The 57,282-nt window shown below is 65.2% G+C and carries 48 protein-coding genes (2 of these 48 running past the window's edge); 13 read left to right on the forward strand and 35 right to left on the reverse strand.

Going from position 1 to position 57,282, the window contains the following annotated elements:
• The 7 genes from astA to CAG41_RS16735 form a co-directional block, all read right to left on the reverse strand.
• On the reverse strand, nt 1-16 hold the start of the coding sequence (astA, locus tag CAG41_RS16705) for an arginine N-succinyltransferase (protein WP_085583066.1). Its footprint begins 1,019 nt before the window's first position; 16 of the gene's 1,035 nt are visible here — the first part of the coding sequence; its start codon is at nt 14-16; its stop codon lies beyond the left edge, outside the window.
• A complete protein-coding gene (ctlX, locus tag CAG41_RS16710; protein ID WP_085583068.1) occupies nt 13-963 on the reverse strand; it encodes a citrulline utilization hydrolase CtlX in 951 nt (316 codons plus the stop codon). Before ctlX ends, astA begins: the two co-directional genes overlap by 4 nt.
• A gap of 184 nt (nt 964-1,147) precedes the next feature.
• On the reverse strand, nt 1,148-1,627 hold the full coding sequence (locus CAG41_RS16715; RefSeq protein WP_085583070.1) for an Lrp/AsnC family transcriptional regulator: 480 nt from the start codon (nt 1,625-1,627) through the stop codon (nt 1,148-1,150).
• Nucleotides 1,628-1,639: 12 nt separating this feature from the next.
• Nucleotides 1,640-2,401, reverse strand: coding sequence for an ABC transporter ATP-binding protein (locus tag CAG41_RS16720; RefSeq protein ID WP_085583072.1), 762 nt, complete (start codon nt 2,399-2,401; stop codon nt 1,640-1,642).
• 56 nt (nt 2,402-2,457) lie between these two features.
• Entirely contained in the window at nt 2,458-3,168 is a 711-nt protein-coding gene (locus CAG41_RS16725) for an ABC transporter permease (RefSeq protein ID WP_085632514.1), read from the reverse strand.
• The gene (locus CAG41_RS16730) at nt 3,165-3,890 is read right to left on the reverse strand and encodes an ABC transporter permease (protein WP_085639624.1); all 726 of its coding nucleotides are present in this window, start codon (nt 3,888-3,890) and stop codon (nt 3,165-3,167) included. Before CAG41_RS16730 ends, CAG41_RS16725 begins: the two co-directional genes overlap by 4 nt.
• A 78-nt stretch (nt 3,891-3,968) precedes the next feature.
• Nucleotides 3,969-4,748, reverse strand: coding sequence for a transporter substrate-binding domain-containing protein (locus CAG41_RS16735; protein ID WP_085583079.1), 780 nt, complete (start codon nt 4,746-4,748; stop codon nt 3,969-3,971).
• Between the two features lie 454 nt (nt 4,749-5,202).
• Here CAG41_RS16735 and CAG41_RS16740 point away from each other — a divergent pair, with 454 nt between their 5' ends.
• Together CAG41_RS16740 and CAG41_RS16745 are read left to right on the forward strand one after the other, a co-directional pair.
• Nucleotides 5,203-6,309: an enoyl-CoA hydratase/isomerase family protein gene (locus tag CAG41_RS16740; RefSeq protein WP_085639627.1), complete on the forward strand. Its 1,107-nt coding sequence runs from the start codon at nt 5,203-5,205 to the stop codon at nt 6,307-6,309.
• A gap of 3 nt (nt 6,310-6,312) precedes the next feature.
• On the forward strand, nt 6,313-7,464 hold the full coding sequence (locus CAG41_RS16745) for an acyl-CoA dehydrogenase family protein (protein ID WP_085583083.1): 1,152 nt from the start codon (nt 6,313-6,315) through the stop codon (nt 7,462-7,464).
• Nucleotides 7,465-7,657: 193 nt separating this feature from the next.
• Here CAG41_RS16745 and CAG41_RS16750 read toward each other — a convergent pair whose 3' ends face one another.
• From CAG41_RS16750 to CAG41_RS16775, 6 genes are all read right to left on the reverse strand, one after another.
• Nucleotides 7,658-8,431 (reverse strand): enoyl-CoA hydratase, encoded by a 774-nt coding sequence (locus tag CAG41_RS16750; RefSeq protein ID WP_085583085.1) that lies wholly within the window; start codon nt 8,429-8,431, stop codon nt 7,658-7,660.
• Between the two features lie 14 nt (nt 8,432-8,445).
• Entirely contained in the window at nt 8,446-9,573 is a 1,128-nt protein-coding gene (locus CAG41_RS16755) for an acyl-CoA dehydrogenase (RefSeq protein ID WP_085707222.1), read from the reverse strand.
• Nucleotides 9,574-9,653: 80 nt separating this feature from the next.
• On the reverse strand, nt 9,654-10,847 hold the full coding sequence (locus CAG41_RS16760; RefSeq protein ID WP_085583089.1) for an acetyl-CoA C-acyltransferase: 1,194 nt from the start codon (nt 10,845-10,847) through the stop codon (nt 9,654-9,656).
• A 12-nt stretch (nt 10,848-10,859) separates the two neighbouring features.
• Nucleotides 10,860-11,621, reverse strand: a complete 762-nt coding sequence (locus tag CAG41_RS16765; protein WP_085583091.1) for an SDR family NAD(P)-dependent oxidoreductase — start codon at nt 11,619-11,621, stop codon at nt 10,860-10,862.
• 16 nt (nt 11,622-11,637) lie between these two features.
• Complete coding sequence (locus CAG41_RS16770) at nt 11,638-13,302, reverse strand: AMP-binding protein (RefSeq protein ID WP_085583093.1); 1,665 nt, start codon at nt 13,300-13,302, stop codon at nt 11,638-11,640.
• A 186-nt stretch (nt 13,303-13,488) separates the two neighbouring features.
• Nucleotides 13,489-14,505 carry an AraC family transcriptional regulator gene (locus CAG41_RS16775; protein WP_085583095.1) on the reverse strand — a complete coding sequence of 339 codons (1,017 nt, stop codon included), beginning with the start codon at nt 14,503-14,505 and terminating at the stop codon, nt 13,489-13,491.
• A 281-nt stretch (nt 14,506-14,786) separates the two neighbouring features.
• Here CAG41_RS16775 and efeU point away from each other — a divergent pair, with 281 nt between their 5' ends.
• The 4 genes from efeU to efeO (CAG41_RS16795) are packed head-to-tail and all read left to right on the forward strand — an operon-like array spanning nt 14,787 to nt 19,012.
• A complete protein-coding gene (gene efeU, locus CAG41_RS16780; RefSeq protein ID WP_085707223.1) occupies nt 14,787-15,638 on the forward strand; it encodes an iron uptake transporter permease EfeU in 852 nt (283 codons plus the stop codon).
• Between the two features lie 8 nt (nt 15,639-15,646).
• The gene (efeO, locus tag CAG41_RS16785) at nt 15,647-16,846 is read left to right on the forward strand and encodes an iron uptake system protein EfeO (RefSeq protein WP_085707224.1); all 1,200 of its coding nucleotides are present in this window, start codon (nt 15,647-15,649) and stop codon (nt 16,844-16,846) included.
• A 17-nt stretch (nt 16,847-16,863) separates the two neighbouring features.
• Nucleotides 16,864-18,168 carry an iron uptake transporter deferrochelatase/peroxidase subunit gene (gene efeB / locus CAG41_RS16790; protein ID WP_085707225.1) on the forward strand — a complete coding sequence of 435 codons (1,305 nt, stop codon included), beginning with the start codon at nt 16,864-16,866 and terminating at the stop codon, nt 18,166-18,168.
• Nucleotides 18,169-18,187: 19 nt separating this feature from the next.
• A complete protein-coding gene (efeO, locus tag CAG41_RS16795) occupies nt 18,188-19,012 on the forward strand; it encodes an iron uptake system protein EfeO (RefSeq protein WP_085583103.1) in 825 nt (274 codons plus the stop codon).
• Between the two features lie 168 nt (nt 19,013-19,180).
• Here the strand turns inward: efeO (CAG41_RS16795) and pssA are convergent, their stop codons facing one another.
• Nucleotides 19,181-20,524 (reverse strand): CDP-diacylglycerol--serine O-phosphatidyltransferase, encoded by a 1,344-nt coding sequence (gene pssA, locus CAG41_RS16800; RefSeq protein WP_085583105.1) that lies wholly within the window; start codon nt 20,522-20,524, stop codon nt 19,181-19,183.
• A gap of 237 nt (nt 20,525-20,761) precedes the next feature.
• Here pssA and CAG41_RS16805 point away from each other — a divergent pair, with 237 nt between their 5' ends.
• From CAG41_RS16805 to CAG41_RS16820, 4 genes are all read left to right on the forward strand, one after another.
• Nucleotides 20,762-21,328, forward strand: a complete 567-nt coding sequence (locus CAG41_RS16805; protein WP_085583107.1) for a TetR/AcrR family transcriptional regulator — start codon at nt 20,762-20,764, stop codon at nt 21,326-21,328.
• A gap of 52 nt (nt 21,329-21,380) precedes the next feature.
• Nucleotides 21,381-21,860: a nuclear transport factor 2 family protein gene (locus CAG41_RS16810; RefSeq protein WP_085583109.1), complete on the forward strand. Its 480-nt coding sequence runs from the start codon at nt 21,381-21,383 to the stop codon at nt 21,858-21,860.
• Between the two features lie 134 nt (nt 21,861-21,994).
• Nucleotides 21,995-22,606: a Yip1 family protein gene (locus CAG41_RS16815; protein WP_085583111.1), complete on the forward strand. Its 612-nt coding sequence runs from the start codon at nt 21,995-21,997 to the stop codon at nt 22,604-22,606.
• Nucleotides 22,607-22,633: 27 nt separating this feature from the next.
• Nucleotides 22,634-23,989 carry a sodium:proton antiporter gene (locus CAG41_RS16820; protein WP_085583113.1) on the forward strand — a complete coding sequence of 452 codons (1,356 nt, stop codon included), beginning with the start codon at nt 22,634-22,636 and terminating at the stop codon, nt 23,987-23,989.
• Here CAG41_RS16820 and CAG41_RS16825 read toward each other — a convergent pair.
• From CAG41_RS16825 to CAG41_RS16840, 4 genes are all read right to left on the reverse strand, one after another.
• Nucleotides 23,967-25,505: a PAS domain-containing sensor histidine kinase gene (locus tag CAG41_RS16825; protein ID WP_085583115.1), complete on the reverse strand. Its 1,539-nt coding sequence runs from the start codon at nt 25,503-25,505 to the stop codon at nt 23,967-23,969. The genes CAG41_RS16820 and CAG41_RS16825 overlap by 23 nt on opposite strands.
• 90 nt (nt 25,506-25,595) lie before the next feature.
• The gene (locus CAG41_RS16830) at nt 25,596-26,504 is read right to left on the reverse strand and encodes a zeta toxin family protein (protein ID WP_085583117.1); all 909 of its coding nucleotides are present in this window, start codon (nt 26,502-26,504) and stop codon (nt 25,596-25,598) included.
• A 158-nt stretch (nt 26,505-26,662) separates the two neighbouring features.
• A complete protein-coding gene (locus CAG41_RS16835) occupies nt 26,663-28,963 on the reverse strand; it encodes an ATP-dependent DNA helicase (protein WP_085707226.1) in 2,301 nt (766 codons plus the stop codon).
• The gene (locus CAG41_RS16840; RefSeq protein WP_085707227.1) at nt 28,960-30,612 is read right to left on the reverse strand and encodes a VRR-NUC domain-containing protein; all 1,653 of its coding nucleotides are present in this window, start codon (nt 30,610-30,612) and stop codon (nt 28,960-28,962) included. The genes CAG41_RS16835 and CAG41_RS16840 overlap by 4 nt, the downstream gene beginning before the upstream one ends.
• Nucleotides 30,613-30,814: 202 nt before the next feature.
• On the opposite strand from CAG41_RS16840, the gene CAG41_RS16845 reads away from it, so the two are divergent.
• A complete protein-coding gene (locus CAG41_RS16845; RefSeq protein ID WP_085707228.1) occupies nt 30,815-31,042 on the forward strand; it encodes a YgdI/YgdR family lipoprotein in 228 nt (75 codons plus the stop codon).
• Between the two features lie 45 nt (nt 31,043-31,087).
• On the opposite strand, the gene CAG41_RS16850 is transcribed toward CAG41_RS16845, so the two are convergent.
• From CAG41_RS16850 to CAG41_RS16915, 14 genes are all read right to left on the reverse strand, one after another.
• On the reverse strand, nt 31,088-31,471 hold the full coding sequence (locus CAG41_RS16850) for a hypothetical protein (RefSeq protein WP_085656805.1): 384 nt from the start codon (nt 31,469-31,471) through the stop codon (nt 31,088-31,090).
• Between the two features lie 236 nt (nt 31,472-31,707).
• Nucleotides 31,708-33,561 carry a polyurethanase gene (locus tag CAG41_RS16855; protein WP_085583127.1) on the reverse strand — a complete coding sequence of 618 codons (1,854 nt, stop codon included), beginning with the start codon at nt 33,559-33,561 and terminating at the stop codon, nt 31,708-31,710.
• Nucleotides 33,562-33,762: 201 nt separating this feature from the next.
• Nucleotides 33,763-35,451: a polyurethanase gene (locus tag CAG41_RS16860; protein WP_085707229.1), complete on the reverse strand. Its 1,689-nt coding sequence runs from the start codon at nt 35,449-35,451 to the stop codon at nt 33,763-33,765.
• A gap of 33 nt (nt 35,452-35,484) precedes the next feature.
• Nucleotides 35,485-38,571 carry an autotransporter serine protease gene (locus CAG41_RS16865; protein WP_085583131.1) on the reverse strand — a complete coding sequence of 1,029 codons (3,087 nt, stop codon included), beginning with the start codon at nt 38,569-38,571 and terminating at the stop codon, nt 35,485-35,487.
• A 139-nt stretch (nt 38,572-38,710) separates the two neighbouring features.
• Entirely contained in the window at nt 38,711-41,662 is a 2,952-nt protein-coding gene (locus tag CAG41_RS16870; protein ID WP_085707230.1) for an autotransporter serine protease, read from the reverse strand.
• A 73-nt stretch (nt 41,663-41,735) separates the two neighbouring features.
• Nucleotides 41,736-43,094 (reverse strand): TolC family outer membrane protein, encoded by a 1,359-nt coding sequence (locus CAG41_RS16875; RefSeq protein WP_256576742.1) that lies wholly within the window; start codon nt 43,092-43,094, stop codon nt 41,736-41,738.
• A 14-nt stretch (nt 43,095-43,108) separates the two neighbouring features.
• A complete protein-coding gene (locus tag CAG41_RS16880) occupies nt 43,109-44,458 on the reverse strand; it encodes an HlyD family type I secretion periplasmic adaptor subunit (protein WP_085583137.1) in 1,350 nt (449 codons plus the stop codon).
• A complete protein-coding gene (locus CAG41_RS16885) occupies nt 44,455-46,230 on the reverse strand; it encodes a type I secretion system permease/ATPase (protein ID WP_085707231.1) in 1,776 nt (591 codons plus the stop codon). The genes CAG41_RS16880 and CAG41_RS16885 overlap by 4 nt, the downstream gene beginning before the upstream one ends.
• Before the next feature lie 204 nt (nt 46,231-46,434).
• Nucleotides 46,435-46,863, reverse strand: a complete 429-nt coding sequence (locus tag CAG41_RS16890) for an AprI/Inh family metalloprotease inhibitor (RefSeq protein ID WP_170930051.1) — start codon at nt 46,861-46,863, stop codon at nt 46,435-46,437.
• A 93-nt stretch (nt 46,864-46,956) separates the two neighbouring features.
• The gene (locus tag CAG41_RS16895; RefSeq protein WP_085583143.1) at nt 46,957-48,420 is read right to left on the reverse strand and encodes a serralysin family metalloprotease; all 1,464 of its coding nucleotides are present in this window, start codon (nt 48,418-48,420) and stop codon (nt 46,957-46,959) included.
• Nucleotides 48,421-48,860: 440 nt separating this feature from the next.
• On the reverse strand, nt 48,861-49,946 hold the full coding sequence (locus tag CAG41_RS16900) for a polyamine ABC transporter substrate-binding protein (RefSeq protein ID WP_085583145.1): 1,086 nt from the start codon (nt 49,944-49,946) through the stop codon (nt 48,861-48,863).
• Nucleotides 49,947-50,012: 66 nt separating this feature from the next.
• Nucleotides 50,013-50,357, reverse strand: coding sequence for a cupin domain-containing protein (locus CAG41_RS16905; RefSeq protein ID WP_085583147.1), 345 nt, complete (start codon nt 50,355-50,357; stop codon nt 50,013-50,015).
• Nucleotides 50,358-50,389: 32 nt separating this feature from the next.
• Nucleotides 50,390-51,796, reverse strand: a complete 1,407-nt coding sequence (locus tag CAG41_RS16910) for an FAD-binding oxidoreductase (protein ID WP_085583149.1) — start codon at nt 51,794-51,796, stop codon at nt 50,390-50,392.
• Nucleotides 51,797-51,847: 51 nt separating this feature from the next.
• On the reverse strand, nt 51,848-52,663 hold the full coding sequence (locus CAG41_RS16915) for an AraC family transcriptional regulator (RefSeq protein WP_085707232.1): 816 nt from the start codon (nt 52,661-52,663) through the stop codon (nt 51,848-51,850).
• A gap of 265 nt (nt 52,664-52,928) precedes the next feature.
• Between CAG41_RS16915 and CAG41_RS16920 the strand changes: the two genes are divergently transcribed.
• The gene (locus CAG41_RS16920; RefSeq protein ID WP_085583289.1) at nt 52,929-53,201 is read left to right on the forward strand and encodes a DUF1652 domain-containing protein; all 273 of its coding nucleotides are present in this window, start codon (nt 52,929-52,931) and stop codon (nt 53,199-53,201) included.
• Nucleotides 53,202-53,262: 61 nt separating this feature from the next.
• On the opposite strand, the gene CAG41_RS16925 is transcribed toward CAG41_RS16920, so the two are convergent.
• Nucleotides 53,263-55,737, reverse strand: coding sequence for a UvrD-helicase domain-containing protein (locus CAG41_RS16925; protein ID WP_085707252.1), 2,475 nt, complete (start codon nt 55,735-55,737; stop codon nt 53,263-53,265).
• An 81-nt stretch (nt 55,738-55,818) separates the two neighbouring features.
• The gene (locus CAG41_RS28630; RefSeq protein WP_170930050.1) at nt 55,819-55,989 is read right to left on the reverse strand and encodes a hypothetical protein; all 171 of its coding nucleotides are present in this window, start codon (nt 55,987-55,989) and stop codon (nt 55,819-55,821) included.
• Between CAG41_RS28630 and CAG41_RS16930 the strand changes: the two genes are divergently transcribed.
• Nucleotides 55,988-56,683: a pirin family protein gene (locus tag CAG41_RS16930; RefSeq protein ID WP_085639666.1), complete on the forward strand. Its 696-nt coding sequence runs from the start codon at nt 55,988-55,990 to the stop codon at nt 56,681-56,683. The genes CAG41_RS28630 and CAG41_RS16930 overlap by 2 nt on opposite strands.
• A gap of 140 nt (nt 56,684-56,823) precedes the next feature.
• Here the strand turns inward: CAG41_RS16930 and pgm are convergent, their stop codons facing one another.
• Nucleotides 56,824-57,282 carry the 3' portion of a phosphoglucomutase (alpha-D-glucose-1,6-bisphosphate-dependent) gene (gene pgm / locus CAG41_RS16935; protein ID WP_085632478.1) on the reverse strand. The gene runs 1,188 nt beyond the window's last position, so only the last 459 of its 1,647 coding nucleotides appear in the window; the start codon falls outside the window, past its right edge — the gene reads right to left on this strand; the stop codon is at nt 56,824-56,826.

Consider the following 57,282-nt stretch of genomic DNA (forward strand, 5'->3'; position numbering starts at 1 on the left):
CTGGACGGACGATCATCGGGTGCGCTCCTTGGCGGTCAGCGGTTGCGGCTCGCGTTTGGGGAAAAACACCTCGGCCAGCATGCAGCGTGCGCTGCCGCCGCCGATGCGTTCGATGGTGTCGATGTTCACCGGCAGCGGCGTGGCCAGGCTTTCGAGGGTGCGGCGCTGGGCGGCGTTCAGCGATTGCCACGCGGTGCGCGACATCACCAGCAGCGGCTCGCCGGCGTCGTTGTGGACTTCCAGCATGTTGCCGGCGAAGGATTCGAGCTGGGCCCAGTCCAGGGCGATCACCTGCTTGCCGCTCTCCTCCAGCCGCGAACGCAGCGCCTGGCGCTCGCCGGCATCGGCGACGCTGTCCAGGCACGCTACAGCCAGCCGGGTGCCGACGCTCATCATCACGTTGGTGTGGTAGATCGCCACGCCCTGGCGGTCGACGGCGTTGAAGGCGCACAGCGAATACCCCAACTGCTCGACCGCCTGCTCCAGGGCATGGCCGTGGGTGCGGGTCGAATAGCCGGCGTAGCAGATGCGCTGCTGACGGTCGAGCACCATGCTGCCGGTGCCCTCCAGAAACACCGCTTGGCGCTCCAGCCCGGAAAGGTCCACCAGGCGCTCGACCCGGTAGGTTTCGCCCAGCCAGTCGAGCACGCCTTTGTCGCGCTCCAGCCGGCGGTTCTGCCCTTGCATCGGGTACAGCACCAGCGTGCCGTCGGGGTGGCTGCTCCACCAGTTGTTGGGGAAGATCGAGTCGGGGGTGTGCGGGGCCTCGCGGTCGTTGTGCACCAGCACCTCGACCCCGTGCCCGCGCAGCGCGGCGACGTAGCCGTCGAATTCCTGCAAGGCCTTGAGCTGCACGTCTTCGGCGTGCTCCGCCGGGCGCTGGAAGCGGTTGTTCGCCGCCGTGTCCTGGTTGAAGGAAAAGCGTGTCGGGCGAATCATCAAAACGGTGTTGGTGGTCTGCATGGGCACGGAACCGATGAGGGTTGGGAGGTGCCCATTGTCTGTTCCGGCCCGGAACAAACCCGGTTGTTGCGCTGACCGCCAGTGATGGAAACGGTCGAAATCGGCTGTTTGCCCAGCCGATTCGGCAGGCGCCCGGGCAAAAAAAACCGCAGCCTGCGGGCTGCGGTCTTGGTGTCGGGCCGGCTCACTCCATCGTGGTCTTCACCGTCGCCAGTTCCGGGTGGCTGACCAGTTTGTCGATGTGCAGGTCCGGGTCGTCGAACCACACTTCCGTCAGCACCCGGTAGTGCTCCATGTCCCGGCAGCGCATGCGCAGGCTGTAGTCGAACGCACCGCTGATCAGCCGGCATTCAAGCACTTGCGGGCAGGCGCGCACCTTGGCCTCGAAGGCCTTCTGCGCCGCGCGCCCGCTCTGGTTCGACAGCGCCACCAGCACCAGCAGCGAGAGCCCCGGCGTCAGCTTCTTCTCGTCGAGAATCGCCCCGTAGCCCCGGATGACGCCGAGCTGTTCAAGTTTGCGCACCCGTTCCAGGCAAGGCCTGGGCGTCAGGTGCACGCGCTCGGAGAGCTTTTGATAGGTGATGCGCCCTTCGTGGCGCAGCACTTCGATGATGGCCTGATCGATCCGATCAAGCACGATCGTCAGATCGCGGATGTCCGCCATGTATCCCTTGCCTCACTTCAAACGACCCGATAGGAATTGCTGCAAACGCTCGCTGCGCGGCCGGTCGAGCAGGCTCGCGTCGCCCTGCTCCTCCACCCGTCCCTGGTGCAGGAACAGCACCTGGCTGGACACCTGCCGGGCAAAGCCCATTTCGTGGGTGACCATCAGCATGGTGCGCCCCTCTTCGGCCAGGGCCTGAATCACTTTCAGCACTTCGCCGACCAGTTCCGGATCCAGCGCCGAGGTCGGCTCGTCGAACAGCAGGATCTCCGGCTCCACCGCCAATGCCCGGGCGATCGCCACCCGCTGCTGCTGGCCGCCGGAGAGGAACGCCGGGTACTGCTGCGCCACCCGCTGCGGCAGGCCGACCTTGTCCAGGTAGGCCAGCGCCCGCTCTTCGGCCTCCTTGCGGGTTTCGCCCAACACCCGGCAGGGCGCAAGCACGATGTTCTCCAGCACGGTCAGGTGGCTCCACAGGTTGAAATGCTGGAACACCATCGCCAGACGCGTGCGCAGCGACTGCAATTGTTTGGGGTTGGCCACCCGCATGCCGCCGGCGCCCTGCCGCGTGAGGATCCGTTCGCCGTCCAGGGTGATGGCGCCCTCGTCCGCCCGCTCCAGAAAGTTGATGCAACGCAGCATAGTGCTTTTGCCCGAACCGCTGGCGCCGATCATGCTCACCACATCACCGGCCCGCGCGTTCAACGAGACGCCCTTGAGCACTTCGTTGTCACCGAAGCGCTTGTACAGATTTTCTACCGTCAGTTTGTACATGGATCAAACTCCTGGAGCCGCCCTGCACCGGCGCGGCTCTGGATCAAAAGAAAGGATCAGTGGGCCGGGCCGAGGAAGTTCAGCCAGCGCCGCTCCGCCAGGCGGAATGCGCCGACCAGGCCGAACGACAGCGCGAGGTACAGCAGGCCGGCGATGCCGAACGCCTGAAAGGTCATGAACGTCGCGGCGTTGGCGTCCCGGGCGACCTTGAGGATGTCGGGGATGGTGGCCGTGAACGCCACCGAGGTGGCGTGCAGCATCAGGATCACTTCGTTGCTGTAGTACGGCAGCGCCCGGCGCAGCGCCGACGGCAGGATCAGCCGCCGGTACAGGCGCCAGCCGCTGAGGCCGTAGGCATGGGCCGCTTCGATCTCGCCGTAGGGAATGCTGCGGATCGCCCCGGCGAAGATCTCCACGGTGTAGGCGCAGGTGTTCAGGGTGAACGCCAGCAACGTGCAGTTCATCGCGTCGCGAAAGAACGCTTCGAGCAACGGCTGCGAGCGCACCGCAGCGATGCCGTAGATCCCGCTGTAGCAGATCAGCAACTGGATATACAGCGGCGTGCCGCGGAACACGTAGGTGAACAGCTGCACCGGCCAGCGCACCACACCCAGGCGCGAGACGCGCATGACCGCCAAAGGCAGCGACAGGCAGAACCCCATCGCGATGCTCGCCACCAGCAGCCAGAGGGTCATCGCCAGGCCGGTCAGGGCCTCGCCGTCGCTGAACAGGAAGGGTTTCCAGTACTCGGCAATCAGTTCGATCATCGCGCCATCCCCCGCACGCCCAGGTTGTAGCGGCGCTCCAGCGCGCGCAGCACGTAATTGGAGGCGCTGGTGATCAGCAGGTACAGCGCCGCCGCCAGCAGCAGGAAGTCGAGCATGTTGAACGTGCTCTTGCCCGCCTCCTGGGCCACCTTGACCAGGTCCGACAGGCCGATGATCGACACCAGCGCCGTGGCCTTGAGCAGCACCAGCCAGTTGTTGCCCAGGCTCGGCAAGGCGAAGCGCATCATCTGCGGGAACACCACGAAGCGGAAACGCTGCCAGCGGTCGAGGCCGAAGCACGCGGCGGCCTCTTGCTGACCCCGCGGCACGCTGAGGATCGCCCCGCGGAACGTCTCGGTGAAGTACGCGCCGTAGATGAAGCCGAGGGTGACGATGCCCGCCACGAACGGATCGATCTCCAGGTACGGCCAGCCCATCAGTTCGGTGAGGCTGCTCACCCAGCCCTGCAGGCTGTAGAAGATCAGCAGCATCAGCACCAGGTCCGGCACGCCGCGGATCAGCGTGGTGTAGAACGTCGCCGGCAGGTTGAGCAGCTTGAGCGGCGACAGCTTGGCCGCCGCCCCCAACAGGCCCAGGGCCATGCTCACCAGCAGCGCCAGCGCCGACAGTTGCAGGGTCACCCATGTGCCGTGCAGCAACAGCGGGCCGTAGCCTTGCAGGCTCGACAGACCGAGCCCGGTCCAACTCAGGAATTCATTCACGCCAGTCACCTGTCGTTTGCCGCCCGCCTCCGTGCGCTGCGCGCTTGGACAGCACACAGGGCGCGGCGGGCGCGGGGATCAGTTGTTGTAGAGGTCCAGGTCGCCGAAGTGCTTGCGCTGGATCTGCGCGTAGATGCCCTTGTCATGCAGGGCCTTGATGGCGGCGTTGAGCATGCCCTTGAGCTCGTCGTTGCCCTGGCGCACGCCGATGGCGATGTCCGACGGGATCATCGGGTCGCTGATGCCTTCGCTGTTCTGGAACGGCGCGCCCTGGGGGGATGCGAGGAAACTCATCTGCGCCTGCAGCTTGTCCTGGATCGACGCGTCGAGGCGGCCGAACACCAAGTCGGCGTAGACCTGGTCCTGGTTCTGGTAGGCCCGCAGCTTCACCCCGGCCGGCCCCAGGCGGGCCTTGGCGTAGGCCTCCTGGATCGTGCCCTGCATGTAACCGATGGTCTTGCCCTTGAGGGACTCGCCGGTGGGCAGCAGGCCCGAATCCTTGCGGGTGACGATGGCGGTCGGTCCTGCGTACAGGCGGTCGGTGAAGTCGATCTGCTTCTTGCGTGCGTCGGTCACGGTCATCGACGACTCGATGGCGTCGAACTTGCCGGCCTTGAGCGCCGGGATCAGCCCGTCGAAGTCATTGCTGACCCACACGCACTTGACCTTCAGCTCGGCGCAGATGGCATTGCCCAGATCCACGCCGAAGCCCTGCACGCCGCCGTCGGCGGTGGTCGACTCAAAGGGCGGGTAACTGGGGTTGACGCCGAACCGCAGCTCTTTCCATTCCTTCGCATGGGCGCCGGTTGTGCAGCACAGCAACGCGAGTACGGACACGCTCAGCCATTTGGTTTTCATCTTCTTGAGTCCTGATCTGTCTGGAATTGTCGCGGCCGCGCCGGTCGGCCGCCTTTATGGGCAGGAACAGAAAGTCGATGCGGCATCGGCCGCAACAGCGTTCTTGTTGTTTTTGTTCCGGGACATGCGTGATGCCCGGGCTGAAACCCTTGGCGCAGAGCGCTCGGGATCCGGGGGCCAGAATGCCAACAGACCGTCGGCGGCAGGTGTCGTATGGGGCGGCGGCGACCCCTCTATTGTGCTGATAACGGCACGTTCACAGCCGATTCTGTCGCGGGCGCCGAAGATCCGGCACTTGCGACGGGACACGGTCGCCGGCATGACAAAAATGCAGCCCCCCCCTGCACGGATCCCGGTTGTGCACGGCAAATTTGCACTGTTACGATCCGGCAACGCTCGCGCGCGAGCACACCGCACACATCGCACAAAAAACAATAAAAGCAGGGAGTTACTGATGACTGCTCAGGCTTCATCCCCGCGGACGCCGTCCATGGATGCCACACAGAACGACGTGCTGGCCGAGGTTCGCAATCACATCGGTCACCTGACCCTCAACCGCCCCGCCGGGCTCAACGCCCTGACCCTGGACATGGTCCGCCAGTTGCAGCGCCACCTCGACGCCTGGGCGGGCGATGACCGCATCCGCGCCGTCGTGCTGCGCGGCGCCGGCGAAAAGGCGTTCTGCGCCGGCGGCGACATCCGTTCCCTGTACGACAGCCACAAGAGCGGCGACACGCTGCACGAAGACTTCTTCGTCGAGGAATACGCCCTCGACCTGACGATCCACCGCTACCGCAAACCGGTGCTGGCGCTGATGGACGGTTTCGTCCTGGGCGGCGGCATGGGCCTGGTGCAAGGCGCCGACCTGCGGGTGGTCACCGAGAAAAGCCGCCTGGCGATGCCGGAAACGGCCATCGGTTACTTCCCGGACGTGGGCGGCAGCTATTTCCTGCCACGCATCCCCGGCGAGCTGGGGATCTACTTGGGCGTCACCGGCGTACAGGTCCGTGCCGCCGATGCGCTGTACTGCGGGTTGGCGGACTGGTATCTGGAGAGTGCCGCACTGGCGACCCTCGACGAGCGGCTCGACCACCTGCAATGGCACGACACGCCGCTCAAGGATCTGCAGAGCCTGCTGGCCGGGCTCGCCGTGCAGACCCTGCCCGACGCGCCGCTCCAGGCCCTGCGCCCGGCCATCGACCATTTCTTCGCGTTGCCTGACGTGCCGAGCATCGTCGAGCAACTGCGCACCGTGACCGTCGCCGACAGCCACGAATGGGCCACCGCCACCGCGGACCTGATGGAGACCCGTTCGCCGCTGGCCATGGCCGTGACCCTGGAAATGCTGCGCCGGGGCCGGCACCTGAGCCTGGACAACTGCTTCGCCCTCGAACTGCACCTGGACCGGCAGTGGTTCGAACGCGGCGACCTGATCGAGGGCGTGCGCGCCCTGCTGATCGACAAAGACAAATCCCCACGCTGGAACCCGCCCACCCTCAAGGCGCTGGACGCCGCACGGGTCGCGGGTTTCTTCCAAGGTTTCACTGAGAGCGGGAGCTGAGCCATGCACGATCTCGAACTGACTGAAGAACAAGTGATGATCCGCGACATGGCCCGGGACTTTGCCCGCGGCGAAATCGCGCCCCACGCGCAAGCCTGGGAAAAGGCCGGCTGGATCGACGACGGCCTGGTGGCGAAGATGGGCGAACTGGGCCTGCTCGGCATGGTGGTGCCGGAGGAATGGGGCGGCAGCTATGTCGATTACGTCGCCTATGCCCTGGCGGTGGAAGAGATTTCCGCCGGCGACGGTGCCACCGGCGCGTTCATGAGCATCCACAACTCGGTGGGCTGCGGCCCGGTGCTCAACTACGGCAGCCAGGCCCAGAAAGAGACCTGGCTGACGGACCTGGCCAGCGGTCAGGTGATCGGCTGCTTCTGCCTGACCGAACCCCAGGCCGGCTCCGAGGCGCACAACCTGCGCACCCGCGCCGAACTGCGCGACGGCCAGTGGGTGATCAACGGCGCCAAGCAGTTCGTCAGCAATGGCAAGCGGGCCAAGCTGGCCATCGTGTTTGCGGTGACCGACCCGGAGCTGGGCAAGAAAGGTATCTCGGCGTTCCTGGTGCCCACCGACACCCCGGGCTTCACCGTTGACCGCAGCGAACACAAGATGGGCATCCGCGCCTCCGACACCTGCGCCGTGACCCTCAACGATTGCCGCATCCCCGAGGCCAACCTGCTGGGCGAGCGCGGCAAGGGCCTGGCCATCGCCCTGTCCAACCTCGAAGGCGGCCGCATCGGCATCGCCGCCCAGGCTTTGGGCATCGCCCGCGCAGCCTTCGAAGCGGCGCTGGCCTACGCCCGTGAGCGCGTGCAGTTCGGCACGCCGATCATCGAGCACCAGAGCATCGCCAACCTGCTGGCCGACATGCACATGCAACTGAACGCCGCACGGCTGATGATCCTGCACGCCGCCCGCCTGCGCACCGCCGGCAAGCCGTGCCTGTCCGAAGCCTCCCAGGCCAAGCTGTTCGCCTCGGAAATGGCCGAGAAGGTCTGCTCCTCGGCGATCCAGATCCATGGCGGGTACGGGTACCTGGAGGATTACCCGGTGGAGAAATACTACCGGGACGCGCGGATCACCCAGATCTACGAAGGGTCGAGCGAGATCCAGCGCATGGTCATCGCCCGCGAGCTCAAGCACTACCTGATCTGAAAGCAAAAGACCGCAGCCTGCATGAGGCTGCGGTCTTTCTCTGAACCGTGTCGACTGACACTCCGCCATCGCTGGCAAGCCAGCTCCCACAGGGTCTGTGTCGAGCACACCATCTGTGAACGGCCCGGTTAACTGTGAAAGTTGCTGTGCGACGATTCGGCTTGCCAGCGACGGCGTCAGCAGCGGCGCCGCCTCATTGGCCCTTGAACTCAGCCTCGCGCTTGGCGATGAACGCCGCCATGCCTTCTTTCTGGTCATGGGTGGCGAACGCCGCATGGAACACCCGGCGCTCGAAGCGCACGCCTTCGGTCAGGTTCACTTCGAAGGCGCGGTTGACGCTTTCCTTGACCATCATCGCAATCGGCAGCGACTTGCTGGCGATCACCGCCGCCACTTTCAGCGCCTCGTCCAGCAATTCGTCGCTCGGCACGATGCGCGCCACGATGCCGCAACGCTCGGCCTCTTCGGCGCCGATCAGACGGCCGCTCAGGCACATCTCCATGGCCTTGGCCTTGCCCACCGCGCGGGTCAGGCGCTGGGTGCCGCCCATGCCCGGCAGCACGCCGAGGTTGATTTCCGGCTGGCCGAACTTCGCGTTGTCGCCGGCCAGGATGAAGTCGCACATCAGCGCCAGCTCACAGCCGCCGCCCAGGGCGAAACCGTTGACCGCCGCGATGATCGGCTTGCGCCGGTTGGCCACCCGGTCGCTGTCGCTGAACAGGTCGTCCATGTAGATCTGCGGATAGGTCAGCTCCGCCATTTCCTTGATGTCGGCGCCGGCGGCGAAGGCCTTCTTGGAACCGGTGATGACGATGCAGCCGATGTTCGCATCGGCTTCCAGACCGTCCAGGGCACGGTTCACTTCGCTGACCAGTTGCGCGTTCAGGGCGTTGAGCGCTTGCGGCCGGTTCAGGGTGATCAGGCCGACGCGGCCATGGGTTTCCAGCAGGATCGTTTCGTAGCTCATGTGTGGATTCCTTCTCAAAGATTGCGCGAAATGACCATGCGCTGAATGTCGCTGGTGCCTTCGTAGATCTGGCAGACCCGCACGTCGCGGTAGATGCGCTCCAGCGGGAAGTCGTTGAGGTAACCGTAACCGCCGAGGGTCTGCAGTGCCATCGAGCAGACCTTCTCGGCCATTTCCGAGGCGAACAGTTTGGCCATCGACGCCTCGACCAGCGCCGGCTGGCCGCTGTCGCGCAGGGCGGCGGCGTAATGCACCATTTGCCGGGCCACGGCGACCTGGGTGGCCATGTCCGCCAGGCGGAAGGCCACGGCCTGGTGCTCGATGATCGGCTTGCCGAAGCTGTCGCGCTCACGGGCGTAATCACGGGCGGCCTCGAACGCGGCGCGGGCCATGCCCACCGATTGCGAAGCGATGCCGATGCGCCCGCCTTCCAGGTTGGCCAGGGCGATCCTGTAGCCCTCGCCCTCTTCGCCCAGTCGGTTGGCCACCGGCACCTTCACGTCCTCGAAGAGGATCTGGCAGGTGTCGGAGGCGTGCTGGCCGAGCTTGTCCTCGACCCGCGCGACGCTGTAGCCCGGCGAGTCGGTGGGCACGATGAACGCGCTGATGCCGCGCTTGCCGGCGCCCGGATCGGTCACCGCGAACACGATCACGACCCCGGCGTTCTGCCCGGAGGTGATGAACTGCTTGCAGCCGTTGAGCACGTAGTGGTCGCCTTCCAGCCGCGCCCGGGTCTTCAGGCTGCTGGCGTCGGAACCGGCCTGGGGCTCGGTCAGGGCGAAGGCGCCGAGCATCTGGCCGCTGGCCAGCGGCTTGAGGAAGCGTTCGCGCTGGTCGTCGTTGCCGAACTTGAGGATCGGCACGCAGCCCACCGAGTTGTGCACGCTCATGATGGTCGAGCAGGCGCCGTCGCCGGCGGCGATCTCTTCCAGGGCCATGGCGTAGGCCAGGTAACCGGTGTCGCAACCGCCCCACCGCTCCGGCACCAGCATGCCGAAGAAGCCCAGGCCGGCCATTTCGCCGATGGCTTCCTTGGGGAAACGGTGCTCGCGGTCCCACTCGGCGGCGAACGGCTTGAGCCGCTTCTCGGCGAACTGCCGGGCCATGTCGCGGATCTGTTGTTGGTCTTCGTTGGGAATCATGGTGAATCCTTAAAAAGTCACGCCGACTGCTTCGTGTGGGAGCCAGCCTGCTGGCTCCTACAGGGGTTGGGACCTGGCGATCAGTAGAGGCATTCCACGGCCATCGCCGTGGCTTCGCCGCCGCCGATGCAGATCGCCGCCACACCGCGCTTCAGGCCCCTTTGGCGCAGGGCCGAGAGCAGCGTCACCAGGATCCGCGCGCCGGACGCGCCGATCGGGTGGCCCAGGGCACAGGCGCCGCCATGGACGTTGAGCTTTTCGTGGGGGATCTCCAGGTGGGTCATGGCGGCCATACCGACCACGGCGAAGGCCTCGTTGACTTCCACCAGGTCGACCTGCTCCAGGGACCAGCCGGTTTTCTTCATCAGCTTCTTGATCGCACCGATGGGCGCCACCGGGAACAGGCCCGGCGTGTCGGCGAACGCCGAATGGCCGTGGATCACCGCCAGCGGCTTGAGGCCCAGCGTCTGCGCCTGGGACTGGCGCATCAGCACCAGCGCCGCCGCGCCGTCGGAGATCGAGCTGGAGTTGGCCGCCGTCACGGTGCCACCCTCGCGGAACGCCGGCTTGAGCGAAGCGATCTTGTCCAGCTTGGCCTTGGGCGGCTGCTCGTCGTTGCTGATCACCACCTGTTCCTTGCCGACGGTCACGGTCAGCGGAACGATCTCATCCTTGAACGCGCCGTCCTTGATCGCCTGCTGGGCGCGGGTGGTCGAGGCGATAGCGAAGGCATCCTGGGCCTCGCGGGTGAAGCCGTTGGTCTCGGCGCAGTCCTCGGCGAAGGTGCCCATCAGGCGGCCCTTGTCGTAGGCGTCTTCGAGGCCGTCGAGGAACATCGAGTCCAGCACCCGGCCATGGCCCATGCGGTAGCCGCTGCGGGCGCGGTCGAGCAGGTACGGCGCGTTGGACATGCTTTCCATGCCGCCGGCGATGACCACGTCGGCGCTGCCGGCCACGAGCATGTCGTGGGCCAGGATGGTGGTCTCCATGCCGGAGCCGCACATCTTGTTGACGGTGGTGCAGCGGGTCGACTTGTTCAGCCCCGCGCCCAGCGCGGCCTGGCGCGCCGGAGCCTGGCCGAGGCCGGCGGGCAGCACGCAGCCGAACAGGACTTCATCGACGGCATCGGCCCGGATGCCGGCACGTTCGACGGCGGCCTTGATGGCGGCGGCGCCCAGCTGCGGCGCGGTGAGGCTTTTCAGTTCGCCCTGGAAGCCGCCCATCGGGGTGCGGACGGCGCTGACGATGACGATCGGATCGTTGGCGGTGGTCATGACAAATCCTCCTTACTTGGCGGCCATGCGCAAGGCGCCGTCGAGACGGATCACCTCGCCGTTGAGCATGCTGTTCTCAATGATATGCCGAACCAGCGCGGCGTACTCGGCAGGCTTGCCCAGGCGCGGCGGGAACGGCACGCCGGCGGCCAGGGAGTCGCGCACCTCGGGGGTCATGCCGGCCATCATCGGGGTCTCGAAGATGCCCGGGGCGATGGTCATCACACGGATGCCGAACCGCGCCAGCTCGCGGGCGGCGGGCAAGGTCAGGCTGGCGATCGCGCCTTTGGAGGCCGAGTACGCGGCCTGGCCGATCTGGCCGTCGAACGCGGCGACCGACGCGGTGTTGATGATCACCCCGCGTTCGCCGTCGGCGTTGGCTTCGCTTTCGGCGATGGCCGCAGCGGCCAGGCGCAGCATGTTGAAGCTGCCGATCAGGTTGACGTTGATCACCTGGCTGAAGCTGGCCAGCGCGTGCGGGCCGTTCTTGCCCAGGATCTTCTCGCCGCGCACGATGCCGGCGCAGTTGACCAGCCCGTTGAGGCTGCCGAACGCTTTGAGCGTCGCCTGCACGGCGGCTTCGGCGGCGGCCTCGTTGCTGATGTCCGCCACCGTGCTGTGGGCGCCGAGGCGCTGGGCCTGGGCGGCGACGGCTTCGGCGTTCATGTCCACCAGCATCACCTTGGCGCCGGCCTTGACCAGCGATTCGGCGGTGGCGGCCCCTAGGCCGGACGCGCCGCCGGTGACGATAAATACCTTGTTCTCGATCTGCATGACGGTTTCCTTGGATTCAAGCTGAAACGTTTTTCGCCGCGGCCTCTTGAGCCTTGGCGATTTCCTGGTTGCGCAGGATGAAGCGCTGCAACTTGCCGCTCGGGGTCTTGGGCAAGTCGCTGACGAATTCGATTTCACGGGGGTACGAGTGCGCGGCCAGGCGCTTGCGCACGTGTTGGCGCAATTCTTCGGCCAACGCAGGTTCGGCGCGGTACTGCGGGTTGAGCACCACGAAGGCTTTGACCAGTTCGGTGCGCTCAGGGTCGGGCTTGCCGACCACCGCCGCCTCGATCACCGCCGGGTGTTCGATCAGCGCGCTTTCCACGTCGAACGGGCCGACCCGGTAGCCGGACGTGGTGATCACGTCGTCGCTGCGGCCGACGAAGCTGATGCTACCGTCGGGGTTCCACTCCACAGTGTCGCCGCTCAGGTAGTAGTGGCCGACGAAAGCCTTGGTCGGCGCGCCTTCGTAGCCGGCGAACCAGCACATCGGCGAGCGGTCGCGGTCGATGGCGAGGATGCCGGGCTGGCCGACGCCCAGTTCGGTGTTTTGCTCGTCGAGCACCACGATGCGGTGGCCCGGCGAGGCGAAACCGGCGGCGCCCAGGTGGATCGGGTGCTCCAGGCCATGGTGGTTGCACAGCACCATGCCCAGTTCGGTCTGGCCGTAGTGGTCGTGGATGGCCACGCCCAGGTTGTCCGCGAACCAGCGGATCACCTCCGGGTTCAGCGGCTCGCCGGCGCTGCTGACGATGCGCAGCTTGCCCTTGATCGACTTGGCGAACTCGTCGCCGCCGGCGATCAGCAGACGGTACGCGGTCGGCGAGCCGGTCAGGTTGGTGATGCCGAGCTTGTTGATCACCCGGCAGGTGCTTTCGAGGGTGAACGGGCCGTCGTAGAACGTGATCGGGTGCCCCATCGACAACGGCCCGGTGACGCCGAAATAGATGCCGTAGGCCCAGCCCGGATCGGCCACGTTCCAGAACGCGTCTTCCGGGCGCAGGTCCACGGCGTCGCGGGTGTAGCTCTGGAAGGCGACGATGGCCTTGAGCGGCACCGACAGCGCCTTGGACGGGCCGGTGGTGCCGGAGGTGAACATCAGCAGGAACGGGTCTTCGCCGGTGAGCAGCACCGGTTCGCAGACGTTGGAATGGTGGGCCAGTTCGGCCCAGAAACTGAAATCGCCCCGCACGATGCCCTGGCCCTTGGCGCCGCCGACGGTGACCACGGTCGGGCAACCGTCGACTTCGGCGAGCTTGGGCCGGTTCACGGCATCGGTGACCACCACTTTGGCGCCGGAACTGTTCAGGCGATGTTCCAGGGCCTTGGGCCCGAACGCGGTGAACAGCGGCTGGTACACCGCACCGATGCGCCAGGTGGCGAACACGGTGATGAGCAGTTCGATGTTGCGCGGCAGCAGGCCGGCGACCTTGTCACCCTTGCGCACGCCCTGGGCGAGCAGGAAATTGGCGAAGCGCGCGGCCTGATCCTGCAGGTCGCTGAAGGTGTAGGTCGCGCTGGCGCCGTCGCGGCCTTCCCAGAACAACGCGATGCGACCCGGCAAGGCGTGACGGTCACAGCATTCGACACAGGCGTTGAGCGCCTCCAGCGTGCCGCTGAGGGCGGCGTCCACGGTGTGCTGATAGTTGAACTGTTCGGTGGCGGACAAGTAATCGCGCATTGCCAGAATCCCTCTGTGTTCTTATTAGGTTGGGGAACCGTAAACAACACCGGGATAGTCGCTCCGCACAGGGAGCGCGGCAATGGTCAAAGGCGTCAAGTTGGATGACCGGTTTGGCCAAGGCTCAGGCCCTGCGGGAGCCGGCCTGCTGGCGATGAGGCCGGTCAATTCATCGCAGAATCCAGATCAGACCGCCTCATTCAGGATCAGGCTGCGGTAATGCCCGGGATTGCTCCCCGACCACTTGCGAAACGCCTTGTAGAACGAACTGGCATCGGCAAACCCCAGGCGCGCCGCGATTTCGGCGAAACTGATCGAAGGCTCCGCCAGCCAGGCGATCGCCAGTTCCTTGCGCACGCCGTCCTTGAGGCCCTGCCAGGTCTGCCCTTCTTCCGCCAGCCGGCGGCGCAGGGTCGAGGCCGACATGCACAACTGCTGGGCCAGGGCTTCGGTTTCCGGCCACTGCTCGGCGGGCAACTGGCGCAGGTCGTGACGGATCCGGCTGGCCAGGCTTTGCGGGTCGCGGTACTTCACCAGGATGTTGGCCGGGGCATGGGCCAGGAAGCGCTTGAGCTCATCGGCGCTGCGCTTGATCGGCAGGTCCAGGCAATCGGCGGCGAAGATCATCCGGGTGCGCGGCCGGTCGAAGCGCAGGTTCTGCGAGAACATCACCCGGTAGTCGTCGCAGAAGTCCGGCTGCGCGCAACGCAGCTCGATGGACAGGATCGGGATCCGCCGCCCGGCCAGCCAGCAGGCCACGCCGTGGACGATCATCCAGTAGGTGAAATAGGTGAACGCCCGGCGCGGCTCGGGGTCCTCCTCCAGCAGAACGATCTCCGCCAGGCTCTGCTGATGCACCAGTTGCGCCGGCAGCTTGTCCAGCATCAGCGACAGGAAACTCAGCCCGCTGGCCAATCCCAAGGCAAGGTTGGGTTGCGCCATCGCAGTGCGACAGAGGAACGCCAGGCTGCCGGACTTGAGCCGGCGCGGATCCATGCCGAAGAACTCGTCATCGCCGCGCCGGGCCAGCAGCCGCCAAAGCCTGGCGTACTGCGAGGCCGGCACCCGGCTGTGGTCGGTCTGCAGCAGCGCCGGGGCGATCCCGACCTTGTTCAGCACTTCTTCCGTGGCCTGGCCCGGTGCGCAGCTTTGCAGCAGCGCCTCGCGCACAAGCTGAATGGCGATGGTGTCTTTTTCCGACATGGAGCGCGGCTGATCCGTGGTTGTTCGAGTGCCGGCATCTTAACGCAGCGGCTCAAGGCCGGCACATTTCCTGGTGAGCAGCAGCCCTATAGCGCCTTCGCTGATGTCATCGCCAGCAGGCTGGCTCCCACAAGGATCTCCTTCTACGGCCACCGCTGTTTCGGCCATGCAAAAACAGGTTGTTCAGCTAAGGTTCAGGTAAATGTCAACGGATGCCATGTGAGAATGAATTTCATTATGTTACAACTTGTAACTACATTTCCCGACCCCATGGACACCGAATGCTCGTCCCTTTTTTGATCATGTTGCGCGAGGGCATTGAAGCCGCGCTGATCGTCGGCATCATCGCCAGTTACCTGCAACAGACCGGCCGCGGGCAATGGATGCCGGCGGTGTGGATCGGCGTGTTTCTCGCGGCGGCCCTGGCCTTGCTGGTGGGTGGCGGCCTGGAGCTGGTCAGCGCCGAGTTTCCGCAGAAGCAGCAGGAACTGTTCGAAGGCGTGGTCGGCCTGGTGGCCGTGGGCATCCTCAGCTCCATGGTGTTCTGGATGCGCAAGGTGGCGCGCTCGATCAAGCACTCTTTGCAGGCGTCCCTCGACCAGGCCCTGACCACCTCCAAGCACCAGGTCATCGCGCTGATCGCCATGGTGTTCTTCGCCGTCGCCCGGGAAGGCCTGGAAACCGTGTTCTTCCTGCTGGCGGTGTTCCAGCAGAGCGAAGGCCCGGCCGCGCCGATCGGCGCCCTGCTCGGCCTGGTCCTGGCGGTCATCGTCGGCTTCCTGATCTACACCGGCAGCATGCGCCTGAACCTTTCGGCGTTCTTCCGCTGGACCGGGCTGTTCATCCTCGTGGTCGCTGCCGGGATCCTCGCCAATTCCGTGCAGGCCCTGCATGAGGCCGGGCTGTGGAACCACTTGCAGACCGTACTGTTCGACGTCAGCGAGACATTGCCGATGGACGGCCCCGTGGGTTCGGTGCTGGCCGGCATGTTCGGCTATCAGGACGCGCCGACCGTCAGCACCTTGGGTGCCTACGTGATCTATCTGGCGGTGGCGCTGGCGGTGTTCTTCTATCCGGCGGCGGCCGTCGGCCCCCAGTCCGCCGACAAATCTCCTTCCGTTTCCAGCCAGTAAGGGCCTTCATGTCAAAGCCATCCTCTCTTCAGGCCTCCCCTCCCCGCGCCCTGCGCTGGGCGGTGGCCGGCTCGGTGATCGTGATGATCGCCGCCGGCGGCCTGTTCTACTACGCCTCGAAACTGGCGGCGGCCAAGCGTCAACTCAACCACGACGAAGTGGTGGTCAACATCCATCCGCGCAGTTGCGAGCCGAATGAACTGACCGTGCCGGCCGGCCACTCCAGTTTCCGCATCGTCAACCGCTCCGACCGGGCGGTGGAATGGGAAATCCTCAGCGGCGTGCTGGTGATCGAGGAACGGGAAAACATCGCGCCGGGCCTGAGTCAGGTGATCAACGCCAACCTTGCGCCCGGCACCTACACCATCACCTGCGGCCTGCTCAGCAACCCGCGCGGAACGCTGACCGTGACGCCCACCGCCGCTTCCGAGGCCGCCGCCAAGGCCAAGCCGTCGATGGTCGCGTTCGTCGGGCCGCTGTCGGAGTTCCGTGTGTACGTGGCCATGCACAGCAGTGCGTTGATCAAGTCCGTCAAGGCACTGAACCAGGCCATCGACAGCGGCGACCTGGCCCAGGCCCAGGCGCTGTACGTGCCGGCCCGTGCCGCCTATCAACGCCTGGCCCCTGCCGCCCAGCGCCTGGGCGAGCTGGACAACGCCATCAACGCCCGCGCCGACTATTTCGAGCAACGCGAACAGGATCCGGGGTTCACCGGGTTCCATCGCCTGGAATACGGGCTCTTCCAGCAGCGCAAGCTCGACGGCCTGGCCCCGGTGGCCAAACGGCTGCTGGACGACGTGACCACGCTCAAGCTGCAGTTGCTGGCCCAGTCGCTGCCGCCGGAGCAACTGGTGGAAATCGTGGTGCGCAACCTCAACACCCTGGCCGACGTGCGCATGGCCAGCGGCGAAGAGGAACGCTACAGCCACAGCGACCTCAACGGGTTTGCGGCCAACATCGAGACTGCCCGCAAGGTCATCGACCTGCTGCGCCCGATGCTGGCCAAATCCGCCGCCGACCTGGTGCCCAAGATTGACCAGGCACTCACCGACGTCGACGCCGAACTCAACGGCCTGAAGGCCGATGGCGCCTACGTCCGCTACGACACCGTCAGCGGCGAGCAACGCAAGGCGCTCGCCGACAAGGCCAAGACCCTGGCCGACACCCTCGACGCCATTGACCCCGCCCTCGGCCTCTCCGGCCTGTAAGCAGAAGACGACCCGCGATGAACGATACAGAAGACTTCAACCTGCAACGCCGCCGCCTCCTGATGGGCATGGGCGCCGCCGGCGTTGCGCTGGCAGGCTCCACCCTGAGCTGCCCGGCGATGGCCGCAGCGGCCGAACCTGCGCAAGTGACCGAAGCGCCCAGCAGCGACAAGACCCAGGACCGCCACGACTTCCATGGCGTGCACCAGACCGGCATCGTCACCCCGCGCCCGGTGGCCGGCATGCTGGTGGCCTTCGACGTGCTGGCCACCGACCGTGACGACTTGGAGCGCCTGTTCCGCACCCTCAACGAGCGCATCGCATTCCTGATGAAGGGCGGCCCGGTGGCCCAGGTCGACCCGAAGCTGCCGCCGCTGGATTCCGGCATCCTGGGGCCGGTGGTGACGCCGGACAACCTGACCATCACCGTCTCGGTGGGCGAATCGCTGTTCGACGAGCGCTTCGGCCTGGCCGGCGCCAAGCCCAAGCGGCTGATACGCATGGTCGGTTTCCCCAACGACGCCCTCGAAGCCGACTGCTGCCACGGCGACCTCAGCCTGCAGTTCTGCTCCAACACCGCCGACACCAACATCCACGCCCTGCGCGACATTGTGAAGAACCTGCCGGACCTGCTGCTGGTGCGCTGGAAGCAAGAAGGCAGCGTGCCGCCCCAGGCCCCGGCGAAACCCGGTACGCCTGCGCAGTCGGCCCGTAACTTCCTGGGCTTTCGCGACGGCTCGGCCAACCCGGACTCCACCGACGCCAGCGTCATGAACCGCATCGTCTGGGTGCAGCCGGGCAGCGACGAACCGGCCTGGGCCGCCCACGGCAGCTATCAGGCGGTGCGGATCATCCGCAACTTCGTCGAGCGCTGGGACCGCACGCCGCTGCAGGAACAGGAAAGCATCATCGGCCGGGTGAAGACCACCGGCGCCCCGATAGGCGCCCATCACGAGACCGAAGTGCCGGACTACGGCCAGGATCCCCACGGCAAGCTGACCAAGCTCGACGCCCACATCCGCCTGGCCAACCCGCGCACCGCCGCCACCCAGGCCAACCTGATCCTGCGCCGGCCGTTCAACTATTCCAACGGCGTGAACAAGAACGGTCAGCTCGACATGGGCCTGCTGTTCATCTGTTACCAGGCCGACCTGGAAAAAGGCTTCATCACCGTACAGACCCGCCTCAACGGCGAGCCGCTGGAGGAATACCTCAAGCCGATCGGCGGCGGTTACTTCTTCACCCTGCCGGGTGTCACGGGCGACAAGGACTTCATCGGTCGCTCGCTGCTCAACGCTACCCAACCCAAAACAACTGCATAAGCCCAGGAGCCGCCACCCCATGAAGAAAACGCCTCTCGCGTTGCTGCTGACCTTAGGTCTGCTCAACACCCCGCTTCCGGCCTTCGCCGCCACCGCGCCGCTGGACCTGGTGGGGCCGGTGTCGGACTACAAGATCTACGTCACCGAGCAACTGGATGAACTGGCCAGCCACACCCAGCAGTTCACCGACGCCGTGAAGAAAGGCGACCTGGCCACCGCGCAGAAGCTCTATGCGCCGACCCGGGTGTTCTACGAGTCCATCGAGCCGATCGCCGAGCTGTTCAGCGACCTCGACGCCTCCATCGATTCCCGGGTGGACGACCACGAGAAAGGCGTGAAGGCCGAAGACTTCACCGGGTTCCACCGCATCGAGTATTCGCTGTTCTCCGAGAAGAGCACCGACGGCCTGGATGCCCTGGCGGACGGCTTGAACAAGGACGTCAAGGACCTGCAGGCCCGTGTCGCCGGCCTGACCTTCCCGCCGGAGAAAGTGGTGGGCGGCGCGGCGGCGCTGCTGGAGGAAGTGGCGGCGACCAAGATTTCCGGTGAGGAAGACCGCTACAGCCACACCGACCTGTACGACTTCCAGGGCAACATTGACGGGGCGAAGAAGATCGTCGACCTGTTCCGCCCGCAGATCGAGAAGCAGGACAAGGCGTTCGTGGCCAAGGTCGACAAGAACTTCGCCACCGTGGACAAGATCCTGGCCAAGTACCGCACCCAGGACGGTGGGTTCGAGACGTATGACAAGGTGAAGGAGAACGACCGCAAGGCGTTGGTGGGGCCGGTCAATACCTTGGCGGAAGACCTTTCCACGTTGCGTGGGAAGCTGGGGCTGAACTGATTTTCTGTCGTGTTCTGAAGGGCCCTATCGCGGGCAAGCCCGCTCCCGCATTGGATCTGCGTCGCACACAGATCCCTGTGGGAGCCAGCCTGCTGGCTCCCACAAAGCATCCCCGCAGGCCGCAAGCCTCCCCACAAAAGGCTGGGGTGAACAGGCCTGTGTGGAGCGCTACAGAATGCGGTACAGCAGGCGCTCCACCCTCACCCGGCTCACACGCTTGAGGAACTTGGCCACCCCGGCCGGGTAGTCCGGCAAGGCTTCCAGGCTCTGGAAATGCGCGATCCGCGTGGTGTGGCGCATGATGTTGTCCAGTTCCTGCTGCCGCGGCTGCAGCCACTCCCCCTTCGGATCGTCGATCAGCAGCGCGTTTTCCAGGTCAAGACGGAACGCCCGCGGGTTGAGGTTGTTGCCGGTCAGCAAGGTGCGGCGCTCGTCGATCCACATGCCCTTGAGGTGATAGCTGTTGTCGCCCTCGCGCCACAGGTGCAGGTTCAGCTGGCCGCTGTCGATCGAGCGCTGATGGCGCTTGGCGAACCGCCGCAGGCTGATCTCGTACAGGTACGGCAGCGCCGCGATCACCTTGAACGGCTCGCTCGGCGGGATGTAGAAGTCGTTGGCGGTCTTGTCGCCCACCACGATGTCGATCTTCACCCCACGGGCCAGCGCCCGGTTGATCTCGCGGACCACCCCCAGCGGCAGGTTGAAGTACGGCGTGCAGATGGTCAGCTGCCGCTGGGCGCTGGCGATCAGTTCCAGGATCACCCGGTTCAGCGGATTGTTCTTGCCCACCCCAAGCACCGGGCTGACCGACAGTCCGTTGCGCTCGGTGCTGCCGGCCGTGGTGTCGTAGGCCGCGTGCTTGAGGCGGCTGCGCAGGTCGCCGATGTCGTTGCGCAGGCTGCGGGTGGTCGGCAGTTTCGGCAGATCCAGGCGGTGCACGGCCTTCGACTCGATCAGGCCATGCTTGACCAGATGGTGCATCGAATCCGCCAGTTCGCGGCTGTGCAGCAGGTGATAGCGGTCGAAGCGGTACTTGTCGAACTTGTGCAGATAGACGTTGTTCAGGCTCGCGCCGCTGTACACCACGCAGTCGTCGATCACGAAGCCTTTGAGGTGCAGCACGCCGAACAGCTCGCGGGTCTGCACCGGCACGCCGTAGATCGGCACCGTGCTCTGGTGGGTGCGGGTCATCTCCTGATACCACGCCGCGTTGCCCGGCTGCTTGCCGGCGCCGATCAGCCCGCGCTGGGCGCGCAGCCAGTCGACCACCACGGCGATCTCAAGCTCGGGGCGCTTGAGCTTGGCGGCATGCAAGGCATCGAGGATTTCCTGGCCGGCCTCATCGTGCTGCAGATAGAGCGCAACGATGTAGATGCGTTGGGTCGCCTGGGCGATCTTCTCCAGCAGGCAACGGCGGAACTCGGCAGCGCCGGACAGCACGGTCACGGCCTCGGCGGTCAGCGGAAAGCTGCGCAACTTGGGCAGCAGGGAGCGTTTGAAAAGCAACGGCATAGGGCTCGCTATGGGTCGAATCCGAAGAACCCGAGAGCTTACACCATCGATTCGGCCCGGTCTTGTGAGTGTCTGTAAAGACCTCCTGTGGGAGCCAGCCTGCGGGCGATGGCGTCAATGAAAGCGCCACAGAACAAGAACCCCACCCCTGCGCCCGGGACGATCCGCCAAAACGATCGAGAAGATTCACAAAATATCTTCTTGACCAAGGAGAACGATCGTTCTACTGTTTGCCGCATGAACGAAATCAATAGCAACGACACGACCCGCGACATCATCCTGGATGTCACCGAAAAGTTGATCTACAAAAGTGGCATCGCCGCCACCGGCATGGATCTCCTGGTGAAGACCGCCGGTGTCTCCAGAAAAAGTATCTACCGCTACTTCGCCAACAAGGAGGAGCTCACCGTCGCCGCCCTGCAACGCCGCGACGTGCGTTGGATGCACTGGTACAGGACCGCGGTGGATCAGGCCGAAACCCCGGCCGACCGCCTGCTCAACCTGTTCACCGTGCTCAAGGGCTGGTTCGCCTCCGAAGGCTTCCGGGGCTGCGCCTTCATCAACACCAGCGGCGAGACCGGCGACCCCGAGGATCCGGTGCGCCAGGTCGCCAAAGACCACAAACAGAAACTGCTCGACTACCTGTTCGAGCTGTGCACCGAACATGGCGCCGAGGATCCGCAACAGCTGGCCAGACAGTTGCTGATCCTGATCGACGGCGCCATTACCGTAGCGCTTGTGATGGGTGATCACAGTGCCGCCGATAATGCGCAATGCATGGCGCGAAAGTTATTGGACCTGTAACGCCGAAACAAGCCGACAAGTTGTTTAACTGTTAATTGATCGGGAGACAAATATGTCTACTGCAGCCGAAGTTCGTCCGCCATTGCCGCCGTTCAACCGTGAATCGGCCATCGAGAAAGTTCGCCTGGCCGAGGATGGCTGGAACTCCCGCGACCCGGAACGCGTGTCGCTGGCCTACACCCTGGACACCCAATGGCGCAACCGCGCCGAATTCGCCCACAACCGCGCCGAAGCCAAGGCGTTCCTGACCCGCAAGTGGGCCAAGGAGCTGGACTACCGTCTGATCAAGGAGCTGTGGGCGTTCTCCGATACCCGCATCGCCGTGCGTTACGCCTACGAATGGCACGACGACTCGGGCAACTGGTTCCGTTCCTACGGCAACGAGAACTGGGAGTTCGATGAGAACGGCCTGATGTTCAACCGCTACGCCTGCATCAACGACATGCCGATCAAGGAAAGCGAACGCAAGTTCCACTGGCCGCTGGGCCGGCGTCCGGATGACCATCCGGGCCTCTCGGAGCTGGGCCTGTAAACCCGCGCAGCCTTGACGACACGGGCGCCCCGTCCCTGACGGGGCGTCCGCCGTCGAAAAAACTGAACCGCCGCACCAGGCGCCTCTCAATACTTTTATAGCCCTGCCCGGGCCGTGAAAGATCGGAGGTCGTCATGTCCGCGCCCATCATCAAGCTCTTCACCCAGCCCAACTTCGCCTGGAGCGACATCCGCCGCGAAGAAGAGGCCCATCCCCGGCATTACCTCGCCCACCTGCTGTTGCTCGCCCTGATACCCGCCGTCTGCCTGTTCATCGGCACCACCTCGGTCGGCTGGAGCCTGGCGGCTGGGGAAACGGTCTGGCTCAGCAACGCCAGCGCCTTGCAATTGAGCCTTCTGCTGTACCTCACCACCATCGCCGGTGTGGCGATCATGGGCGGGTTCATCCGCTGGATGTCGCGCACGTTCGACGCGCGGCCGACGCTCAACCAGTGCATCGGCTTCGCCGCCTACACCGTCACGCCGTTTTTCATCGCCGGGATCGCCGGCCTGTACCCCAGTCGCTGGCTCGCCATTCTGGTGTTGGGCGCGGCTTCGGTGTACTCCACATTCTTGCTGTTCGTCGGCTTGCCGACCTTCATGCATGAACGCAAGGAACAAGGCCTGCTCTATGCGGCCAGCGTCTGGGGCGTCGGCCTGCTGGTGCTGGTGACCATTCTGGTGTCGATGATCCTGCTGTGGTTCAACGTGCTGACGCCGGAGTACCTGCGCGCGCCGCTCGGCTAGGCGCGGTCGGGGCGCCGGCCGCTCGCCGTGAGTTTCATCGATTGGGTCGCGGTGCTCGGCGCCGTGCTGCTGGCCCTCGCCCTGACGTCTTCATACCTGCGCTGGCTGCCGGTGACGACCTCGGCGGTGTGCCTGTTGCTGGGCATCGCCATCGGCCCCGCCGGGCTGGGCCTGCTGAAGCTTTCGCTGGACGGCGCCTCTCTGTGGATGGAGCATCTGACCGAAGTCGCCGTGCTGTTCTCGCTGTTCATCTGCGGGCTGAAACTGCGCCTGCCCTTGCGTGACCGGAACTGGCGGATCGCCGCCGGACTGGCGGGACCTGTGATGGTGCTGACCATCCTCGGCGTCTGCCTGCTGCTGCATTACGGCCTGGGGCTGGGCTGGGGCCCTGCGCTGCTGGTCGGCGCGATCCTGGCGCCGACCGACCCGGTGCTCGCCGCGCTGGTTCAGGTCAACGACGCCCGCGACGTCGACAGCGTGCGCTTCGGCCTGTCGGGCGAGGCTGGGCTCAACGACGGCATCGCCTTTCCGTTCGTGCTGCTGGGCTTGTTGCTGCTGCCGGCAGGTGACCTGTCGGACAGGTGGGCCGACTGGGCCTTGCGCAGCCTGCTGTGGGCCGTGCCCGCCGGCCTGCTCAGCGGCTATTGGCTGGGACGCGGCATCGGCCGGATCACCTTGTCGCTGCGCCTGCGCCACGACGACAGCACCGTCAGCCCCAACGATTACCTGGCCCTGGCGCTGATCGCCCTCGCCTATGTGGTGGCCGAATCCTTGGGCGGCTACGGTTTTCTCTCTGTGTTCGCCGCAGGCCTGGGCCTGCGCCAGGTAGAGGTACGATCCACCGGGGCGGAACAGCCACCGGCCGAACACCTGGTGCAACCGGTGGTGGGCCATCAGAACGTCGAACCGCAGCACGCGGTGCACGGCGACACCGAGCGCCTGGAGGACAGCCAGGTGGCCGCCGGCATCATGATGGGCGACATGCTGGCCTTCGGCAGCCTGGTGGAACGGGCGCTGGAAGTGTTCCTGCTCACCCTGCTCGGGGTGGTGCTCATGCCCCATTGGGACTGGCGCGCGCTGGTGGTCGGTGGCGTGCTGTTCGGCCTGATCCGACCGGCCTGTGTGGCGCTCCTGCCGTGGGGGGCACTGTTGACGGGACATCAGCGCCTGCTGATCGGCTGGTTCGGCATCCGCGGCATCGGCAGCCTGTTCTACCTGTTCTATGCCCAGAACCACGGGTTGAACGACGCGCTGACGGCCCTGTGCACCGACCTGACTCTGTCGGTCGTGGCGCTGAGCATCCTGTTGCACGGCGTCAGCACCCAGCCGCTGCTGGCCCGCTATGAGCGGCGCAAGCGCCCTACTTCATCGACCGGGCGATGATCTCCAGCAGGTTGACCTGGGTGAAGGGTTTCGACAGCCGCGGCAATTGCGCCGCAAACCCTTCCAGGCGCTCGGCATAGCCGGTGGCGAGGACGATCGGCAGGTCGGGCTTGAGCACCCGCACCGCATGGGCCAACTGGGCGCCGGTCATGTTCGGCATGGCCATGTCGGTGATCATCAGGTCGATGACTTCCCCCTGATCGAACAGCGCCAGCGCTTGGGCCCCGGACGTCACGCCGATCACCCGGTGGCCCAGGTCCTCCAGCAGCAGCGTCGTGCTGGTGAGCACCAGGCTGTCGTCGTCCACCACCAGCACGCGCAGCCGCGTGACCACCGGCGAATCCTCGGCGCAGGCCAGCGGCTTGCCAGCCACTGCGTCGTCGGCCACCGGCAACCAGAGCTCGGCGGTGGTGCCCTGCCCCTTTTCGCTCTTGAGCACGAACCGCCCGCCCAGTTGCTCGACGAGCCCGTGCACCATCGACAACCCCAGCCCCGTCCCTTTGCCGAGCCCTTTGGTGGTGAAGAACGGATCCTTTGCCGACGCCAGCGTCGCATCGTCCATGCCTTCGCCGCTGTCGGCGAAGCTCAGGCACACATACCGCCCGGCCATCACCGGGGCTTGGGCATGCTCCAGCACGACCTCCGGCCGCGTGCTGATGATCACGCTGCCGCCCTCCGGCATCGCGTCCCGGGCGTTGGTCGCCAGGTTCAGCACCGCCAGCTCCAGCTGGTTGACGTCGGCCATCACCGGATCGAGCCCCTGCGCAAAGCGGGTCTCGATCCGGATCCCCGGCCCCAGGGAACTGCGCAGCAGGCCGGTGATGCCCTGGATCAGCGCGGCCACGTCCACCGGTTCAGTCTTGAGTTCCTGGCGGCGAGCGAACGCCAGCATGCGTTGGGTCAGGGATACGCCGCGCAGCACGCCCTCGGTGGCGTTCTCCAGCAGGCGGCTGACCTTCGGGTCGTCCCCCACCCGTTTTCGCACGATCTCCAGGTTGCCGAGGATCACCGTCAACAGGTTGTTGAAATCGTGGGCGATGCCGCCGGTGAGCTGGCCGATGGCTTGCATCTTCTGCGCCTGGAACAGCGCTTCGCGGGTTTTCTCCAGGGCCTCCTGGGCCTTCTTGCGGTCGGTCAGGTCGCGGGTGATCTTGGCGAACCCGAGCAGTTGCCCGCCGGGGCTGAAGATCGGATCGATCACCACATGGCACCAGAACTGCGTGCCGTCCTTGCGCACGCGCCACCCTTCGCCCTCGAACCGCCCCTCACGGATGGCGGTGTCGAGTGCGCGCTGCGGCAAGCCGGCGGCGCGGTCGCGCTCGGTGTAGAACCGCGAGAAGTGCTCACCGAGGATCTCCGCCTTCTCGTACCCTTTGAAGCGCTTGGCCCCGGAGTTCCAGCTGGTGATGACGCCATGTGGGTCGATCATGTAGATCGCGTAGTCGACCACCGCATCGATCAACAGGCGAAAACGCGTTTCTTCACTGATCGAATTCTTGCTGAAATTTTCGCTCATCGGCTCACACACCCGTCATGACTCTCAGGAGTATGCGTCAAACCACGGGATTGAGAAGCGGCCCGTGCAGATCGACGCCCCCGAATGCGGTCAACGGTAGACGTGCTTCACGATTCGGGCGTGAAGTGCGTTGTAGACAAACATCGGAACCTGATCCACATGCGCGGCCGTCTTGCTCAGGGCCAGGTGGCATTCCCTGATCATTTCGTCGCGTTCAGCCGTCGTGTTGACCGTATTGCCGCTGACCTGCTCGTAGTCGCTGTAGCGGTAGGGTTCGAGCATCGAGGTCACCGTGAGTTTTTTCGACTCATCCAGGCTGTAGGTGCTTTGCCGGCGCAGCACACGGTCATTGAGGGCGCCCAGGCCTCGTTCGTACAGGTGGATCTGCGATCCGTCGACCGTCTTGGCCGCGCTTTCCAGGGCAAAGAGCACCGCGTGGGAATTGCCTAGGCTCGAACGCAGGTCCGACGGCCGCACGAACCGCTCCAGCTCCTGCTTTTCAAGGCTTCTGAAGGCCCGCTTGACCCCCGAGATGAACGCGAACGGCAGGCTGCAGGCGACGATGTGCGCTTCGATCCGGTAGCCGGCGCCTGCAGCGAAGGCCGGCAGATTCGCAAAATCGATGTCGTCGAAGGCGCACTCCACGATCATGGAATACCGGCCGGTGAAGGCCTCTTCGAACAGTTTCGCGCAGACTTCGCGCACGAACGACTCCGTGTGTTCGTACGCGTGCAGCACGCCCTTGCGCAGCATGGTGTCGTATTGCGGATGCTTCTTTCGAAAGTCCGGCGAGTACAGCCGGATGTAGTTCGCGTACTGCCCCGACGGCAGCAGCGTCTTTTCCAGCAAGTAGGTCTTGCCGGAGCCTTGCAGTCCGGCGGTGATCAGCAACTGCGGGACTTCGCTGGCCTCTTTGCCGGTGAACAACGCTTCGCGGATGTCGGTATACGCAGCGTTCACGTCGGCAGGGGTGTAGGCATAGGTCGCAAGTTCGGACATGTCATTGATTTCCTTATCAAGGTTCTGTCGTGAGTGACGGCACCGATAAGGCCTGATGTCTGCGACATTTTCAAAGCAGAAAGATTTACCGGATATCTCTTTGATTTTATTAATGAAAAATCCTACAAGCCCAGTTCCATAACACACGAGTGAGAGGGTCAACGACCTACAGGCTCAAGGGCTTTTGCAGACGCCTCCTCAGAGGCGTCGAGCGCCCACCACTGCGGCAGCAATTGCCGGATCCGGGCTTCGGCGAACCGATCGTCGATCAGCGTCACCACGCCGCGGTCCTCCTGGGTGCGGATCACCCGCCCGGCGGCCTGCACCACCTTCTGCACACCGGGAAACAGGTAAACGTAGTCATGGCCGGCGCCGAACACCGCCGCCATGCGCCGCTTCATCTGCTCGTTCACCGGGTTGAGCTGCGGCAGGCCCAGGGTGGCGATGAAGGCGCCGATCAAACGCGCACCGGGCAAATCGATGCCTTCGCCGAACGCGCCGCCCAGCACGGCGAACCCGACGCCTTGGCCGTCAGCCGTGAAACGGTCGAGAAACGCCTGGCGCCGCTCTTCGGTCATGCCCCGCGACTGCTGCCATTGCGCAATGTGCGGATGCCGCTCGGCCAACAGCTGCGCCACCTGCTGCAGGTAATCGAAACTGCTGAAGAACGCCAGGTAATTGCCCGGACGCTCGCCGAACTGGCGGGCGATCAGTTCGGTGATCGGCGCCAGCGACGCCTGACGATGGTTGAACCGCGTGGAGATCCGGCTTTCGATCCGCACCTGCAACTGCTCGGCGCAGAACGGCGATTCGACGTCGATCGACACCGTGTCGGCCGGCGTGCCGAGCAGATCGGCGTAGAACCGGCGCGGGGCGAGCGTCGCGGAAAACAGCACGGTACTGCGGGCGGCGCCGAGGCGCGGGCCGATGAACGCCGCAGGCACCACATTGCGCAGGCACAGCTGTGAGCGCGGGCGCTTGCGGTCGAGGTCGCGTTTGCTGATGTCGAACAGGTAGTGCGCGTCGAACAGTTCCGCCACCCGGCCGAACTGGAGCATCTCGAAGTAGAAGTTCTGCAGGCCGCTGTCGAGCCCCTGCGGGTGATCGTTGAGGTAGTCGCCGATGCTCGCGCAGCACAGGGAAACGGCCTGAAGCAGTTTCTCCCCCACCTTGTCGTAGGCCTGGTACGGCGCCGTCTGGTCGCTGTGCAGGGCGTTCCACTCGCGGTTGACCCGCTGCAGCGGCTTTTTCAGGGCCTCGGGCGCAGCCTTGCGCACGCTGTCCAGGGTCGCCTGGTCGAGGCTCGCGCTGTACATCTGCCGCCCGCGCTCGACCAGGTTGTGCGCCTCATCCACCAGCACGGCGACCTTCCACTGATTGAACTGGGCCAGGCCGAACAGCAGCGCACTGAAATCGAAGTAATAGTTGTAGTCCGCAACGACCACGTCAGCCCAGCGGGCCATTTCCTGGCTCAGGTAATACGGACAGACCGCATGTTGCCGGGCGATCTCGCGGACCGCCGCCTGATCCAGCAGGCGCACTTGGCTGGCCGCCTGCCGCGCGGCCGGCAAACGGTCGTAGAAGCCCTGGGCCAAGGGGCAGGATTCGCCGTGGCAGGCCTTGTCCGGATGCTCGCAGGTCTTGTCCCGGGCGACCATTTCCAGCACCCGCAACGGCAAGGCTTCGTTGCGCTCGAACAGCACGTGCGCGGCGTCCAGGGCCAGTTGCCGTCCCGGTGTCTTGGCGGTGAGGAAATACACCTTGTCCAGTTGCTGCGGCGCCAACGCCTTGAGCATCGGAAACAGGGTGCCGAGGGTCTTGCCGATGCCGGTCGGCGCCTGGGCCATCAGGCAGCGGCCGGTGCTGACGGCCTTGAACACCGACTCGGCCAGGTGCCGCTGCCCGGGCCGGAAGCCTGTGTGGGGAAACCCCAGTTGTTGCGCGCCGAGGTCGCGGGCCTGGCGGTGGGCCAGTTCCTGTTCGGCCCACTGCAGGAACAATCCGCATTGCTGCTCGAAGAAACGTTGCAGGTCGTCGGCGCTGCAGGCCTCGACCAGGCAGGTTTCCTTCTCGCTGACGATGTCGAAGTACACCAGCGCCACGTTGATCCGCGAGAGCCCGAGCCTGCGGCACATGAGCCAGCCGTAGACCTTGGCTTGGGCCCAGTGCAGTTGGCGATGGTTGGGCGGTTGCGTGGCCAGGTCGCCCCGGAAGGTCTTGACCTCTTCGAGGCAGTTCTGCGCCGGGTCGTAGCCGTCCGCCCTGCCCTTGACCTTCAGGTGGCGGAATTCGCCTTCCAGCGCCACTTCGCTCTGATAGTTGTCGTTGCGGCGGGACGCGACGGTGCGGTGGCCGGCGATGCCCTCCAGCGCCGTCGGCGACGGTGTGAAACGCAGGTCGAGGTCGCCGCACTTGGCGGTGAACTCGCACAGCGCCCGCACCGCGATGCTGTAGCTCACAGGTCCGGCTCCTGCCACTGCACGTAGCAGACCGCCACGGGCATCCGGTGCAGGTCGCAGAACTCCAGCCAGCGCAATTGGTTGTCTTGCAGGCGGTCGCCGGGGCCTTTGACTTCGATCATGCGGTAGGCCCGTTGCCCGGGCCAGAACTGGATCAGGTCGGGCATGCCGGCGCGGTTGGCCTTGATGTCCAGCAGCAGGCGGTCGAACCAGTGCCGCAGGTGTTCGGCGGGCAGGCAGGCCAACGCCTGCTCCAGCAGCGCTTCGGTCAATGCCCCCCAGAACACGAACGGCGATTGGAGGCCCCACTTGGCGACGAAGCGGGTGCGGATCGTGTCGATGTAGCGGCCGTCGTCGAGTTCAGCCAGGCAGGCCCGGAACAGCTCGGCGCGGCGCGGCTGGAAATCCTCATGGTGCAGGTCCGCCGGGCCGCGCTGGAACGGGTGGAAGAACGCCCCCGGCAGCGGCGCGAAGATCGCCGGCCAGCACAGCAGGCCGAACAGCGAATTGATCAGGCTGTTTTCCACGTAGTGCACCGGGCCGTCGTCTTCATGCAGGTGCAACTGGACGCACTGCTCGACCGACAGCGCCGGATCCAGGCACGGCAGGTGCAGGTCCAGACGCTCCACAGGCCTGGCCGCCGCACGCTTGACCGGCGGGCCGCCGAGCTTGCGCCGCAGCCTCGGCAGCACCCGTTGCAGGCCCTGCGCTTCGGCCGCGCTTTCCGGCGACTGCTCGGCAAGCTCGCCCGCCTCCAGCGCCAGGCCGTATTCCCCGCAGCGCTCCAGCACCCGGATCATCCGCAGCCGCGCACCGGGGTACGCGCAGTCGCGGTAGATGCCCAATGCCTGGGCGAACTCGCCGAGGCGTTCGCAATACTGGGCGATCTGGAACAGCAGCTTGCCGCGTCGGCGCTGCAGCCACGGGTTGTCGAACGCCAGCGCGGCGAGCTGCCCGACGATCGCTTGCAGCGGCTCGCCGCTCTCGAAACGCTGCTGGCAGTCGTGCAGGAACAGGCAGGCATCGACGTCGGCCCGGCTGCGCAGGCTGCGGGAGTCGGCGCTGAGTTCGACCTTTTCGTAGGCGTAGATGCCAAGGTCGGCGAGCACGAACTCCGACCAGTCCTGATGCAGGTTGCCGAAGAACATCAGGCGCAGGCGGTCGCACAGCCCCATCACCGTCAGGCTGAACAGGCGCTCGTCCAGCTCGGGGCACCAGCCGCGCAGCGGGCGCGCTTCGGGGAAGCGTTCGTCCAACGACGCCAGCCACTCGGCCTTCTTGCCTTTGGGCCGGTCGATGTACGGGCCGAAGGCCTGCAGGATCTCATCCTTGAGCAGCACGTCGAACAGCTCGGCCATCGACAGCGGTGCGTATTCGTCGAGCCAGCCCCGCGCCAGCAGCGCCCGGGCCGCCTCGCCAATGTCGCCGATCTCCGCGTAGCCGAGCTTGCCCGCCCGGAAATGCACGCCCTTGCGCATGACCAGCCGCACCAGCAGGCCCTGGGAGGCCTGGGGCAGCGCCTTGAAGCCGTGGATGAACGCGTGTTCCGCCTCGTCCATCACATCGGCATAACGAAGCTCAAGCCAATCAAGCACTTGCCGAAAATTGTTAAGGTAATAGAACGGATCGTCGAGGGGATTGGCTGTCACGGTGATGTCGGGGTCGTCGCGTACGGATACTGGTTATGCGTACAGATACCAGCTCGGGCAAGCCTGGCGCAAACGAAAAAGGATCAATGGCCTGCGCCGACGGTTTTTTTCGCCAGTCCATCGAACTTTTCCGAGCCTGATGGCACCAACCGCGTTAGAAGGCCGACAACGGCCGGACCGAATGAATCGAGGACATGAAACGATGGGAATCAAAACCAAACTGCTGGGCGCCTCACTGGCGGCGGCCCTGATGGCGCTGGCCGGCTGCTCGACCCCGACCGTGGTGACGCTGCAGAACGGCACCCAGTACCTGACCAAGGACATGCCGGAGACCAAGACCAAGGACGGTTTCTATGAGTTCGAGGACATTTCCGGCGCCAAGATCAAAGTGCGCGGCGATGAAGTGGCCACCGTGCGCAAGCAGGACTGACCGGCCCGCAAGGAGCTGCCGGGCGGCAGCTCCCGGGCATTGCCCTCAATGCGGCGACGGCGGCGCCATCCCCGGAAGGCTGTTGTCGCAACGGATGTATTGACCGCCGCGCCGGGCCACTTCGGCCTGCATGCGCTGGCAGCGTTCGAGGTCCTGACGGGCCATGTTGTCGATGCTGAGGTTGCCGGTGGGCTCTTGCGGCGGCTTGCCGTCGCCCAGGCGCACGGTCACCAAAGGCTGCTCCGGCTGGAGCTGAAAACGGCTTTTCTCTTCGACGGGTTCGGCGGGCTCGGTCTCGGCCGGTGCCGGCAACTCATCGGTGCTGACCCCGTAACGGCTCAGAATCGAGCTGTGAGGCAGATCGGCCCAGGCCTGGGCCGTCATCAGCGCCATGCCCGCAACAACGACATACCCCTTGAAACGTTTCACGTTTGAATCTCCTGTACTCAATGGCGGCATCTAAATGACGACTGCGCATGCGCAGGGTTTAGTGCCGCGTTCCTGTTGATGCAGGGGTTTGAGTCAGGAATTGGCCAGCAGGTCACTTTCTGTATGCATTGTGGCGAGGGCGCTTGCTCCCGCTGGACTGCAAAACCGCCCCCAGCCAGAGGGGTGGCTGCACGTCCCTGCGGGAGCAAACGCCCTCGCCACGGGGTTTGCGGCGGTCAGGCGATGACGATGCTGTCAGCGCTGAGGCCGCTCAGCGACACCCCCACCAGCGTCACCGTATCGGCGCCGAACTTCAGCACGGTGTCCTGCCCCACTGCGGTGGCATGGGCGCGGAAGTCCTCGTTGGGCAGCACGCCCTGCACGCCGAGGAACACCAGCTTGTCGTTGCCGGTGAAGCCCACCACCCGGTCCTGGCCGAACGCGCCGTTGAACAGGAACGTATCCGCCCCGCCCCCCGACTCCATCAGGTCGTTGCCGGTGCCGCCGACGAACACGTCGTTGCCCGCCCCGCCGATCAGGTGGTCGTTGCCGTCCTGGCCGAACAGCCAACTGCCGCCGGCGCCCGCCTTGAGCGTATCGGCGCCGGCGCCGCCCTTCACGCTCGACGCGTATTGCGTGACGTTGTTGCCCACCTTCAGGCCGTCGGCGGTCACGGTGTGGGTGACGTCGTCCTTGAACAGGCCCCAGAGGAACCCCGGCTCCTTGGTGACGATGCTGCCGATGTCGCGGGTGATGCTGATGCCGCCGTTGGCGTCGCGCACGTACAGGTTGCCGGCGCCGTCGTTGGCGAAGGTGAACTTGCTCACCGACTGCTGCAGGTCGAGGGTGTTGTTGCCCGCGCCGCCGAGCAGGATGTTGTAGCCGCCGCTGTCGCGGAACGTGTCGTTGCCGGCGCGGCCTTCCAGGTAGTCGTTGCCGCTGCCGCCCTGGATCAGGTCATTGCCGTCGCTGCCGATGATGAAGGTGCTGCCCTTGTGGGTTTCGGCGTTGCGGTTCAGGTCCTGCACCCAGGTGTTGGCCCGCGCCGGATCCGACAGGTTGGCGACGATGATCGTCGAGTCCTTGCTGGTCAGGTCGTAGAACTTCGACTCCATGATCCGGTTCATGCCGTCGCCGTAGGCGGTGGGCAGGTGCGAGATCCAGGTCGGGATGTTGGCGATCGAGTACGGCAGCAGGTTCCACGCGGTGGAGGCGTAGTGGTCGTTGAAGCTGACGATGTTGTCGGTGGCCGATTCCTTCGGCGCATCGTGCACGCCCAGGGTGGCGCCGGTGAAGGACGAGCCGTCCAGCGCGCGGAACACCGGGTCGTTCTCGTAGCCGATGTTGAGCACCTTGTCGGTGCTGCTCTGGGTCGGCGAGGCGTAGGCGATGTAGTTGGAGTCCTTGAAGAACCCGCCCCACTTGTCGCCGCTCAAGTCCGCCAGGCTGTTGACCGCCAGCCCGCCCAGGCTGTGGCCGCTGACCAGCACGTCTTTGCCGGTCAAGCCGTTGGCCTTGGCGAACGCCACCACATCGGCGAGCAGATCGTTGAACGCATTGCCGACGTAGTTCTTCGCGTAGTCCTTGGGCCCGAACGCCGCCATCAGGTCGTTGATCACGTCGCCGATGGAGTCGCGCAGGAGAATTTCACGGGGACCGCTGGTGCCACGGAAGGCGATGCCGATTTCCGTGAGGTGGCCCTGGGCGTCGTATTTGCCGAGGATCTCCACCTGGGCGCTGGTGTAGCCGGCCTTTTCGCCGAAGAAGGTGCCGCGGGCGTCGGTCTTGCCGTCGTAGCCCAGCTGCGAGGCGGTGATGGGGGTCCAGCCGGCCTTCTTGACCGCGTCGAGCGCGGCCTTTTCCGAATCCGGGTTCCAGGGGATGCCGGGAATCACCCCTTGCGAGTCGGTGCCGCCGACCAACGCCTTGATCAGCGTCAGCGGCAGGCCGATGCCGAAGCCGTTCTGCTGGTAACCCACGGCGAAGCCGTTGTCGAGGTTATGGTAGGAATACAGCGTAATGGCCATGGCATCGCTGAACAGCGCCTTGGATTCCGCCGTACTGAAGTTCTTGTAGTCATACACACCCATTGCTGTTGCCTCTCTTTTTTTGGAATTGTCAGAGATAGCCCACAACCAAGGCGCCCCACGGGGACGCCCCGGAGCATTTCACTACGTTTTGCACTGCGCTCATGCGGGAGGTGCGACGGCCTTGCGGCCGCCATCGCCAGCAGGCTGGCTCCCACAGAGTTGCTGCCTGCGGAAGCGGGCGAACCCGCTCCCACATGCCTTTTACGCGAACACGAAACTCGAATCCGACAGATTACCGACTCCAACCCCAACAAGAGTCACGGCATAGTCGCCAATCTTCAGCACGGTATCGCCACCGGACTGCGACGCATGCTGCTTGTAGTCGTAGCCCTGCCCCGCGCCCTGAACGCCCATGAACACCAGTTTGTCGCCGCCCTGGTAGCCGTTGATCGTGTCGAAGCCGAACGCGCCGCTGAACAGGAAGGTGTTGTTGCCCCCCATCGCTGTCATCACGTCGTTGCCGGCGCCGCCGACGAAGGTCACATGACCCTTGTCGCTGATCAGCCGGTCGTCACCGCCCAGGCCGAACAGCCAGTCGCCGTCGGCGGTGGCGTGCAACGCATTGCCGTAGCCGTCGCCGCTGAGCGAATGGTTGTACTGGGTCAGTTCGCTGCCGTTGCTCAGGCCTTTGGCGGTGACGGTCCAGGTGATTTCCTTGCTGCCCCACCACGAGCCCGACTCCTTGCTCACCAGCGCCCCGATGTCGCGGGTCAGGCTGATGCCGCCGTAGGCGTCGCGCACATACAGCGTGCCGTCGCCGTCGTTGGCGAAGCTGAAGTTCTGCAGCGGCTTCTGCAGCTCGAAGGTGTTGTGGCCCTGGCCGCCGAGCAGGATGTTGAACCCGCCGTCGTCACGGAACCGGTCGTCGCCGGCGCGGCCTTCGAGGAAGTCGTTGCCCGCCCCGCCCTTGAGCCAATCGTTGCTGTCGGTGCCGATGATGAACGTGCTGCCGCTGTGCGGCTCGCCGCTGCGGCCCAGGTCCTCCACCCAGGTCTTGCCCCGGGAGGCCTCTTCCAGGTTGGAGACGATGATGGTCGAGTCCTTGCCGGTGAGGTTGTAGAACGATGAGCCGATCACCCGGTTCAGGCCGTCGGCGTACCCCAGCGAGCCGTGGGCCGACCAGTTCAGCGGATTGAGGATGCTGAACGGCACCAGGTTCTGCGCGGTGGACGCGTACTGGTCGTTGAAGTTGACGATGTTGTCGGTGGTCGAGTCGTGCGGCGCGTCATGCTTGCCCAGCGAGGCGCTGCTGAACGTGGTGCCGTCCAGCACCCGGAACACCGGGTCATTCTCGAACCCGATGTTCAACACGTTGTTGCCGGTGCTGCTCTGGGTCGGCGAGGCGAACGAAATGTAGTTCGCGTCCTTGAAGAACCCGCCCCAGTTGCTTGCGCTCAGCTCGGCCACGCTGTTGACGCCCAACCCGCCCAGGCTGTGGCCGCTGAACAGTACGTCCTTGGCCGCGATGCCGTTGGCGGCGGCGAACGCCGCCACCGCCTTGAGCAGGTTGTCGAAGGCGTTCTTGGCGTAGTTGGTCGCGTAGTCCACCGGACCGATCGCCGCCAGCAGGTTGTTCTTCATGTCGCCGAAGGTGTCGCTGTAGCCCAGCCCGCCGGTGCCCCGGAAGGCCACGCCGATGCCGATCAGCTTGCCGGCGGCGTCGTACTTGCCGAGCACCTCGGCCTCGGCGCTGGTGAACCCGTCCTTCTCGCCGAAGAACGTGCCCTGCGCGCCGACCTTGCCCTGGTACCCCAACGCCTTGGCGGTGACCGGCGCCCAGCCGGTGGCCGGCAGCGGTTTGCCGGTCGGCGTGTAGGCATACAGCGTCAATGCGATGGCATCGCTGTACAACGCTTTGCCGTCGGCATTCTTATAGTCAAACACTCCCATGTCGCACTCTCTCTTCCATCAAAAAACAGCGTCTCAGAATGCCCAGTCGAGGGTCAGGCCCACGCCGTGGTCCTTTTCCCGCTCGCCGATCAGTCCGTTGTAATCCAGGCTCACACGGGCCGCGCTGCCCACGGCCAGCCCGGCGCGCACGCCGACCACGGCGGCATCGCGGTCCATCGACACGCTCTGCACGGTGAACGCGCTGTTGCCGTTGGCGAAGGCCAGGTGCTCCTTCGAGTCCACGCCGCTCAGGTTGTGCTGCCAGCCCAGGCTCGCGCCCAGTTCCAGTTGCTGCTTGTCGGTCAGGGCAAACGTGCGCTTGGCCCGTACGCCGAGGGTCGAGAGCACCGCGTCGCGGTTGTCTTCGCCGCCCTTGAGCGCCGCCGCGTCACCCTTCTCGGTGAAGCTGTCGCTGTTCAGGTGCACGTAGGCCAGGTTGACGAACGGCTCCAGGTTCATCGGTTTCAGGCCCAGGTCGTAGGCCGCTTCGGTGAACAGCTGTGCGGTGGTGGCGTCGCGCTTGACCTTCTGCTTGCCGCTGACGTCGCCGAACGCCAGGTCACGCTTGACGTCGATGCGGTGCCAGCCGTACGCGCCGCCCACGGTCAGGCGCCACGCGTCCATCTGATGCCCCAGGTAGGCGCCCAGGTGGTAGCTGTCGACCTTGGCCGACGAGTGCGTGCCCTCGCCCATGCTCAGCGAGCTGTCGCTGTAACCGGTCACGAAGCCCAGACGGGTATTTTCAGCGACCAGACCGTCGACACCCAGCAGCAGCCCGCCGATGGAGCTGGTGGAGTCGGCGTAGTCATGCCCGCCGTCACTCTTGCCCCAGGCGCCGAGCACTTTGAACCAGGCGTTGCTGCGGTCGTCGGTGGGGGCGCCGGCGTCGAACATGTCACGTTCGCGCAGACGTTCGCCCACAGCATCGCGCAGGTGGCGGCTGTCGTTGATCAGCAGCGTGCCGATGGCCGGGTGGATCTCGCCGGTCAGTTGCTGGAAGGCCTGTTGCGCGTCCGCCGGGGTGGCCGACAGCAGCAGGGTTTCGTACAGTGCGTTGCCCGCACCGAGGGCTTCGGCGGCGGCGCCGACGGCACGCTGGTTCGGGGTCGCGCCGACGCTGGCGAACGATGCGCCGTTGCGCGCGACGGTCAGCCCGATCCCGCCGGTCGAGTAGTCGAGGATGCCGCCGAGGAACGCATAGTTCGGCAACACCTGGCCGAAGCGCCCTTCGATGCCGCCGGCCGCCTGCAGGATGTCGTAGCGGGTGCCGAGCAGGGATTTGACCTGGGCGCTGGTCAGCAGGGTCGGGCTGTTCTCCAGGGACAGGCTGACCGTGGCACCGTCGATGATCGCCTTGCCGCTGGCGACGATCTGGTCGCTGCTGGTGGGCGAGACCTCCACCGCGTAGGTCGAGCCCGGCTCGAAGGTCACGTCACCGGCCACGTTCAGGGTGCCGATGGAGTTGCCCGGCGCCACGGTGCCGCCGCGTTTCACGCTCAGGGCACCGATCCGGCCGTTGCCGCCCAGGATGCCGCTGTCGTTGACGGTGACCGCCGAGGTCAGCGAGCCGTTGATCGCCAGGCGTCCCTGGTTCACCAGGGTCGGGCCTGCGTAGGTGTTGGCGCCGGCCAGCACCAGGGTGCCGAGGCCTTGCTTGGTCAAGCCGCCGTGGCCGGAAATGTCGTTGCGCCACACATCGAGCCCGCAGGTGATGTCGGTGCACAGCCGCTGGGTCGGTTTGCCGGCGTCCAGCACCGCGCCGATGCCCGGCAGGTCAGCGACGAACTGGCCGTTGCCGTAGGCGCCGTCGACGCGGAACTCCGCCGGGATGTCCTGGGCGGTGACGAACATCGCCGGGCCGTCGATGGCCTTGCGCAGGTTGATCATGCCCCAGCCGTACAGGGCGTCGATGCCCGGTGCGCCCAGGTCGGTCGCGGTGGTGCGCAGCACGCTGGCGACTTCCGCGCCGGTCATGTACGGGAAGCGCTCCATCAGCACCGCCACGGAGCCGGCGGCATGGGGCGCGGCCATCGACGTACCGTTGTAGTTGGCGTAGCCGGTGGTCAGGTTGTCGGCGTTGGTGCCTTCGATGATCGAGCTGTAGATCCGGGTGCCGGGGGCCGACACGCAGAAGCTCGCGGTGTAGCCGCAGCGCGAGGAAAAGGTGCTGAGGGTGTACGGAATCGGGCTGCCCTGATCCGGGTTCTTCTGCAAGGCCGCGACGGTCATCCAGTTGGGCGCGATGTCCGGCACGAAGTAACCGAGGCCGGCGATGGCGTCGGGGTTGTTCAGGTTGTAGTCGTTGCCGGCGGCGAAGATCGTCACGATCCCGCTGCGCGCCGCCGCGATGGCGCCGTCGTAGGCGCCGCCGGGCTTGGTGCCCATCAGCTGGCGGATCTCGTTGAACTGCAGTTGCGCGTCGTTGACGGTGAAGTGCGGATACGCCGGGTCGCGGCCGCCGAGGTCGAAACGGTCGGTGATGCCGATCCCCCAGCTGTTGTTGATGATCCGCGCACCGCTGGCGATCAGGGCATCCCAGCCGGCCTTGTACACGGCGCCGTCGTTGCCGCGCACGATACCGTCTTCCGGGCCCGGGTCGCCGTTGTCGGCACTGATGATCTGCGCGCCGAACGCCACGCCGTGCATCACCCCGCCGTCGCGGCTGCCGGCGGCGATGCCGCCGACGTGGGTGCCGTGGGCGCCGAGCTTGCCGTTGGAGCCCACCGAAGGCGAGCCGTCATAGACAAACGCATCGCCTGCCTTGACCGGAATGTAGGGGTCGGTGTACTCGCGGATGCCGCGGGTCACCAGGGTGACGACCTTGTTCGCGCCGGAGAACTCCGGGTGCGCGGCGTACACCGGCTGGTCGAAGATCCCCAGTTTCACGCCTTTGCCGGAGTACCCGGCGGCGTAGGCATAGTCCGCGCCGATGGCGCCCAGGCCCCAGTCGGCCTGGAACTCGGCGCTGCGCCAGCTGGCCGGGTCCCCGGCCCGGCCGTTCTCCACGTAGGGCGCCGCCTGGGCGTTGCCCCAGGTGGCGAGCGCGCAGAGCAGCGCGCCGTTGAGGGTTTTCAGGCGAAAGCGTCCACCCGATTGCGCGGGGGTGTTGTTGTTTTTCATCCAGCGACCTTCCTTAGTGATGTTGCACAAAATCCTTTTTCCTCGACGCATCGAGGAACTCCCTGTGGCGAGGGATCCGGCGCCCGCCCGACGGCACGGCCGTCGTCAAAGAGGCGCGGCCGCAGCCCCCTCCCCACCTTCAAAACTGCCAGTTCAGGCTCAGGCCCACCCCATGGCTCTTCTCGCGGCTGGCCAACTGGCCGGCGTAATCCAGGTTCACCCGCACATCGCGACTCAGCGCCAGGCTGGCCTGCACGCCCACCACGGCGGCGTCGCGCACCAGCGGCGAACTCTCGACCGTGTACGGCGCAGTGCCGCTGGCGAAACGCAGGTGCCGTTCCGACTCGATGTCGCTGAGGCTGTGCTGCCAGCCGAGCTTGCCGCTGACGTCCAGGGCCTGGCCGGCCGGCAGGGCGAACGTCTTGCCCGCCCGCACGCCGAGGGTGCCGAGCACCGCGTCGCGGCGGTCATCGCCGCCCTTGAGCGCGGCGGCGTCGCCCTTCTCTTTGAACCCGTCGCTGTCCAGATGCACCCAGGCCAGGTGGGCGAACGGTTCCAGCGCCAACGGCTGCACGTCCAGCCGGTACGCCGCTTCGCCGAACACCTGTGTCGTGGCGGCATCGACCTTGGCCTTTTGCTTGGCGCTGAGGTCGCCGTACTGCAGATCGCGCTTCACGTCGGCGCGGTGCCAGCTGTAGGCGGCCCCCGCGCTCAGGCGCCAGGCCTCGATCTCGCGGCCGGCGTAGACGCCCAAGTGATAGCTGTCGACCTTGGCCGACGCGTGCGTGCCGGAGCCCATGCTCAACGAGCTGTCGCTGTAGCCGGTGACCAGGCCGATGCGGGTCTGCTCGTCCAAGGCCCCGTCGACGCCCGCCAGCAGGCCGCCGAGCGAGGTGCTGTAGCCGGCGGTGTCGTGCGTCGAGTCCGTGGTGCCCCAGGCGCCCAGGGCCTTGACCCAGCCGTTGCCCTGCGCAGCCTGCGGGTCGCGCAGCCGCTCGCCGACGGCATCGCGCAACTGACGGCTGTCGTTGATCAGCATCGAGCCCAGGGCCGCATGGATTTCCCCGCTCAGTTGCTGGAACGCCTGCTGCGCCGAAGCCGCCGTCGCCGATAGCAACAGGCTTTCGTAGACGGCGTTGCCCGCTCCCAGCGCTTCTGCGGCACCGGCCACGGCACGCTGGTTGGGGGTTTGCCCGACGCTGGCGAAGGACGTCGCGTTGCGCTGCACATCGAGCTGAACGCCGTTGCCGGCGTAGCTCAGGTTGCCACCGATGAACAGGTAATCCGGCACCACCGCCGCGAACTGCCCCTGAATGCCGCCCGCCGCTTGCAGGATGTCGTAGGAACGACCCAGCAGGCTTTTCGCCTCGACGGTGCTGAGCAGCGTCGGGCTGTTCTCCAGCGACAGGCTGACGGTGGCGCCGCTCACCGAGGCGCTGCCGCCGGCGACGATGCGGTCGCTGGCGGTCGGCGACAGTTCCACCGCATAGGTCGAGCCGGGGGCGAAGGTCACGTCGCCGGCCACGTTCAAGGTGCCGATGGAGTTGCCCGGCGCCACCCGCCCGCCGCGGTTGGCGGTCAGTGCGCCGATCCGTCCGGAACCGCCGAGGCTGCCGCCGTCGTTGACGGTGACCGCCGATGTCAGCGAACCGTTGACCGTCAGCAGGCCGCCGTTGACCGTGGTCGCGCCGCGATAGCTGTTGTTGCCGCTGAGCACCAGTTGCCCTGCGCCGCTTTTGGTCAGGCTGCCTTCATACACCCGGCCTGCCGCGGCGGCATCGCGAAGGCTGCCGACCGCGTAGTCGGTCTGGTCCTGCTGGCTGCTGCCCGCCGGAAGGCCGCTCTGCCAGCCGCGGCTCTGCAGGGTCTGCTGCCAGGCGGCGCGTTCGGCGAGGTCTTCGTTCTGACGCTGGATCAGCGCCTTGTCGGAGATGTCGTTGCTCCACACGTCCCGCTGCCCTGGCGAAAGATTCGCGTCGAAGGCCCCGAGCAACTGGCCCGGCCCGCGCATCGCCCGGGCGAGATCCGCCACGCCCCAGCCGACCTGGGTGGTCGGCGCCTCTGTGACGGAGCCGTCCAGTTGCGTGGCGGTGGTCAGCAGCACCTCCAGCGCCTGGCGGTTGGTCATGTACGGGTAGCGCTCCATCACCAGCGCCAGCGCCCCCGTGGCATGGGGGGCGGCCATCGAGGTGCCGGACTTGACCGCATAGCCGCCGTCAGGAATGGTGCTGTCGATCTTCGCCCCTGGCGTGGTGATGCACCAGTACTTGGCGATGCCGCACTGGTTGTACTTTTGCTGGTTGCCTTGGTCCAGCCCCGAGACCGCCAGCCAGTGGCCTTCCAGGTCCGGCTGGAAGTACGGCAGCGCCGAACGCACGCTGGCGTTCGGGTAACCGCTGTTGCCGGCGCTGAACACGTTGATCACGCCGCGCCGCGACACGTCGGCGGCGGCATCGAGCCAAGTGCCTTTGTTCCAGTGCTGGGCGTAGGCCGCGTGCAGGTCGGCCAGGGTGCGGTAGCTGACGTCCGGCGGCTGGCTGCCCCAACTGTTGTTGATCGCCCGCACGCCGGCATCGGCCAGGGCGTCGTACACCGCCTTGAAGTAGCGCGGGTCGGGATTGGGGCCGAACAGGAAGCTGTCGTTCTTGTTGGTGTTGCCGACGTAGATCTGCGCGTTGTACGCCACCCCGTGCATGCCGTTGCCGTCCCGGGCCGCGCCCATGGTGCCGACCACGTGGGTGCCGTGAGAGTCGTTGTTGGGGTTGAGCGTGCCGTTGACGCTGAACGGCGAGCCGTCCAGGTAGCTGCCGTTGGCCAGCACCGGGCGGTAACGGTCCGTGGAGAACTCGGGATGGGGCGCATCGAAACCCGAATCCAGGGCGCCGATCTTCACGCCTTTGCCGGTGATGCCGGCGGCATACGCCTGGTCGGCCTGCATGCGGCCCAGGCCCCAGTCGCGCAGGAACTCGGCGCTGCGCCAACTGGCCGGATCGCCGGCCTTGCCGGTTTCGAGGTACTGCGCCTGGGCCTGCGCCACGGAAATCGCGAGCAACAGGGTGCCGACCGCTGCCGGCTTGAAGTGTACGTCCATGTTCACCACTCGTTTTTCTATTGTTGTTTTAGTGCTGCAATCCCTTCACCTACCCCTATGGTGAAGGCCGCCATCAATTCATCCGGCCTTTGGGACCTTGTCCGAAGGCTTCGTCCACCCGGGCCAGATCCTGCTCGCTCAAGGTGCCTGCGTAGTAGTGCAGCTTGGTCCAGGCCATCAGGTAGTCGTAGCGTGCCTGCGCCAGGTCGCGGCGGGTGGTAAACAGTTGTTGTTCGGCGTTCAGCGCGTCCAGGTTGGTGCGTTCGCCGCCGAGGATGCTCTGCTTGGTCGACACCACCAGCGCTTCGGCCGACGTCAGCGCCTTCTGATAGGCGCGCAGCTTGCTCACGCCGGACAGGCAGGCGCTGAACTGGCGGCGCAGCTCGATCAGGGTCTCGCGGGTCTTGCCGTCCAGTTCGTATTCGGCCCGCTCCATGTTGCGGCTGGCCTGACGGGTCGAGGCCGAGACCCCGCCGCCGGCGTACAGCGGCACGCTCACTTCAAAACCGATGGTGTTGGTCTCGTAGCGCTGGTTGTAGGTGTTGCCGCTTTCCGATTCGTTCTGGCGCATCGACGCGTAGGCGCTGACCTTGGGCAGGTGCCCGGCGCGGTTGCGCTCCACTTCGTAGCGTGCGACTTCCACGGCCTGGCGCTGTGAGGCCAGGTTCGGGTTGTTGCTGATCGCCAGCTCGTGCCAGGTGTCGTAGTTGGCCGGTTGCAGGGTGAACGTCTGGAAGTTCTGGTCCAGCGGCGCCAGGTCGCCGATGTCGATGGCCGGCACGCCGGTCAGGGCGCCGAGCTCCCGCAGCGCCGCGTCCTGTTCGTCGCGCGCCTCGATCTCTTCGGCGGTGGCCAGCTCGTAGCGCGATTCAGCTTCCAGGATGTCGGTGCGGGTGCCCTCGCCTGACTTGAACAGATGCTCGTTCTGCTGGAACTGCTGCTCGTAGGCCTTTTTCTTGGCCTGCGCGATGTCGATCTGATCCTGGGCGAACAGGGCCTTGGTGTAGTTGTCCAGCACCCGCACCAACAGCTCCTGGCTCTTGCCGCGAAAGTTTTCGTCGGCGAACAGCGACTGCGCCACGCCCTTGCGGTAGGCGGCGTAGGCCTCGTAGTCAAGCAGCGGCTGTTGCAGGGTCAGGCTGGAGCCGTAGCTGTTGTACTTGCGGTCTTCGGTGATGTTGCCGCGACTGTTGAGCTGAGTGGCCTTGGAGTCGTTGTGGCCCTTGTTGTAGGTGTAGCCGAGCTTGGGCAACAGCCCCGCGCGGCCGATGGCGCGGTTCTCAAGGCCGGCGTCGCGCTCCTTGATCGCGCCGAGGAACACCGGGTCGTTGCGCAACGCTTGTTCGTAGATCTCGAACGGCCCCACGGCCGCCACCGCACTGTTGCCTGCGAGCAGCGCGAACGCTGCCGCCAGCATGGAAAGCTTATTCATACAGCCGAACATCCTTATTCTTCGGTCAACGCGGAGCCGGCCCGATCGAGCAGCGGTTTGAACAGGTAGTTGAGGAGTGAACGCTCGCCGGTGCGCACGAACATTTCCGCCGGCATGCCGGGCTTGATCACCAGACCGTTGAGTTTCTCCATGGCCTGGTCGCTGACGCTGCTGCGAATCACGTAATAGGGCGCGCCGGTCTTCTCGTCGACCATCTGGTCGGCGGAAATCAGGCTGACCTCGCCCGGCACCCGTGGGGTCTTGCTCTGGTTGAACGCGGTGAACAGGATGTCCACCGGCAAGTGGGTGCCGACCTTGTCGATCAGGTTGATCGGCAGGTGGCCTTCCACTTCCAGGCTGGTGCCTTGCGGAACGATCTCAAGCAAGGTCTCGCCCTGGCGCACCACGGCGCCTTCGGTGTGCACGCCGAGGTTGACCGCCACGCCGTCGGAGGTGGCCAGGATCTCGCTGTGCTGCAAATCGAAGCCGGCGGAGGTCAACTGCTCGGACAGGGTGACGCTCTTGAGCTGGGCGTCGGCCAGTTGGCTGCGCACTTCTTTCTGGTATTCCTCGCCGTGCTGCTGCAGTTTCAGGCGCGATTCGAGGATGCCCTGCTCCACCCGCCCGCTTTCGCCGGTGTTCTCCGCCAGTTGCTGCTGCACTTGCGACAGCTGACGCTGGTATTCGAGTACGCGGTTGCGCGGGATGTAGCCGTTGTCCGCCAGCGGTTGCAGGTTGCTCAACTGCTGTTGGAGCGAATCGGCCTGGGCGTTGAGGTCCGTGCGGGCGCGGCGCATGCCGGCCAGTTGCGCACTGGCGCCTTCGATGCTGGCGCGCAGCGCGGCCTGCTCGCGGGAATACGCCTCGCGGCGGCTGCTGAACAGCTGACGCTGGCCTTCGAGCACCAGCGCCAGGCGCGGATCCGGATCGTTGCTCAGTTCGGCCGGGAACGTCACCTGCTTGAGGTTGTCGCGCTCGGCCTGCCAGCGCGCCAGGCTGGCCCACGCCATGCGGTACTGGGCCTGGAGCGACTGCACGTCGGCGGCGACCTGGGTCTGGTCGAGGCGGAACAGCGGCTGGCCCTGCTTCACGCTTTGGCCTTCACGCACCAGGATGCGGCTGACCACGCCGGCGCTCATCGACTGCACGGCCTTGCGCTTGCCCGACACCACCACGGTGCCCTGCACGGGAATGCCTTGGTCCAGCGGCGCCAGGGCCGCCCAGGTGAAGAAACTGCCGGCGCCGGCCAGCGCGAGGATCCAGCCCATCCGGGCGAAGAACTTCGCGTCGCGCTCCGGACGCTCGCGGGTGTAGTCGTTTTCCAGCGACGCTTCGTTGGTTGTGTTCATGCTTGCACTGCTCATACACCCGAATTCCTTGTCGTCGGCTGATACTGCCGGCTCATGCTGAGCCCGGCCGGTGCCTGCGCAGTCTTCTCACGTGGTTGTTCCTGATTGCCGGACAGCGCCCGCAGCACGTCCTGGCTCGGGCCGAACGCCTGCAGGCGCCCGTCGTTGAGCACCAGCAGCTTGTCGGCCTGGGCCAGCACCGAAGAACGGTGGGTGACCAGAATCACGCTGGTGCCCTGGGCCTTGAGCTGGGCGATGGCGCTGGCCAGCGCGGCCTCGCCGACGGTGTCGAGGTTGGAGTTCGGCTCGTCCAGCACCACCAGGCTCGGGGTGCCGTACATGGCGCGGGCCAGGGCCACGCGCTGCTTCTGGCCGCCGGACAGGCCGCTGCCGTCCTCGCCCAGCGGGGTGTCGTAGCCTTTGGGCAGGCGCAGGATCATCTCGTGCACGCCGGCCTGCTGGGCGGCGGCCACGACCTTCTGCGGGTCGGCGTCGCTGAAGCGGGCGATGTTTTCGGCCACGGTGCCGCTGAACAGCTCGATGTCCTGGGGCAGGTAGCCGATGTACGGCCCGAGCTGGTCGCGGTTCCAGCGGTGGATGTCGGCGCCGTCCAGGCGCACGGTGCCGCCCAGGGCCGGCCAGACGCCGACCAGCACCCGCGCCAGGGTCGATTTGCCGGAGCCCGAAGCCCCCAGCACGCCCAGCACTTCACCGGCCGCGAGGCTGAAGTTGACCATGTGCAAGGTAGGCATCCGCTGGCCCGGCGGGCCGGCGCTGACCTGTTCGAAACTGATCTGCCCCTTGGGCGCCGGCAGCGCCATGTTGTCGTCGCTGGGCGGGAACGCCTGCAGCAGCGAGTCCAGGCGACGGTACGCCAGCTTCGCCCCGCTCCACTGTTTCCACACGGCGATCAACTGATCGATCGGGCTCAGCACCCGGCCCATCAGAATCGATCCGGCGATCATCATCCCGGCGGTCATGTCGCCCTTGATCACCAGCAAGGCGCCCAGCCCCAGCACCAGCGATTGCAGGCACAGGCGCAGCGTCTTGCTCAGGGACGAGATGACCGCGCCGGTGTCGCTGGCCTGGTTCTGCAGGCCGAGGAACCGCGAATGCACCTGGAACCAGCGCTTGCGCAGCGCGCCGAGCATGCCCATGGCCTGGATGGTTTCGGCGTTGTGCAGATGGCTGGTGGCCAGTTGGCTGGACTTCTGCGAAAACCCGGAGGCCTCGCCCAACGGCTTCTTGGTCATGTATTCGTTCAGGCACGCCAGGGCGATCAGCAGCACCGCACCGGCGGTGGCGAGCACGCCCAGCCAGACATTGAACAGGTAGATCACAAACAGATAGACCGGGAACCACGGCGCATCGAAGAACGCGAACAGCGCCGGCCCCGTGACGAATTGGCGGATATGGGTCAGGTCGTTCAGCGACTGACCGGCGTTGCCTTCGCCCTTGAACAGGTTGCGCTCGAACGCGGCCTGGTAGACCCGCAGGTTGAAGCGGCGCTCCATCTGGCTGCCGATGCGGATCACGATGAAGCTGCGCACCACCTCCAGCAGGCCGATGAAGGCGAAGAAACCGACCACCATCAGCGACAGCATCGCCAGGGTGGTTTCGTTTTGCGAAGACAGCACCCGGTCGTAGACCTGCAGCATATATATGGAGGGCACCAGCATCAGCACGTTGATCAGTGCGGTAAAGCAACCGACGCTGATCAGAATGCCCTTGTAGTCACCCAGTGCCTTGAATAACGGTGCGGTGGCTGGGGCCTTCGCCATCTTCATTGATAATTCCCGAATGATATTCCCCGCCATTCTTTGGCGAGTCTTTATTAAACAACCCGTGCATGGCCCGGGAGATACTCTGCAAGTGTCCGCTTACACTTCAATAACAACTTTCGCGATGTTTAACCGGCGTTGTCGCTATCAAGGCAATGCTTATAACTGCATCGAGGTCATTTATATTCAAACTGTTCGTTCGGACGGCCGTCACGGTTGCGCTGCGGCGCGCACCAGCGTGATCACCAGGCCCGACTTCAAAGTGCTCAGATAAAGCCCATCACGTTGTCGGCTGAAGAACTGGATTCTTGAGCCTTCCTTGCCGGTGATCGACAGGCCGTCGGGGTCGGGAAACCAGCCGATGGCGCTGTCCTGCAGCCAGGCGCTCAGGCAGTCGGCGCCTTTGCCCAGGGTTTGGTCCGGCTCAAGCTCGATGACGCAGGTGTTCGACGGCTTGTCTTGCAGGGCCTGGGCATCCGGCGCGTCGCTGCGGTCGCTCAAGGTCGCCTGCCACGGGCCGGCGAACGTCGAAGGTTCTTCGAGTCTGAGGCTGCTTGCCATGGGTGTCTCTCCAGAAATCATCATCAGCGTCGGCAACAGCCAAGCCACTGCCTTGCGGGAAATTGCGCTACGGGTCATGGGACATTTCGCTCCGGCGTGTAGCCTTGCCCACAGGGCGAGGCGATGCAAGTGAAGAAAGCGGCGCACCGTGCGCCGCTTTCCCGTTTCACATCACGCTGCGATGTCGGTGACAGCCGCGACGCCGACGGTGCTGACCAGGAAGTCCGCTACGCCGTGCCCGGAGAAGTCCACTTGCAGGGTGCTGTTGCCGCCCGAGGTGGTCAGGATCGCGTCACCCGCCGCACCGGTGAAGGCGCTGACGAAGTGCAGGCCGGCGCCTTTGGTGATGCCGGTCAGGTCGATCTTGTCCAGGCCCGAGGTGAAGTCCAGGATCTGGTCGGCCGCGCCCGGCTTGGAGTCGGTGCTGGCGCCGAACACGAAGATGTCCGCACCTGCCCCGCCCCACAGCTTGTCGGCGCCGCCGGCTCCGTAGAGGATGTCGTTGCCGGCACCGCCCTTGAGCTCGTTGGACACACTGTTGCCGATCAGCAGGTCGTTGCCCGAACCGCCGATGGCGTTCTCGATGGTGACGCCCTTGGCGATGGACACGTTGCCCACCAGGCCGCCCACGTCGGAGAACGACGCTTCATTGAGGTTGATCTTCTGGTTCTGGGTGAAGCCCGAGAAGTCGAAGGTGTCCTTGCCGCCTGCGTCCCACACCGAGAACACCAGCTTGTCGGCCGACGACGTGGCGCTGAGGAAATCGCGCCCGGCGTTGGAGTTGAAGCCGTAGGTGGTGTCGCCGGTACGGGTAGTCATGTTGGCGCCGTACAGCTTCTGGATCGCTGCGATGTCATCCATCAGCGGACCGGACGAATAGGCTTCCACCCCACCCTTGCTGAAGTTCTGGCTGGTGTTGCTTTCGCTCCAGTAGCTCATGACGCTGTAGCCACGGGTGTCTTGACCGTAGTGGGCGTCATTGTAGGTCGGGTTGCCGTTGCCGGCGTTGTAGTCGCCGGGGTGGGCCAGGCCCAGGGTGTGACCGATCTCGTGGGTCAGGGTCTGACGGCCGTAGTTGTTCAGGTCCGGGTTCTTGTTCTGCTGGTAGCCGCTGTTGATCAAGTACCACGAAGTGCCGTCGTAGCCGGCGCCGGTGCCCGGCAGATAGGCGAACGCCGCCGCGCCGTCCTGGCCGCCGCTGTAGTTGCCGAAGGTCATGTGGCCATCACCGCCCGAGGCTTTCTCGGTGAAGGTGACGTTGGCCACGTCGGCCCAGGATTGCATGGCGAGCACGGCCTGGGCTTTCTGTTGGGCGCTGAACTGACTGAACCCGCTGATCCCGTGCTTGTACATCGTGCTGGACGATGCCGAGGTCAGGAACGTGTAGGTGAGTTCGATCTTGCCGCTGCCGTCCAAGTCTTTGTAGGCAGCCCCGTCGCGCAGGATGTAATCGGCGGCCTGGTCGACGGAATAGGAGGGTTTGCCATTGACCGTGAGGTTGCCGCCACGATCGTACTGATGGCTGAAGCTATTGATCTGGTTCCAGGCGGTGCTGGACGCCGCCAGGGGGTTTGCCGCCGACAGCTGGAATGCCTGTTCGGCCGTATCAATAGCGTTAGCTTTTACTTTCGACATAAACACACTTCCTTGTTTAGCAATGGAACAGTTTTTGTCAGATAGCGACAACCTCTGGCGAGATTGTCCTATCACTCGCCCAATGAAGGCATTCGCAACCTGACACAATTTGAAATCGAACGTCTAGCGTTTTTTCGAACTCAAAACGAACTTTTCCGCAAAGCTCCCGTAAACAAAGCATGTGCTGTTGGACAATTGTTTGAACTTTGGTGAATTTGCCGAATTGTCTGACGATTTCTTATTTAAATATTAAATAGGGGTTAATTGTTTTTTGCCGAAGGCGTCTCACTTTCCTGCACTTTATTAGTGCAACCGGGCGTAGGCCGGCACCTGAACGACAGTAGGAGCGAGCCTGCCCGCGATGCGCATCCTTCAACATGACTGTCGAGGGATCCACGCATCGCGAGCAGGCTCGCTCCTACGGTTTTTGGGGGGATTGATCAGCTGCCGGTGCGGATCTTGTTCCATACGCGGGTGCGGATCCGGTCGATGTTGAGCGGCATCGCCTCCAGCGCGAACAGCTTGCCCATCATCTCGGGGCTCGGATAGACCTTGGTGTCGCCCTTGATGGCCGGGTCGATCAGGCCGTCAGCCTGTTCGTTGCCGTTGGCGTAGTGCACGTAGTTGCTGATGCCGGCCATCACGTCCGGGCGCAGCAGGTAGTTCATGAACGCGTAGCCGGCCTTCTCGTCAGGCGCGTCGGCCGGCATCGCGACCATGTCGAACCAGATGGCGGCGCCCTCCTTGGGGATCGAATAGCCGATCTCGACGCCGTTCTTCGCCTCTTTGGCGCGGTTTTCCGCCTGCAGGATGTCGCCGGAGAAGCCCACCGCCACGCAGATGTCGCCGTTGGCCAGGTCGCTGGTGTACTTGGAGGAATGGAAGTAGCTGACATAAGGCCGCACCTTCATCAGCAGCGCTTCGGCCTTCTTGTAGTCCTCGGGGTTCTTGCTGTGGTGCGGCAAGCCCAGGTAGTTGAGCGCCGCCGGCAGCAGTTCCGGGCCGTTGTCGAGGATCGCCACCCCGCACTTCTGCAGCTTCTGCATGTACTCGGGCTTGAAGATCAGGTCCCAGGAATCCAGCGGCGCACCCTCGCCCAGCACAGCCTTGACCTTGGCCACGTTATAGCCGATGCCGGTGCTGCCCCACAGGTACGGGAAGCCGTGCTCATTGCCCGGATCGTTGGTCTGCAGCGCCTTGAGCAGCACCGGGTTGAGGTTCTTCCAGTTCGGCAGCTGGCTCTTGTCGAGCTTCTTCAGCGCCCCGCCCTGGATCTGCCGCGCCATGAAATGGTTGGAGGGAAACACCACGTCGTAGCCGGACTTGCCGGTCATCAGCTTGCCGTCGAGGGTTTCGTTGCTGTCGTAGACGTCGTAGGTGACGCCCAGGCCCGTGTCCTTCTCGAAGTTCTTCGCGGTGTCCGGCGCAATGTAGTCGGACCAGTTGTAGACCTTGACCGTGTCGGCCGCGTGGCTGAGCGAGGCGACCAGCAGCAGCGGCGCCAGTGAGAGGGTTTTCTGGATCATGGGGATACCTGTGGGTGCTGTTGTCTTTTTTGTCGTGAAGCGGGCAGGCAATCAAAGATCGGAAAGTCAGAAAATCAGGACATAGGTCTTGCGCACGGTCTCCTGGATGTCCCAGACGCCGAGCGTGTTCGCCGGCAGCATCAAGGCGTCGCCGCCCTGGATGTGCAGGGTTTCGCCGCCGCCGTCGGGGGTGAAGGTGCAGCGGCCGGAAATGAAATGGCAGAACTCCTGGGCGGTGATCTGCCGGCGCCAGCGGCCGGGCGTGCACGCCCAGACGCCGGTTTCGACGCCGTCGTCGCGCTCGACGCTGGTGGTCGAGGCGACCGCCACCGGCGTGCCGAGGGGAACGGCCACCGGATTGGATTCATCCAGCGGCATCGTGGCGGTGTTTTTGAACTGGGTGATGCTCATAGGGCTACCTGTCTTGGGATTGAAGCTGGGGTTCAATGCATGAAACCTTCCATGAAGCCCGCCACCCGGGTGGCCAGCTTGCGCCGCCAGGGCGCCGTGGCCGGGTTGGCCAGGGTCTGGTCCTCATGGACGAAGCTCTTGATGATCGCGTTGTAGCCCAGCCACCGGCACGGCTCCGGCTCCCAGGCGCGCAGCGCGTGGATCCCGCCGTCCGGCAGCACCCAGGGCTGGCGCACCAGCTCGCTGTCGCGCTCCAGGATCAGGTCGGCCAAGGTGCGCCCGCCCAGGTTGCTGGCGCCGACGCCCTCGCCGCCGTAGCCGCCGGACAAGGCGATGCCGTTGGCGCGATCGCAGAGCATGTGCGGCTTGAAGTGCCGGGACATGCCGAGGTTGCCGCCCCAGCCGTGGGTGATCTGCACGTTTTTCAGTTGCGGGAACAGCTCGCCGAACAGATAGCGACGCAGCTGCACTTCATCGCGGGTCAGGTCGAAGTCGTGCCGCAGCCTGCCGGCGAACCGGTAGCCGCCCCGGGCCCCGAAGATCAGGCGGTTGTCGGCGCTGCGCTGGCCGTACGTGACTTGGCGGCTGAACTCGCTGAACGCCTGGCCGCCATTGAGGCCGATCTCGTCCCAGACCGCCGCCGACAGCGGTTCGGTGGCGACGATCAGGCTTTGCACCGGCAACTGATAGCGGCCCAGCGGCGGCAGCGTCACCGAATAGCCCTCGACGGCCGGCACGATCCAGCGGCTGCGCACGCTGGCCTTGTCGGTGCGCAGGCTGCCGGCCTGCCAATGGGTGACCGGACTGTTCTCGTAGATCGTCACGCCCATGCGCTGGACGGCGCGGGCCAGGCCGCGCACCAGTTTGGCCGGGTGAAGGGTCGCCACGTGGGGGGCGAAGATCGCGCCGTACGGCTTGGCGATCCGCAACTGCTGCGCCAACTGCTCGGGGCCGAGCCAGCGGTAGTCGTTGTCGCTCAGGCCCTGGGCGTGCAGTTTGTCGAGGTACTGGCGCAGGCTCGCCGCCTGTTCCGGGTAACGCGCGGCGCAGTACAGCACGCCGCCCTTGCGGTAATCGCAGTCGATGCCTTCGCGCTCAAGAACGACTTCCACCTCGTCGGGAATGCTGTGCAGCAGGTCGTAGGACGCCCGGCGCTCTTGGGGAGACAACCCGGCCAGCAAGCGATCCTCGCCCAGCAGGTTGCCCATCAGCCAGCCGCCGTTGCGCCCGGACGCGCCGAACCCGGCGGTCTGCGCCTCGACGATGGCGATGTCCAGGCCCGGCGCCAGCCGCTTGAGGTAGTACGCCGTCCACAGCCCCGTGTAGCCGGCGCCGATGATCGCCACGTCGACGTCCAGGTCCTGCTCCAGCGCCGGCCGCGCGGTCAGCGGCTCGTCGAGCTGGTCCATCCATAAACTGATGTTGCGCCACGCCGGCATGCAAGACTCCGCCAATCAAAAGGTCGATGGCAGCGATCCTAGTGGCTGGGCTCAAGGGCTGTCTTGCGCGCGTGCCCGCAAAGAAATTTGTTTGGCGTAAGCCATGGGCGACTGCCCGGTGTGCTGGCGAAAGCAGCTGTAGAACGCCGACAGCGAGTTGAAGCCGGCAGCGAAGGCCCGTTCATCGATGCGCAGCGGCGGCGTGGCGGTGTCCAGGCCCCGCAACACATGTTGCAGGCGGGCCTGATTGACGTAGCGATAGAAGCTTTGCCCCAGCACCTGGTTGAGCAAGTAGGAAATCTGGTTGCGGCTGTAGCCGCACTCCTTCGCCACCCGCTGCAGGTCCAGTTCCGGGTCGAGGTACGGTTGCTGGCGCTGGAAATAGCTTTGCAGGTCATCGGCCATGAAGCTCAACTGGCGCGGCGACAACCCCAGGCGGCTCGCCGCCGGGCGCCGGTTCGACGCCTGGGCCGCAGCGGCCGTTTCCCGCACCAGCGAGGCGTATTCGTTGACGCGCCAGATCAAGCCGTCCTTGACGGTGATCGCTTCGCTGGAGCGGAACGACACCAGGCCGCTGCCGCCGCGCAACGTCACCTCGTACTGAATGAACGCCGTGTTGCCGTCGATGCGGATCCGGTCGCAATGCTCCAGCGCTTCGTCGGATTCGCGCGGCATGCTGACCCGCACGTACTCGCGCAGTTCATCGAGGCCGAGCACACGGTTCTGGAAAAAGTCGTTGTACTGGATGGCCGGATGGTAGAGCGCCATCACGCTGTCCAGATCCCGGCGCTTCCAGCTCAGGTGATAGCGCATGACCGTTTCGCGGGTGGCCGGGGACTGCTCCGGGCCGTCGTCGTCGGCGTGCATAAGGATCTCTGCCAAAAGCACCGAGCTTGCCCAACTTCAGACGCTCGGGCAATGACCGAACCGCGGCGGCACTTCGTCGGCCGCAGCCGTATGGTTCGTGACTTACATCAAAATAATCCGAGCAATCGCCAAACGGCCTGAAAATTCTCACAGGATTTTCACATCCAGGTGCTACTTTTAATGGCACCCACCGGTTGAGCCATTGAAGGCTCTTCCCACCTACCCTGAGCAAACGGAAGCGCTCGATGAAGAAGGCGGGCAACACATGAATAGAGCCTCAAGCAAAGTCACCTTTCCCAATGCTTGCCAGCTGATGCGCTGGCATTTTCATCCCATGGGATTCGAGGCGAAGATGGACGCACCGGGCAGCATGATCGCCCGTCTGTTCGACCGCGCCAGCGGCGAAACCCTGATCGCGATCGCGGGCATTCCCTGCGCCACCGTGATGAACGCTGCGGATGTCGAACGAATAATCGAGGCGGTCGAGGATGAACTGGACGCGTTCACTCCTCCGGAATCGTTGAGAAGTTACGCATAACCACATGATCCATAAAGAAAAAGCCCGCTAGCGATAGCGGGCTTTTTGTTGGTCGGTCGATTCAGGCGGTCTTTTTCTCCGGGCGCCGGTCGGCGAAGAACGGCTTGCCCCCATCGACCCTGTCCGATGCCCGCGGCATGTTCACCGCTGGCCCGTCCTGGGGTTCGACATACCAATAGCAGTGACTGACCGCACGGGTGATACCGACGTAGGCCAAGCGCAGGATCTCATCCTTTTGCGCACTGTCGTACGGCTCGCTGTCGCCGGCCTTGCCCAGGCCAGCCATGCGGTAGACCTGGTTCTTGTAGGGAGAACTGGTCAAATGCTGGCAGTCTCCCAGCATGAACACCGCGTCGGCCTGCAGGCCCTTGGCGCTGTGAAAGGTCAGTTGCTTCAGGCGCCGGGCGTCGTACGGCAAGCTAGAATCCACATTAACTACGGACTGAATATGCTGTTCAATCAATGACTTATCGCTACTTTTTCGATACAGCATCAAGATCGAATCGCCTTTCCGGTAATGCTCCGCCAAACGCTGGGCCAATGCGGCGTCATCGCGCTCCATAACGTTGACCGGCCGCAGTTCGCCGGCCTCGCCGCAGGCCTTGGCCTTTTTCCCGGGAATCGCCGGAGCGGCCCGCACCACATGCTCCGCCGCATCGATGATGTGCTGGTGGCTGCGGTAGTTCTCGCTGAGCATCACCCGCGTGGAGGCCGGCGACGGGAACTCGGTGTTGAAGGCCATGAAGTAGCTCGGCGAACTGCCGCGCCAGCCGTAGATGGACTGCCAGTCATCGCCCACGCACAGCAGCGACGAGCGTTGCGCCCCGCGCCCGACATGCATGGACGGCCCGCGGCTGCGGATCTCGCCCAGGCTGGCGCGGATCCACGAGACGATCTGCGGCGAAACGTCCTGAAACTCGTCGATCATCAGGTGCGACATCGGCCGCAGCAGGTCATCGCCGAGCAGTTTGAGGTTTTCCGGCGAGTGCTCGCTGAACAGCGCGAACATGCGGTTGTAGGTCATGACCGGCGGCTTCTGATCCAGCAGGTGATCTTCCAGGGCGCGCCAAAACAGGCTCAAGGCCTCGAAGAAGAACCGGTCGGGGTCGTCCTTGGCGAAACTCATGCGGCCGACCGCGTCCGGCACGTCCAGCCCCAGGTTCTCGATGAAGCCGGCGGCGCCGACGAAACAGTCGAGCAGCGGTGCGGAAGCCAACTCGCCTTTGACCTTGTAGTCGAAGCCGGGGCCTGCGCTCGCATCCCCCGCCAGCGTGGCCAGAACCCGCTTCGACATTTCGTAATTATCCAACCAAATCAATGGTTTACGACAGAAAGCTTGAAACAGGGTGCGTTTCACGGCCCACTCGGCGCGCACCGTCAGCTTGGCGCCCGGCCGGCAGGTCTGGGGGTTTTCGCCGGCATCGAAGCCGAGCACGACCCAGGCATCCAGGCTCGGGATGTAGCCGTGGCAATGGAACCGGGCACCGTTGATCTCAAAGGTCTGGCGGTTCGGCTCGATCCCCTTGATCGGCCAGGCCCCGGCCCGGAACCACAAGTCCTCAATCACGTCGCACAGCTCTTCATCGCGTTTGGCGGCCAGTTCGGTCACCGCCATGCGCTTCTGCACGTCCGGGTGATCGCGCTCCAGCTCCTTGAGCTGCAAGGCATGCCGCGACAATGGCTGGACCAACTGACGGAAACGCTCATCCTCGGTGTACAAGCGGTGGTAACAGGCATTGAGCCGCTGGCGCTGGGCCTCGTTGATGCGCAGGTCGAACGGATTGCTGTCTGCCTCGTCATCGCCGCCCTGGGGCCGGTTGCTGAGGTTCTCGAAGGCCTGCAACCGCTCGAACCCCGGCAGGCTGCGCACCATCGGCAGGATGAGCGAGTGGAACGTGCGCACCAGGTCGCGCGCCTGCTTCTGCTCCAGCGGCCGCCCCCACAGGGCGAACAGTTCGATCAGCTTCCTGATGAAGTCCCGGCGCGATTCGCGGGTGAACGTCACCACGGTCATCGAGTCGAGCTCGAAGCCCAGGTAATGGGTCAGCAGCAGGATCCGCAGCACCAGGGTCGTCGACTTGCCGGCGCCGGCACCGGCCACCACGGACGTCGACGGCGTGTCGCTGAAGATCATCTTCCACTGCGCCGCGCTCGGCTGGGCATGGGCCGGCAGCAGGCGCGCCACATCGGCCTTCATCCGCTTCTTCAGCTCCGGGGTGAGCGGCAGGCGCCAGTCGTCGAACAGGTGATCATCGATGGACGGCGGCCGATGTTCGGTGCTGCGGCTGTCACGGATCAGCAGCACCTGGCGGCCCTCTTCCAGTCCGTCCTGCCGGCCTTCCTTATAGCCGTACTCGACGCCGGCGGTGTGGCCGCTGCGAAAGCCGTCGGCCTGGCCGTGCAGCCACGACGACCGGTGCTGGGCGCGCAAGCGGGTCAGGCCGTGCCCCAGGAAACGGGCGGCCAGGCGCTTGAACCACGGCATCTCGGCCAAGGGGCGAAGTTCGGGAGGAAGATCGGGGGTGTGCTGCGCCACGCTGACGGACTCCGGCATCTGAAACGGTTGAGCGCTATGGTGTCTGGAATTGCTTTCGAGTTCTAGCGAAATGCTTGCGCGTCATGGGGTTAGACGACGAATTGAAGGCTGGGTGAGACCGTTTCGAGGTTCATAAACATCGATCGATTCGATTGTTATGGCGCACTTTTTACGCTTTTTATCGATGACTCCCTGATAGATGATGCCCGTCATCCCCCGCTGCTCCGGGAACCTATCGAGGATCACGACCATGCTTGAACTCCGACCTTTCAGCTCGCTGGGCGGCGCCCACCACGGCTGGCTGGATGCCCATCACCATTTTTCGTTCGCCGAGTACTACGACCCTCAACGCATGAGCTGGGGCAACCTGCGCGTGTGGAACGACGACATCATCGCGCCCGGCACCGGGTTTCCCACCCATCCGCACCGGGACATGGAAATCATCACCTATGTCCGTGAAGGCGCGATCAGCCACCAGGATAACCTGGGCAACAAGGGCCGCACCGAAGCGGGCGATGTGCAAGTGATGAGCGCCGGCACCGGCATCGCGCACAGCGAATACAACCTCGAAGCGGGCGACACCAAGATCTTCCAGATCTGGATCCTGCCGACCGAAACCGGCGCGCCGCCCTCTTGGGGCGCCAAGCCCTTCCCCAAAGGCGAGCGCGAGGGTTTCGTGACGCTGGCCAGCGGCAAGGACGGCGATGACCAGAGCCTGCGCATCCGCGCCGATGCGCGCCTGGTGGCCGCCAATCTCAAGGCCGGCGAAACGGCGGAGTATCGCCTGGACGCCGGACGCCGTGCCTATCTGGTGCCGGCCACCGGCGTCATCGAGGTCAACGGCGTGCGCGCCCAGGCCCGGGACGGCGTCGCGGTGGCCCAGGAACAGGTGTTGACGGTCACGGCCATCGAAGACAGCGAGGTCGTCCTGGTGGACCTGGCCTGACGGCCGAACACGCAGGCAAAAAAAGGGGCGACCGTAGTGGTCGCCCCTTTCTGTTTCACACCGACCTCTTCAGTGCCTGACCCACCGCTTTCGCGGGCAAGCCCGCTGCCGCAGAGGCCAGGGTGCAGCAGGATCCGTGGTCACTTCGCGCTGATCGCACCGTCCACCAGGGTCTGCGCCTCGGCCACCAGTTGCTTGAGGTGGTCGTCGCCGATGAAGCTTTCGGCGTAGATCTTGTAGATGTCCTCGGTGCCCGACGGACGCGCCGCGAACCAGCCGTTTTCGGTCATCACCTTCAGGCCGCCGATGGCCTGGTCGTTGCCCGGCGCGTGGCTGAGGATGCTCTGGATCTTCTCGCCCGCCAGTTCGGTCGAGGTGACCTGCTGCGGCGACAGCTTGCTCAGCAGCGCCTTCTGCTCAGGGTTGGCCTTGGCGTCCACGCGCACCGAGAACGGCTCGCCCAGCTCGTCGGTCAGGGCACGGTAGGCCTGGCTCGGATCGCGGCCGGTGCGGGCGGTCATTTCGGCGGCCAGCAGCGAAGGGATCAGGCCGTCCTTGTCGGTGCTCCAGACGCCGCCGTCCTTGCGCAGGAACGAGGC

It is taken from the genome of Pseudomonas sp. B35(2017) (assembly GCF_002113645.1).
GTDB classification, from domain to species: Bacteria; Pseudomonadota; Gammaproteobacteria; order Pseudomonadales; family Pseudomonadaceae; genus Aquipseudomonas; species Aquipseudomonas ekonensis.

What these genes read in the sequence shown, in the direction of transcription:
- CAG41_RS16920 (WP_085583289.1), top strand. Translation starts at nt 52,929, where the DNA reads ATGAATAGAGCCTCAAGCAAAGTCACCTTTCCCAATGCTTGCCAGCTG.
- CAG41_RS16845 (WP_085707228.1), top strand. Translation starts at nt 30,815, where the DNA reads ATGGGAATCAAAACCAAACTGCTGGGCGCCTCACTGGCGGCGGCCCTG.
- CAG41_RS16900 (WP_085583145.1), bottom strand. Translation starts at nt 49,946, where the DNA reads ATGATCCAGAAAACCCTCTCACTGGCGCCGCTGCTGCTGGTCGCCTCG.
- CAG41_RS16855 (WP_085583127.1), bottom strand. Translation starts at nt 33,561, where the DNA reads ATGGGTGTGTATGACTACAAGAACTTCAGTACGGCGGAATCCAAGGCG.
- ctlX (WP_085583068.1), bottom strand. Translation starts at nt 963, where the DNA reads ATGCAGACCACCAACACCGTTTTGATGATTCGCCCGACACGCTTTTCC.
- CAG41_RS16735 (WP_085583079.1), bottom strand. Translation starts at nt 4,748, where the DNA reads ATGAAAACCAAATGGCTGAGCGTGTCCGTACTCGCGTTGCTGTGCTGC.
- CAG41_RS16890 (WP_170930051.1), bottom strand. Translation starts at nt 46,863, where the DNA reads ATGACCCGTAGCGCAATTTCCCGCAAGGCAGTGGCTTGGCTGTTGCCG.
- CAG41_RS16825 (WP_085583115.1), bottom strand. Translation starts at nt 25,505, where the DNA reads ATGAGCGAAAATTTCAGCAAGAATTCGATCAGTGAAGAAACGCGTTTT.
- efeO (WP_085583103.1), top strand. Translation starts at nt 18,188, where the DNA reads ATGAAGAAAACGCCTCTCGCGTTGCTGCTGACCTTAGGTCTGCTCAAC.
- CAG41_RS16810 (WP_085583109.1), top strand. Translation starts at nt 21,381, where the DNA reads ATGTCTACTGCAGCCGAAGTTCGTCCGCCATTGCCGCCGTTCAACCGT.
- CAG41_RS16715 (WP_085583070.1), bottom strand. Translation starts at nt 1,627, where the DNA reads ATGGCGGACATCCGCGATCTGACGATCGTGCTTGATCGGATCGATCAG.
- CAG41_RS16760 (WP_085583089.1), bottom strand. Translation starts at nt 10,847, where the DNA reads ATGACCACCGCCAACGATCCGATCGTCATCGTCAGCGCCGTCCGCACC.
- CAG41_RS16770 (WP_085583093.1), bottom strand. Translation starts at nt 13,302, where the DNA reads ATGCGCGATTACTTGTCCGCCACCGAACAGTTCAACTATCAGCACACC.
- CAG41_RS16740 (WP_085639627.1), top strand. Translation starts at nt 5,203, where the DNA reads ATGACTGCTCAGGCTTCATCCCCGCGGACGCCGTCCATGGATGCCACA.
- CAG41_RS16915 (WP_085707232.1), bottom strand. Translation starts at nt 52,663, where the DNA reads ATGCACGCCGACGACGACGGCCCGGAGCAGTCCCCGGCCACCCGCGAA.
- efeO (WP_085707224.1), top strand. Translation starts at nt 15,647, where the DNA reads ATGTCAAAGCCATCCTCTCTTCAGGCCTCCCCTCCCCGCGCCCTGCGC.
- CAG41_RS16865 (WP_085583131.1), bottom strand. Translation starts at nt 38,571, where the DNA reads ATGAAAAACAACAACACCCCCGCGCAATCGGGTGGACGCTTTCGCCTG.
- CAG41_RS16860 (WP_085707229.1), bottom strand. Translation starts at nt 35,451, where the DNA reads ATGGGAGTGTTTGACTATAAGAATGCCGACGGCAAAGCGTTGTACAGC.
- CAG41_RS16905 (WP_085583147.1), bottom strand. Translation starts at nt 50,357, where the DNA reads ATGAGCATCACCCAGTTCAAAAACACCGCCACGATGCCGCTGGATGAA.
- CAG41_RS16830 (WP_085583117.1), bottom strand. Translation starts at nt 26,504, where the DNA reads ATGTCCGAACTTGCGACCTATGCCTACACCCCTGCCGACGTGAACGCT.
- CAG41_RS16875 (WP_256576742.1), bottom strand. Translation starts at nt 43,094, where the DNA reads ATGAATAAGCTTTCCATGCTGGCGGCAGCGTTCGCGCTGCTCGCAGGC.
- CAG41_RS16755 (WP_085707222.1), bottom strand. Translation starts at nt 9,573, where the DNA reads ATGATTCCCAACGAAGACCAACAACAGATCCGCGACATGGCCCGGCAG.
- CAG41_RS16870 (WP_085707230.1), bottom strand. Translation starts at nt 41,662, where the DNA reads ATGGACGTACACTTCAAGCCGGCAGCGGTCGGCACCCTGTTGCTCGCG.
- efeB (WP_085707225.1), top strand. Translation starts at nt 16,864, where the DNA reads ATGAACGATACAGAAGACTTCAACCTGCAACGCCGCCGCCTCCTGATG.
- efeU (WP_085707223.1), top strand. Translation starts at nt 14,787, where the DNA reads ATGCTCGTCCCTTTTTTGATCATGTTGCGCGAGGGCATTGAAGCCGCG.
- CAG41_RS16805 (WP_085583107.1), top strand. Translation starts at nt 20,762, where the DNA reads ATGAACGAAATCAATAGCAACGACACGACCCGCGACATCATCCTGGAT.
- CAG41_RS28630 (WP_170930050.1), bottom strand. Translation starts at nt 55,989, where the DNA reads ATGGTCGTGATCCTCGATAGGTTCCCGGAGCAGCGGGGGATGACGGGC.
- CAG41_RS16895 (WP_085583143.1), bottom strand. Translation starts at nt 48,420, where the DNA reads ATGTCGAAAGTAAAAGCTAACGCTATTGATACGGCCGAACAGGCATTC.
- CAG41_RS16750 (WP_085583085.1), bottom strand. Translation starts at nt 8,431, where the DNA reads ATGAGCTACGAAACGATCCTGCTGGAAACCCATGGCCGCGTCGGCCTG.
- CAG41_RS16885 (WP_085707231.1), bottom strand. Translation starts at nt 46,230, where the DNA reads ATGAAGATGGCGAAGGCCCCAGCCACCGCACCGTTATTCAAGGCACTG.
- pssA (WP_085583105.1), bottom strand. Translation starts at nt 20,524, where the DNA reads ATGCCGTTGCTTTTCAAACGCTCCCTGCTGCCCAAGTTGCGCAGCTTT.
- CAG41_RS16720 (WP_085583072.1), bottom strand. Translation starts at nt 2,401, where the DNA reads ATGTACAAACTGACGGTAGAAAATCTGTACAAGCGCTTCGGTGACAAC.
- CAG41_RS16765 (WP_085583091.1), bottom strand. Translation starts at nt 11,621, where the DNA reads ATGCAGATCGAGAACAAGGTATTTATCGTCACCGGCGGCGCGTCCGGC.
- CAG41_RS16880 (WP_085583137.1), bottom strand. Translation starts at nt 44,458, where the DNA reads ATGAGCAGTGCAAGCATGAACACAACCAACGAAGCGTCGCTGGAAAAC.
- CAG41_RS16775 (WP_085583095.1), bottom strand. Translation starts at nt 14,505, where the DNA reads ATGTCGGAAAAAGACACCATCGCCATTCAGCTTGTGCGCGAGGCGCTG.
- CAG41_RS16745 (WP_085583083.1), top strand. Translation starts at nt 6,313, where the DNA reads ATGCACGATCTCGAACTGACTGAAGAACAAGTGATGATCCGCGACATG.
- CAG41_RS16815 (WP_085583111.1), top strand. Translation starts at nt 21,995, where the DNA reads ATGTCCGCGCCCATCATCAAGCTCTTCACCCAGCCCAACTTCGCCTGG.
- CAG41_RS16725 (WP_085632514.1), bottom strand. Translation starts at nt 3,168, where the DNA reads ATGATCGAACTGATTGCCGAGTACTGGAAACCCTTCCTGTTCAGCGAC.
- CAG41_RS16910 (WP_085583149.1), bottom strand. Translation starts at nt 51,796, where the DNA reads ATGCCGGCGTGGCGCAACATCAGTTTATGGATGGACCAGCTCGACGAG.
- CAG41_RS16930 (WP_085639666.1), top strand. Translation starts at nt 55,988, where the DNA reads ATGCTTGAACTCCGACCTTTCAGCTCGCTGGGCGGCGCCCACCACGGC.